Origin of the sequence: Acinetobacter sp. YH12045 (assembly GCF_013419925.1) — a bacterium.
In the GTDB taxonomy this organism is placed as follows: Bacteria; Pseudomonadota; Gammaproteobacteria; order Pseudomonadales; family Moraxellaceae; genus Acinetobacter; species Acinetobacter amyesii.
Map to the genome: position 1 here is coordinate 57672 of NZ_VOZE01000009.1, position 54063 is coordinate 111734.

Annotated in this window: 47 protein-coding genes, 1 rRNA gene and 1 pseudogene (1 of these 49 cut by a window edge); 23 read left to right on the top strand and 26 right to left on the bottom strand. The window is 40.6% G+C overall.

Annotation, left to right across the window (positions count from 1 at the left end):
* The 5 genes in view from FTU02_RS12165 to tviB are tightly spaced (at most 48 nt apart) and all read right to left on the bottom strand, a layout consistent with a single transcriptional unit that may run on beyond the window.
* On the bottom strand, window positions 1-722 hold the 5' portion of the coding sequence (locus FTU02_RS12165) for an O-antigen polymerase (RefSeq protein WP_180157313.1). It extends 634 nt beyond the left edge of the window; 722 of the gene's 1356 nt are visible here — the first part of the coding sequence; it begins with the start codon at window positions 720-722; its stop codon lies off the left edge, out of view.
* 48 nt (window positions 723-770) lie between these two features.
* Entirely contained in the window at window positions 771-1784 is a 1014-nt protein-coding gene (locus FTU02_RS12170) for a RimK family alpha-L-glutamate ligase (protein ID WP_180157315.1), read from the bottom strand.
* Window positions 1781-3052 (bottom strand): flippase, encoded by a 1272-nt coding sequence (locus FTU02_RS12175; RefSeq protein WP_257227113.1) that lies wholly within the window; start codon window positions 3050-3052, stop codon window positions 1781-1783. Before FTU02_RS12175 ends, FTU02_RS12170 begins: the two co-directional genes overlap by 4 nt.
* Window positions 3053-4075 carry an NAD-dependent epimerase/dehydratase family protein gene (locus FTU02_RS12180; protein WP_180157318.1) on the bottom strand — a complete coding sequence of 341 codons (1023 nt, stop codon included), beginning with the start codon at window positions 4073-4075 and terminating at the stop codon, window positions 3053-3055.
* 18 nt (window positions 4076-4093) lie between these two features.
* Window positions 4094-5371, bottom strand: coding sequence for a Vi polysaccharide biosynthesis UDP-N-acetylglucosamine C-6 dehydrogenase TviB (gene tviB, locus FTU02_RS12185; RefSeq protein ID WP_180157320.1), 1278 nt, complete (start codon window positions 5369-5371; stop codon window positions 4094-4096).
* 415 nt (window positions 5372-5786) lie between these two features.
* On the opposite strand from tviB, the gene FTU02_RS12190 reads away from it, so the two are divergent.
* The 12 genes from FTU02_RS12190 to FTU02_RS12245 all read left to right on the top strand — a co-directional run bounded on the left by FTU02_RS12190 (window position 5787) and on the right by FTU02_RS12245 (window position 16218).
* Window positions 5787-6842, top strand: coding sequence for a polysaccharide biosynthesis/export family protein (locus FTU02_RS12190; protein ID WP_180157354.1), 1056 nt, complete (start codon window positions 5787-5789; stop codon window positions 6840-6842).
* The gene (locus FTU02_RS12195; RefSeq protein WP_180107694.1) at window positions 6842-7270 is read left to right on the top strand and encodes a low molecular weight protein-tyrosine-phosphatase; all 429 of its coding nucleotides are present in this window, start codon (window positions 6842-6844) and stop codon (window positions 7268-7270) included. Before FTU02_RS12190 ends, FTU02_RS12195 begins: the two co-directional genes overlap by 1 nt.
* A gap of 16 nt (window positions 7271-7286) precedes the next feature.
* Window positions 7287-9473: a polysaccharide biosynthesis tyrosine autokinase gene (locus FTU02_RS12200; RefSeq protein WP_218954799.1), complete on the top strand. Its 2187-nt coding sequence runs from the start codon at window positions 7287-7289 to the stop codon at window positions 9471-9473.
* 246 nt (window positions 9474-9719) lie between these two features.
* Window positions 9720-10433 carry an FKBP-type peptidyl-prolyl cis-trans isomerase gene (locus tag FTU02_RS12205; RefSeq protein WP_078191625.1) on the top strand — a complete coding sequence of 238 codons (714 nt, stop codon included), beginning with the start codon at window positions 9720-9722 and terminating at the stop codon, window positions 10431-10433.
* Window positions 10434-10487: 54 nt separating this feature from the next.
* Window positions 10488-11180: an FKBP-type peptidyl-prolyl cis-trans isomerase gene (locus tag FTU02_RS12210; protein ID WP_180063337.1), complete on the top strand. Its 693-nt coding sequence runs from the start codon at window positions 10488-10490 to the stop codon at window positions 11178-11180.
* Between the two features lie 193 nt (window positions 11181-11373).
* Window positions 11374-12114: a dienelactone hydrolase family protein gene (locus tag FTU02_RS12215; RefSeq protein ID WP_180157322.1), complete on the top strand. Its 741-nt coding sequence runs from the start codon at window positions 11374-11376 to the stop codon at window positions 12112-12114.
* Between the two features lie 51 nt (window positions 12115-12165).
* Window positions 12166-12525 (top strand): HIT family protein, encoded by a 360-nt coding sequence (locus FTU02_RS12220; RefSeq protein WP_078191628.1) that lies wholly within the window; start codon window positions 12166-12168, stop codon window positions 12523-12525.
* Between the two features lie 153 nt (window positions 12526-12678).
* Complete coding sequence (mutY, locus tag FTU02_RS12225; RefSeq protein WP_180042050.1) at window positions 12679-13725, top strand: A/G-specific adenine glycosylase; 1047 nt, start codon at window positions 12679-12681, stop codon at window positions 13723-13725.
* A 67-nt stretch (window positions 13726-13792) separates the two neighbouring features.
* Complete coding sequence (locus FTU02_RS12230) at window positions 13793-14320, top strand: M23 family metallopeptidase (protein WP_218956188.1); 528 nt, start codon at window positions 13793-13795, stop codon at window positions 14318-14320.
* A gap of 15 nt (window positions 14321-14335) precedes the next feature.
* Complete coding sequence (locus FTU02_RS12235) at window positions 14336-14581, top strand: hypothetical protein (RefSeq protein WP_180003637.1); 246 nt, start codon at window positions 14336-14338, stop codon at window positions 14579-14581.
* 20 nt (window positions 14582-14601) lie between these two features.
* Window positions 14602-15171, top strand: a complete 570-nt coding sequence (locus FTU02_RS12240) for a DNA-3-methyladenine glycosylase I (RefSeq protein ID WP_180157326.1) — start codon at window positions 14602-14604, stop codon at window positions 15169-15171.
* Between the two features lie 24 nt (window positions 15172-15195).
* A complete protein-coding gene (locus FTU02_RS12245) occupies window positions 15196-16218 on the top strand; it encodes an NAD(P)-dependent alcohol dehydrogenase (RefSeq protein ID WP_180022938.1) in 1023 nt (340 codons plus the stop codon).
* A gap of 72 nt (window positions 16219-16290) precedes the next feature.
* On the opposite strand, the gene FTU02_RS12250 is transcribed toward FTU02_RS12245, so the two are convergent.
* Window positions 16291-17727 (bottom strand): PLP-dependent aminotransferase family protein, encoded by a 1437-nt coding sequence (locus tag FTU02_RS12250; RefSeq protein WP_180157328.1) that lies wholly within the window; start codon window positions 17725-17727, stop codon window positions 16291-16293.
* A 107-nt stretch (window positions 17728-17834) separates the two neighbouring features.
* On the opposite strand from FTU02_RS12250, the gene FTU02_RS12255 reads away from it, so the two are divergent.
* Window positions 17835-18251: a hypothetical protein gene (locus FTU02_RS12255; RefSeq protein WP_257225224.1), complete on the top strand. Its 417-nt coding sequence runs from the start codon at window positions 17835-17837 to the stop codon at window positions 18249-18251.
* 44 nt (window positions 18252-18295) lie between these two features.
* Here the strand turns inward: FTU02_RS12255 and FTU02_RS12260 are convergent, their stop codons facing one another.
* Together FTU02_RS12260 and dapB are read right to left on the bottom strand one after the other, a co-directional pair.
* Window positions 18296-18940, bottom strand: coding sequence for an START domain-containing protein (locus FTU02_RS12260; RefSeq protein ID WP_180157330.1), 645 nt, complete (start codon window positions 18938-18940; stop codon window positions 18296-18298).
* A gap of 58 nt (window positions 18941-18998) precedes the next feature.
* A complete protein-coding gene (gene dapB / locus FTU02_RS12265) occupies window positions 18999-19820 on the bottom strand; it encodes a 4-hydroxy-tetrahydrodipicolinate reductase (RefSeq protein ID WP_078194102.1) in 822 nt (273 codons plus the stop codon).
* 198 nt (window positions 19821-20018) lie between these two features.
* Here dapB and FTU02_RS12270 point away from each other — a divergent pair, with 198 nt between their 5' ends.
* A complete protein-coding gene (locus FTU02_RS12270) occupies window positions 20019-21662 on the top strand; it encodes a PglL family O-oligosaccharyltransferase (RefSeq protein WP_180049565.1) in 1644 nt (547 codons plus the stop codon).
* Window positions 21663-21746: 84 nt separating this feature from the next.
* Here FTU02_RS12270 and dnaJ read toward each other — a convergent pair whose 3' ends face one another.
* The 4 genes from dnaJ to FTU02_RS12290 form a co-directional block, all read right to left on the bottom strand.
* Window positions 21747-22865: a molecular chaperone DnaJ gene (gene dnaJ, locus FTU02_RS12275; RefSeq protein WP_111885156.1), complete on the bottom strand. Its 1119-nt coding sequence runs from the start codon at window positions 22863-22865 to the stop codon at window positions 21747-21749.
* Between the two features lie 106 nt (window positions 22866-22971).
* On the bottom strand, window positions 22972-23349 hold the full coding sequence (locus tag FTU02_RS12280) for a hypothetical protein (RefSeq protein WP_078194105.1): 378 nt from the start codon (window positions 23347-23349) through the stop codon (window positions 22972-22974).
* A gap of 133 nt (window positions 23350-23482) precedes the next feature.
* On the bottom strand, window positions 23483-26620 hold the full coding sequence (locus FTU02_RS12285) for an efflux RND transporter permease subunit (protein WP_180157332.1): 3138 nt from the start codon (window positions 26618-26620) through the stop codon (window positions 23483-23485).
* Entirely contained in the window at window positions 26620-27726 is a 1107-nt protein-coding gene (locus tag FTU02_RS12290; protein ID WP_180035052.1) for an efflux RND transporter periplasmic adaptor subunit, read from the bottom strand. Before FTU02_RS12290 ends, FTU02_RS12285 begins: the two co-directional genes overlap by 1 nt.
* A gap of 151 nt (window positions 27727-27877) precedes the next feature.
* Here FTU02_RS12290 and FTU02_RS12295 point away from each other — a divergent pair, with 151 nt between their 5' ends.
* From FTU02_RS12295 to FTU02_RS12310, 4 genes are all read left to right on the top strand, one after another.
* Entirely contained in the window at window positions 27878-28501 is a 624-nt protein-coding gene (locus FTU02_RS12295; protein ID WP_180157334.1) for a TetR/AcrR family transcriptional regulator, read from the top strand.
* A gap of 152 nt (window positions 28502-28653) precedes the next feature.
* Window positions 28654-31338 carry a phosphoenolpyruvate carboxylase gene (gene ppc / locus FTU02_RS12300; RefSeq protein WP_180157336.1) on the top strand — a complete coding sequence of 895 codons (2685 nt, stop codon included), beginning with the start codon at window positions 28654-28656 and terminating at the stop codon, window positions 31336-31338.
* Between the two features lie 297 nt (window positions 31339-31635).
* Window positions 31636-32940: a solute carrier family 23 protein gene (locus FTU02_RS12305; protein WP_180157339.1), complete on the top strand. Its 1305-nt coding sequence runs from the start codon at window positions 31636-31638 to the stop codon at window positions 32938-32940.
* Between the two features lie 115 nt (window positions 32941-33055).
* Window positions 33056-33958: a LysR family transcriptional regulator gene (locus FTU02_RS12310; protein WP_180157341.1), complete on the top strand. Its 903-nt coding sequence runs from the start codon at window positions 33056-33058 to the stop codon at window positions 33956-33958.
* Window positions 33959-33967: 9 nt separating this feature from the next.
* On the opposite strand, the gene FTU02_RS12315 is transcribed toward FTU02_RS12310, so the two are convergent.
* Both FTU02_RS12315 and FTU02_RS12320 read right to left on the bottom strand, forming a co-directional pair.
* A complete protein-coding gene (locus FTU02_RS12315; protein WP_180085965.1) occupies window positions 33968-34705 on the bottom strand; it encodes a sulfite exporter TauE/SafE family protein in 738 nt (245 codons plus the stop codon).
* 379 nt (window positions 34706-35084) lie between these two features.
* The gene (locus FTU02_RS12320) at window positions 35085-35996 is read right to left on the bottom strand and encodes a LysR family transcriptional regulator (RefSeq protein WP_078194112.1); all 912 of its coding nucleotides are present in this window, start codon (window positions 35994-35996) and stop codon (window positions 35085-35087) included.
* 98 nt (window positions 35997-36094) lie between these two features.
* Here FTU02_RS12320 and FTU02_RS12325 point away from each other — a divergent pair, with 98 nt between their 5' ends.
* The 3 genes from FTU02_RS12325 to nadS all read left to right on the top strand — a co-directional run bounded on the left by FTU02_RS12325 (window position 36095) and on the right by nadS (window position 37445).
* On the top strand, window positions 36095-36703 hold the full coding sequence (locus FTU02_RS12325; RefSeq protein WP_078194113.1) for an FMN-dependent NADH-azoreductase: 609 nt from the start codon (window positions 36095-36097) through the stop codon (window positions 36701-36703).
* 156 nt (window positions 36704-36859) lie between these two features.
* Entirely contained in the window at window positions 36860-37180 is a 321-nt protein-coding gene (locus FTU02_RS12330) for a type II toxin-antitoxin system RelE/ParE family toxin (protein WP_002126330.1), read from the top strand.
* Window positions 37173-37445, top strand: coding sequence for a NadS family protein (nadS, locus tag FTU02_RS12335; protein WP_180078947.1), 273 nt, complete (start codon window positions 37173-37175; stop codon window positions 37443-37445). Before FTU02_RS12330 ends, nadS begins: the two co-directional genes overlap by 8 nt.
* A gap of 69 nt (window positions 37446-37514) precedes the next feature.
* Here nadS and FTU02_RS12340 read toward each other — a convergent pair whose 3' ends face one another.
* The 6 genes and pseudogenes from FTU02_RS12340 to ilvD (FTU02_RS12360) form a co-directional block, all read right to left on the bottom strand.
* Complete coding sequence (locus FTU02_RS12340; RefSeq protein WP_257221580.1) at window positions 37515-38318, bottom strand: GIY-YIG nuclease family protein; 804 nt, start codon at window positions 38316-38318, stop codon at window positions 37515-37517.
* A gap of 27 nt (window positions 38319-38345) precedes the next feature.
* A pseudogene (locus FTU02_RS16475) lies at window positions 38346-38651 on the bottom strand (DUF6508 domain-containing protein); the annotation flags it as partial.
* Between the two features lie 175 nt (window positions 38652-38826).
* Window positions 38827-39114, bottom strand: a complete 288-nt coding sequence (locus FTU02_RS12345; protein ID WP_078191648.1) for a chorismate mutase — start codon at window positions 39112-39114, stop codon at window positions 38827-38829.
* Window positions 39095-40417 carry a hypothetical protein gene (locus FTU02_RS12350; protein WP_180005355.1) on the bottom strand — a complete coding sequence of 441 codons (1323 nt, stop codon included), beginning with the start codon at window positions 40415-40417 and terminating at the stop codon, window positions 39095-39097. The genes FTU02_RS12345 and FTU02_RS12350 overlap by 20 nt, the downstream gene beginning before the upstream one ends.
* 151 nt (window positions 40418-40568) lie before the next feature.
* The gene (gene ilvD, locus FTU02_RS12355) at window positions 40569-42254 is read right to left on the bottom strand and encodes a dihydroxy-acid dehydratase (protein WP_180009589.1); all 1686 of its coding nucleotides are present in this window, start codon (window positions 42252-42254) and stop codon (window positions 40569-40571) included.
* 686 nt (window positions 42255-42940) lie between these two features.
* Entirely contained in the window at window positions 42941-44770 is a 1830-nt protein-coding gene (ilvD, locus tag FTU02_RS12360) for a dihydroxy-acid dehydratase (protein WP_111885144.1), read from the bottom strand.
* Window positions 44771-45207: 437 nt separating this feature from the next.
* Here ilvD (FTU02_RS12360) and fmt point away from each other — a divergent pair, with 437 nt between their 5' ends.
* Window positions 45208-46167, top strand: a complete 960-nt coding sequence (gene fmt / locus FTU02_RS12365; RefSeq protein ID WP_111885186.1) for a methionyl-tRNA formyltransferase — start codon at window positions 45208-45210, stop codon at window positions 46165-46167.
* Window positions 46167-47474 (top strand): 16S rRNA (cytosine(967)-C(5))-methyltransferase RsmB, encoded by a 1308-nt coding sequence (rsmB, locus tag FTU02_RS12370; RefSeq protein WP_180157343.1) that lies wholly within the window; start codon window positions 46167-46169, stop codon window positions 47472-47474. Before fmt ends, rsmB begins: the two co-directional genes overlap by 1 nt.
* A gap of 74 nt (window positions 47475-47548) precedes the next feature.
* On the opposite strand, the gene FTU02_RS12375 is transcribed toward rsmB, so the two are convergent.
* The 6 genes from FTU02_RS12375 to rrf all read right to left on the bottom strand — a co-directional run.
* Window positions 47549-47656, bottom strand: a complete 108-nt coding sequence (locus tag FTU02_RS12375; RefSeq protein ID WP_078194501.1) for a methionine/alanine import family NSS transporter small subunit — start codon at window positions 47654-47656, stop codon at window positions 47549-47551.
* Between the two features lies 1 nt (window position 47657).
* On the bottom strand, window positions 47658-49142 hold the full coding sequence (locus tag FTU02_RS12380; RefSeq protein WP_111885142.1) for a sodium-dependent transporter: 1485 nt from the start codon (window positions 49140-49142) through the stop codon (window positions 47658-47660).
* A gap of 367 nt (window positions 49143-49509) precedes the next feature.
* Window positions 49510-50040 (bottom strand): DUF1287 domain-containing protein, encoded by a 531-nt coding sequence (locus FTU02_RS12385; RefSeq protein WP_373684254.1) that lies wholly within the window; start codon window positions 50038-50040, stop codon window positions 49510-49512.
* Window positions 50041-50156: 116 nt separating this feature from the next.
* The gene (locus tag FTU02_RS12390) at window positions 50157-51602 is read right to left on the bottom strand and encodes an aldehyde dehydrogenase family protein (RefSeq protein ID WP_180157348.1); all 1446 of its coding nucleotides are present in this window, start codon (window positions 51600-51602) and stop codon (window positions 50157-50159) included.
* A 359-nt stretch (window positions 51603-51961) separates the two neighbouring features.
* The gene (locus FTU02_RS12395) at window positions 51962-53335 is read right to left on the bottom strand and encodes an MFS transporter (RefSeq protein ID WP_078194503.1); all 1374 of its coding nucleotides are present in this window, start codon (window positions 53333-53335) and stop codon (window positions 51962-51964) included.
* A 627-nt stretch (window positions 53336-53962) separates the two neighbouring features.
* Window positions 53963-54063: ribosomal RNA gene (gene rrf, locus FTU02_RS12400) — 5S ribosomal RNA — on the bottom strand; the annotation flags it as partial.

Below are 54063 nucleotides of genomic sequence, written 5' to 3' on the forward strand. Positions count from 1 at the left end.
CTGAGCATTGCAAACATAACAGCCATATTTAGCAAAATACTAAAACGGCTAACACCCAATATAAATAAACCAGAAAAAATAATTAATATTCCATAAAGCCATTTTTTCAAATCATAACTTATTATTTTTGAATTAAAAATCTTACTAAAACAATAAAGCAACAATAAAACCTTAAAAAGATTGAATAATAAAATTCCGACAATATTGTAAGACAACTCCTCCCCTTCCGTTATATACTTATCAACAAAACTATCTAAATTCCATATAGCATTAACCTTAACCAATGCTCCACTTAAATAAATAAAAGAAAAAATTAACACCAATAAAATTGGAATAAAATATAAACCTTTAAAAAAATATGGTTTAAAATCTGATGTTGAATTAATATTTTTTTGAAAAGAAAAAAATAAAAAAATAAGATAAACAAAAAATAATTCAAAAATCATAATAAATATAGCTATATTTATTTTTTTAGATTGAATCCCTATAATATCGGGATCTACTAAAAATAGAACAGGTAAAATTAAGTATCTAACAACCCCTTGAGCTAAAAAAATCTTAAAAACAAAACTATCACTAAATTTTCTATTCAAATTTAAAAATATTAAATTCAAAAATAAAAAAGATATAGGCAGTAACTCTAAGTAATATTCAGAAGGATAAAATAGTGTAAATGATATTGATACTATACTTAGTACTAACAATATAACTGTCATTTTCATTAACTATTAAACCCCTAAAACATTAAATATAAAAAATGATAGAAAAACCTAAGATTTTTCTATCATTTGAGAAATAGTCCATGCTTGTGCATCAAACTTTTCATTATGCCAATTTAAATTATCATCCCAATAGCCTGGGCATTTATCATATGCTTCCATAGCATATCCATAACTTATTTCTACAACTAATGGTGAACCATCTTTGTCAATTACAAAATCAAAAGCTACAGAACTACATTGAAGTTTTTTATTAATGTGAAAAGCGAGCTCAACAATATTTACATCTATCTGTAAATGATCATATACTATATTACCACTCCCAGATGCTCTAAAATCATTATCTCTGACCATTCGTTTAATTGCAAAAGCTTTATCACCTACAACAATTACACGAATATCACTATTATTATTTGGAATAAATTCTTGAAAATAAATATAACCACGTTCTAGATATTGCTCATTTCCAAATTTAGTACCGATAAATAATCTAATTAAACCTTTAATAATCCCGAATAAGCCTTCTTGACCTGATTTAAATTTTCTAAACTTTTCTTTTAAATTTTCATATCGGTCAAATTGAGCAAAGCCTTTACCAAAAGCTTTATTAATTAGTCTTATAGCTTCATTTTTATTCTTAGCTAGTCTTACATTTGATGACCCAGCACCTCCTTTAAGTTTAAAAACTTTAGGATAATCTGTATTATTTGCCCATTCTAAAGCTTTTTCTTTATCATAAAATACATAGCTTGGTACTAAAGGGGCGTTAATTGCTTCTAATAAATACTTTTGCGCAACTTTATCATCGAAGTGCCATCCGGTTCTGAAGTCTGGAAAAACTTTAATTCCAGCATGTTCTAGAGCAAATAATATTCTTTTAGCCGTTAGCACATCTTTATATTGCGCATGATGATGATGCCACAAAAAAGCATCACAATCTGCAAGCTGCTCAATAATATTATTATCAAAAGCATTTACAAGTTTAAATTCTATAGCATTTTTTTCACAATAATTTATCCAACGTTCAGAAAAACTACCTGATCTATGATGTATGGCAATTTTCATTTACTTAAATCTCTCCGTTGAATACATTTAGCTTTATACATAATAGACAAACCTAAAATAGCTCTAGTTAATGTAATTGTAATAGCTGCACCTAAAAACCCATAGAAATAGATTAATGGAAAACAAGCTAGAAAACCGATAATCGAACTGCTTATAGTAATATTTCTTAATAGTCTTTCATAACCATGAATAATTAAATAATTAAGACCATATGTATTACTCAGAGTAAGAAATATTAAAGAGCAGGCCATAATTTGTAAAACCAATATTGATTCATAAAATTCTGGTGTAAAGAAAAACTTGATAATATATGGCGCTAATATAATTAAAAAAACAGTGCTAAAAACTGTCACTATAATATTTATTTTTTCATATACATGATGTTGATTTGATTTTCGAGATAATAGAGGAAAAAAAACACGAGAAATGATCCCAATGAATTGTTGGACAATTCCTGCAAACTTAGTTCCCGCATCTAACAATCCATTAGCTACACTTCCACCCCAAAAACCAAGTAATATGGAAGAAAAACTATTATAAAAATTTGGCACAATATTATTAATAAAAACATCTTTACTATTTTTAATAGTCTGAAACACTTTATTAAAATTAGGTTTTAAAACCTTAACTTTAAATTTAAAAACAATTAAATAGAAAGAAATAACACCAACTAAAATAGATCCTAAACTTAAAAATAGAGGCTGTAAAATAAAATCAGATTTTTCTTTAACAAAGATAAAAATACAAAATGTAAATACTAATTTAGAGATTAAATCAAAAATTGTAATAAACTTCATTCTTTCAATTGCTTGAAAGAACCAATCTGCAAATAAAATTTTTGCCGGTACGAGCATAAATGTTATAAATAATAATATTTGATTTTCTTTTAAATAAGGAATAAACTCAGTAAGAATAAAAAGTATAATAAAAGAAACTAATGCAAGTAAGCTTTTAGCCCATAATACATTAGAAAAAATTTCTGAAACTTTTTCTAAACTATCTCTATTACGAGCTACATCACGGGTCGCAGTATAACTAAATCCCCAATCAGTAATAGTCTGAAACCAGACTACTACTGCCGCTGCAAAAGCAATCTTCCCAAAGCCATCCACACCAATGACTTTTGCTAAATAAGGAATAGTAAGCAATGGAAAAATGTAACCTGTTATTTGCATTATCATTAGATAACCAAAGTTACGGGCTAAAGCTTTACTATCTTTATTGGCACTGAAACGATTTTTAAGTGCCTTAATTTTACCTAACATCATTTACTTACTAAAATTAATATACCAAGGCATTGCTTGGTCTATCCCTTGTGCAATGACAAATTTTGGCGCATAACCTAGTAAACTTTTGATTTTTTCTACACTTGCTTGTGAATGGCGTACATCACCCGCACGGAAATCACGATAAACTGGCTGCTTTTCATAAATCACACCATTTTCATTTAATGCAGCTTTAATGGCATTAAATAAATCATTTAAAGTGGTACGGTCACCTACTGCAACATTATAAACCTGATTTTTAGCTTCATCTTGTGCTGTTGCAGCTAAAATATTGGCTTGTACCGTATTTTCAATAAAACAGAAATCACGACTGGTTTCACCGTCTCCATTAATAAAGACATCATCACCCGCAATCATGGCTGCGGTCCATTTTGGAATGACTGCAGCATAGGCACCATTTGGGTCCTGACGCTTGCCGAAGACATTGAAGTAACGCAAACCAATGGTTTTAAAGCCATAAGTACGAGCAAAAACATCGGCATACAGCTCATTGACATATTTGGTCACAGCATATGGTGACAATGGATTGCCGATATTTTCTTCAATTTTAGGCAGTGCCGGATGGTCACCATAAGTTGAACTGCTGGCGGCATAGGTAAAGCTTGAAACTTTGGCATCACGCGCAGCGGTGAGCATATTCAAGAAACCGCTGATATTAGCTGCATTGGTGGTAATCGGGTCAGCAATGGAACGCGGTACAGAACCTAAAGCAGCTTGGTGCAATACATAATCCACACCTGCACATGCCATCTGGCAGTCTTCGAAGTTACGGATATCCCCTTCATGAAACTTGAAGTTTACCCATTGTTCAGGTGTCACCAAAGACTGAACTTCATCTAAATTATGCTGATGACCAGTAGCAAAGTTATCTAGCCCCACCACATTTTGATTAAGTTTTAATAGGGTTTCTAAAAGGTTAGAGCCAATAAAGCCTGCAACTCCTGTGACTAACCAAGTTTTAGGATTTTGCTTTAATTGCTCACATACAGTTTGATATTGGCTCATGCTTATAGTCCCTATAAATTACAGACGAATGTCAGATTCTGATTGGTCAAGTACGTATTTTAGGTCATAAAGTACATGTGCAGACTTACCAAGTGCGCGAATTGCATCTACCCCCATAACTTTAAACTGCTCATGTGCTACAGCTAAAATTACCGCATCATATTGGCCATTTTTTAGACGAGAAACAGGTGTAATGCCATATTCATGTTCAGCTTCTGCACTGTCCACCCAAGGGTCATAAACATCAGTTTGTATATGATATTCTTGCAACTCATGCACGATATCGATAATTTTGGTATTTCGAATATCAGGGCAATTTTCTTTAAAACTCAAGCCAAGCACCAAAACTTTAGCACCCTCTACCTGAATTTTTTTCTTGATCATACCTTTAACAAGCTGAGTGACAACATAAGCACCCATCGCATCATTTAAACGACGACCCGCTAAAATAATTTCAGGGTGATAACCAATTGCTTGAGCCTTATGTGTCAAATAGTACGGATCAACGCCAATACAATGACCACCTACTAAACCAGGACGGAAAGGTAAGAAGTTCCACTTTGTTCCAGCTGCCTGAAGTACAGCCTCAGTGTCAATTCCCATCTTATTAAAAATTACTGCCAACTCATTAATTAAAGCAATATTGACATCACGTTGGGTATTTTCAATGACTTTTGCAGCTTCAGCTACTTTAATACTGGTTGCTTTATGCGTACCTGCTTCAATAATCAAATTATATACTTCATCAACATAATCAGCGACTTCAGGTGTTGAACCAGAGGTGATTTTTAAAATATTGGTGACGCGGTGTAATTTATCGCCCGGGTTAATACGCTCAGGGCTATAGCCTGCAAAAAAATCTTGATTGAATGTTAAGCCTGAGTTTTTCTCTAAAACAGGAATACAGACTTCTTCAGTTGCACCTGGATATACCGTTGATTCGTACACCACGATATCGCCCTTTTGCAGCACTTTTGCAATGCTTTCTGAAGCTTTAACTAATGGAGTTAAATCCGGCTGCTTAAATTCATCAATTGGTGTTGGCACAGTAACAATAAAAAAGTTACAAGATTTAAGATCTTCTAAATTTGCGCTATATGTTAAATGTGTAGATTGTACTAATTCTTCTGGAGATACCTCGAGCGTATGGTCCTGCCCGGAACGCAGCTCATTAATTCGTTTTTGGTGAATATCAAAACCCACTACAGGTACTTTTTTACCAAATTCAACAGCTAGTGGTAAACCCACATAGCCCAACCCAATTACAGCAATTTTTAGTTCCGAGAGTTGCAACATTCCAGAGCCTTATAATTTATGATTTAATCATGTGAAAAACGCCTCATAATATAGCAGAAATCGCCCTTATATTTTTCGGGAATTATTATTTTTCGTAATCGAAAATTATAACTGCAAAATTAAACGTTTATTTTTTAACCAATATATTAATATTTGATTTTTAACACCAATTACTTAAATGAATTTATTATGTATTCATTAACATATATGTGTTTTATTTCACACAATAATCATTACACTGTAGCAACACATTTTGACAGCAAATCCTAGGATGTTGACTTTACATAGTATAAAATGCTGCGTTATATATTTTAAAAATCAGGCGATTGCCTTTTTTACAATTCAATTATTTTTATAAGTAGGATTTCGAGTGAGTTACTATCGTTATAGCTTCTTGTTAGCACTCAGTTTAGGTATGACGGGTTGTGCAATCACATCAGGTCTTCAAACATATGATTTACCAAAAGAAGGTATTTTCCAAACAGATCTAGGTTCAACTGTAAATGTCATCAAATTATCACAAGACAATTTAGCAGCCGTTCAACCCGCACAGATTAATCAACAAAATTTTGCTCACCTTTTCAATCAACAACAACAACAATATCGATTAAATTCTGGTGATATTTTATCTATTTATTTATGGGCGTACCCTGAAATTACACCACCCACAAATACAATAAGCAATGAGGAAGCGATTAAATCAAACGGTTACCAAATCGACCAAAATGGTTATATTCAATTCCCGATTATTGGCCGATATAAAGCTGCCGGAAAATCCCTAACAAAAGTCAATCAGGAGTTACGTAGCCAACTTGCCCGCTATTTAAAAACTCCAGATGTGATTGTTCGCGTTCTTTCCTACCAAGGCCAGCGTTATTCTGTCCAAGGTAATGTAATGAAGGGTGGTCAATTTAATCTCACCGACCAACCTACCAGCGTATATACTGCACTTGGTCTTGCTGGCGGTGTGAATACGCAATTTGGCGATAATACGTCTATTACCTTGGTACGCCAAGGACAAACTTACAACTTAAATAGCATTCAGTTAGAAAAGGCTGGCTATTCACTACATAATCTACTCATACAGCCTAACGATACAATTTATGTCAATTCACGCGAAAATCAGAAAATTTATGTAATGGGTGAATCTGGTAAAAATCAATCCCTACCAATGCGTGATCAAGGAATGAGTTTAAGTGACGTCTTGGGCGAAAGTCTTGGGGTAAACTCGCTTTCTGCAAGTCGAGGTAAAATCTACGTAGTACGTAGTGATATGAATAGTCCGATGACCGAAATTTATCATTTGGATTTAACCAGTATTGGTGACTTTGGACTCGCAAACCAGTTCAGAATGCGTAGCAATGATATTGTATATGTTGATGCATCTGGTTTAGCTCGTTGGCAGCGTGTGATCAATCAGGTGATTCCTTTCTCAAATATGATCTATAACATCGACAGAATGGGTCAATAATGTTATTTAAAAATATTCTGGTGGTGTGTGTAGGTAATATTTGCCGAAGTCCTATGGCAGAATATCTTCTGAAAAAGAATCATCCCGATCTGAATATTTATTCAGCGGGAATCTCAGGCATGGTTGGACATGCAGCAGATGAAAAAGCTCAATACTGTATGCAAAAAATTGGCATCGATATGAGTGGACATATTGCCCAAAAATTGAATGCTGAACTGATCAAGAAATCAGATTTAATTTTAGTCATGAGTTCAAATCAACAAAAGCATATTGAACAAACGTGGCCATTTGCAAAGGGCAAGACCTTTCGTTTAGGACATTGGCAAGGTAAAAATGTGCCTGACCCATACCAGCACGATCAAGCCTTTTTTGACCAGACCTCAGAACTGATCCAATCTTGCGTTGCAGATTGGACTAAACAAATTTAACTTTTGATGTACGATTATGAGCCAAAATACCAATACAGAAGATACAATTGATTTAAAAGAATTATTTTTCTCTCTGATTGCACAGTGGAAGTTAATTGCTCTATGTGTAATTTTAAGTCTTGTTTGCGCCTTACTTTATCTTAGAACCACCCCCGACACTTATGCAGTCAATGCTTTAGTACAGGTCGAAGAGAATAAAGGGGCTTCTGCTGCGTTGTTAGGTGATCTTTCTAATATGATTGATCAAAAACAACCCGCCCAAGCAGAAATTGAGATTCTTAAATCACGCTTAGTTCTAGGTACCGTGATTCAAAACTTACATCTCGATCTAAAAATTTCAGGTACTGAAAATTCTTTCACTGATCGCTTATTTTCACCGCATGAATATGCCACCGAATATAAAAATAAATCAGTCGTTTTCAAAGATAATGAAAAAAGTTTTGAAATCCGCCAATTTGATATCCCTGCGCAATATCGTGACAAAAACCTTAGTGTACAGTTTCAAGAAAATAAATTTTCTTTAATTGATCTTCAGACTGAGCAAACAATTTTAACAGCACCATTGAACCAAAAAAGCTCTTTGCGTACAGCAGAAGGCCTTTGGGAAATCTCAATTTATAGCAAAGATCAATTCAAAGATGACTATTTAATTCAAAAACAGTCTTTACCTGCCGCAGTTGACAGTATTTTGGCAAATTATTCTGTTGCTGAAAAAGGTAAAATGACGGGCGTGCTTGGCCTTAACTATCAAGGCCAAGATAAAGAACATATTACAAAAGTTTTAAATGCCATTTTAGCAGCCTACAGCCATCAAAATATTGAAAGACGTTCGGCTGAAAGTGCACAAACTTTAAAATTTTTGGATGAACAACTCCCTGAACTGAAACAACAACTTGATGTCGCAGAACGTGAATTTAACAAATTCCGTCAAGAGTTTAATACCGTCGATGTAACCAAAGAATCTGAACTATATTTAACTCAAAGCGTCACTCTTGAAACTCAAAAAGCTGAATTAGAGCAAAAAGTTGCTGAAGCTTCTGCGAAGTACACTAGTGAACATCCAGTGATGCAGCAAATGAATGCCCAATTAGGTGCAATCAATAGCAAAATTGGTGAACTGAATACTACCTTAAAAAAATTACCAGACTTACAGCGTCGTTATTTACAGCTCTATCGTGAAGTTGAAGTCAAGCAACAACTGTACACTGCTCTACTTAACTCTTATCAACAATTAAGTATTGCCAAAGCTGGTGAAATTGGCAATGTCCGTATTGTGGATACTGCTGTAGAGCCGATTAAACCGATTGCGCCGAAAAAACTACAAATCTTGATACTTTCAATTTTCCTCGGTGGTTTCCTCGGTACATTACTTGCACTACTACGTAACATGCTTCGCTCAGGAATTAAAGATTCTTCAGAAATTGAAAATAATCTGGATCTTCCTGTTTATGCCACTGTGCCACGTTCCCCTGTTCAAGAAAGTCGCATCAAGTTACTGAAGAAGAAAAAGACCATTCCTGTACTTGCGGTTAAAAATAGCGATGATATTGCAATTGAAAGCCTGCGCAGTATGCGTACTGCCATTCACTTTGCACTGACATCTGCAAAAAATAACCTGATTATGATTTCGGGGCCAGCACCAGAAGTTGGTAAATCGTTTATTTCAACCAATTTAGCTACGATTCTTGCGCAAAGCGATAAACGTGTTTTAATTATTGATGCCGATTTACGTCGTGGTTATTTGAACAAATACTTCAATCATGACAACCAACCAGGTCTTTCTGAGTATTTAAATGGCCAGCGTGATCTAGACAGCATCATTAAAACCACTGAAATTCCAAATTTGAGTGTGATTACTCGTGGTAAAAGCCCTTCTAATCCATCTGAGCTTTTAAGTTCTGGTAAATTCAAAGAATTCTTAGATTTGATTTCACCAATGTTTGATCATGTGATCATTGATACCCCTCCTGTACTTGCGGTGACAGACGGTATCATTATTTCGCAATATGCTGGTGTAAATTTGGTGATTGCTCGTTATGCGAAAACTCAGTTGAAAGAACTAGAGTTAACCGTGAACCGCTTTGAACAAGTGGGTGTGAAGGTCAATGGTATTATTCTAAACGACATTCAACGTAGCTCAGCTGGTTATGGTTATGGCTATAACTATTCTTATGGTTATAAAGCTTCAAAAGACCAAGACTAATTCAAGCCTATTCAAAAAAGCCACCGAATACGGTGGCTTTTTTTATGTGCGAAATTTATGTTGCATGCATCATTCTGTATAAAAAATGTTTTATATATTCATACCGTTATAGTATAAAAATAAGAACATGACTATGATGATCTTTCCTGCACCTTACCTGATCGTAGAGATAGGTAAGCGCTGAACAGGAAAAGTCTGCTAGAATTTCAGCAACTTTTTACATATAAAATAATTGTGGGAAAATATATGAGTAAGGCCCTACCTATCGCTGTCGCTGTATTACTCGGCGGTGCCGCACTTGTTCCTGTTTACTATGCAACTAAAACGCCTGCTACGCAATCAGCAACATCAACTCAACCAGCTGCAAATGCTTCTGCTGTCGCTAAAATCAGTTATGCACTTGGTTATGAAGTTGCCCATCAAACGCCTCCAGAATTAGATATTGATAGCTTTGTCACTGGCGTTCGTGCAGGCCATGCTCGTGCAAAACCTGCATATACTGAAGAAGAATTACAAAAAGCATATGCTGAGTTCCAGCAAGAAATGCAAAACAAACAACTTGAAAGCAATAAGCAAGCACAAAGTAGCAGCGATAATTTCTTAACAGAAAACAAAAGCAAAGCTGGGGTTAAAACTACAGCTTCTGGTTTACAGTACCTAACAACGAAAGAAGGTACAGGTAAACAACCGCAAGCCACATCAGTTGTTAAAGTTCACTACACAGGTAAGTTAGTGGATGGCACTGTATTTGATAGTTCAGTACAGCGCGGCGAGCCAATTGAATTCCCACTGAATCAAGTGATTCCGGGTTGGACTGAAGGTCTACAGTTAATGAAGGAAGGCGGCAAAGCCACTTTATATATTCCTTCAAACCTAGGTTATGGTGCTCAAGGTGTTCCAGGAACGATTCCACCGAACAGTACTTTAATTTTTGATGTAGAACTCATTGAAGTTAAATAATAAAACCGGTACAGGAGAGCTTTTCGCTCTCCTGCTTTATTTTGAGACTCGGTCATGAAATTACAGATCAGTATGTTATGTTTGGCACTCTGCTCAAGCACTGTATTTGCCAAAGATGTCAGTAATAAAAGTAGTGCTGCAGAACAAGTGGGTTATAGTTTTGGTTATTTAATGGGACGCAGTAATGCTGAATCCATTAAGGATTTGGATATTGATGCATTTGTTGCAGGTTTAAAGGCAGCTTCTAAAGGTCAAGCTTCGTCATTAACAGATGAAGAAATGACCCGTGCCTTAACCCAATATAAAAAGCAAACCGAAGCGAAACAACTGATTGAACTGAAGCAAAAAGCGGATGCGAATGCCACCATTGGTGCCGCTTTCCTTGCTGAAAATGCCAAAAAACCGGGCATTCAGGTCACGAAATCTGGCCTGCAGTATCAAGTCATTCAAGCTGGCAAAGGTAAGTCACCCAAAGCAAATTCAACAGTGAAAGTTCACTATGAAGGTCGCTTAATTGATGGTACTGTTTTTGATAGTTCAATTGCACGCAACCAACCTGCGATGTTCCAAGTGAGTCAAGTCATTCAGGGTTGGACAGAAGGTCTACAGTTGATGAAAGAAGGTGCAAAATATCGCTTCTTCATTCCTGCCAATTTGGGCTATGGTCAAATTGGTTCAGCAGACGTCATTGAGCCAAATAGCACGCTGATTTTTGATGTAGAGCTCATTGAAGTTCTCCCGAAATAACAATACTCTCTTTAGGAGCATCGACAAATCTCGGTGCTCCTCAATATTTCTTCTTTCCATTATTTTCTTTTACAATTTTTTTGATTGATTTGACTTAAAATTCACATTGATATCTTATATTTATTTCACAAAAACCAATTTCCCTTTATCTTAAGTCTTCATTAACTGCGTAGCCGCACATAAGGATTTGACCATGACCGTTAAAATTAAGACGCGCGAAATTCAATATACAGCAGCGGATGGAACTCAACTTTTTGGCTATTTTGCCGCACCAGAGTCAGACACTGCGATCGCAGGTGTATTAGTTGCCCCTGAATGGTGGGGACGCAATGAATATACCGAACAACGTGCGCGTGAATTGGCAGAACAAGGCTATGCTGCTTTCGCTTTGGATATGTATGGTGACAAAAAAGTCACCACAGATGCCAAGCAAGCTTATGAATGGATGATGCAGACTTTTGATCATGCCAACACCATTGTGACCCGCGCGTCTGCTGCATTAAACACTTTGGCACAGCAAAAAGAAGTAAATGCAGATAAACTCGCAGCTATAGGCTTTTGCTATGGCGGAAAAGTCGTGCTGGATTTAGCTCGTTCAGGTGCTGCATTAAAAGCTGTGGTGACCTTCCATGCAACACTTGCTACAGCGACTCCTGCACAAACAGGACAAGTCCAAGCAGAGATTTTAGTGCAACATGGTGAGCTCGACTCGATGGTGAGCTTAGATGATGTTGCGACCTTTAGAAATGAAATGGATGCTGCCCAAGTGCAGTATCAAATCAATATTTTTGAAGGCGCAAAACACGGCTTTAGCAACCCGATGGCGGATGAACGTGCCAAAGCCAACGGCGTAGATTTAGCTTATAACGCTGCTGCAGAACAACAAAGCTTAGCGGCCATGTATGCCTTGTTAGCACGCCAGCTTAGTTCTTAAAGCGCTAAGAACCAATACCAATATTTAATTTATAAAAATGAGGAGAGCACAATGACAGAACTCAATTGTCCATATTGCAATTTTGACGAATATGACGTTATTGCAAAAAATGATTTTGGTGTTGTACTTCCTGAACCACATACACTGTCTAAAGGGCATGCTGTCATTGTCCCGCTACGTCATGTTGGTTCATTTTTTGAAATTACTGATAAAGAACGTAAAAGTTTAATGTCCTTACTTGAACAAGCGCGTAATGAATTAAATTTACGCTATCAACCCACTGGCTTTCATATTGGGTTTAATGATGGACAAGTTTTTGGCGAAGCCACTGAACATGTGCATATTCACATTATTCCACGTTATGAAAACCAAACATTGGCGCTCGATACCCGCTGGGGCTTTAAAAGCTAAACTTTAAATTTACACTCACTAAGGAGCCTCGGCTCCTTTTTTGATGGCCACTATTTTTGCATTTCCCCTGATATACAGTTTTCGTTTTGAACAAAAAGAATGACTATTGAAAGATGTATACTAGGCAGGTTTTTTCAATTTTGACTGTATTGCATGTTTAACTTTTCTGATGCCCTTCTTGACTGGTTTGATGTCCATGGTCGTCATGACTTACCGTGGCAAGTGAAGGATGACCCTTACAAAGTATGGGTTTCAGAAATTATGCTACAACAGACTCAAGTCAAAACCGTCTTACAATATTTTGATCGATTTATTCAACGGTTTCCGACTGTTGAAGATTTAGGCCATGCCTCTTGGGATGATGTGGCGCCCTATTGGGCTGGCTTAGGCTACTATGCACGGGCTCGGAACTTACACAAAGCCGCGGGTATTGTTGCACGTCAGGGACATTTTCCAAGCAATCTTGAGCAGTGGATGGAACTACCGGGCATCGGCCCGTCTACCGCGGGTGCGCTGATGTCTTTAGGTTTAAGACAATATGGCGTGATTATGGACGGCAACGTCAAGCGTGTATTGTCTCGTTTCTTTGCTATTGAAGATGATTTATCGAAACCTGTACATGAACGGGCCATGTGGCAACTGGCGACAGAGCTCTGCCCCACTGAACGCAACCACGATTATACCCAAGCGATTATGGATCTGGGTGCAACCGTTTGCACGCCGAAAAAACCGCTCTGTTTATATTGTCCCATGCAACAGCACTGCAAAGCACATGCACAAGGTTTAGAGACTGAATTACCTTATAAAAAGCCTAAAAAGCCTGTTCCAGTGAGAGAGGCTCAAGTCATGCTGATTCAATCTGCAGGAGAATGGCTGTGGATACAACGTCCGAATAGCGGTCTATGGGGCGGTCTGTGGTGTTTACCTATTTTTGATCAACCCCATGAGTTTCAATCCCACACTCAGCAACTTGGACTGAAACCTACCACCACTCAAGTGCAGATATCACATAGCTTTACCCACTTCACTTGGCTTTTAGAAGCTACTGTATTTACCGTTGCTGCCGATCAAAAAGAACATTTGGCCATTGAATGCAACGCACAGTGGTTTACACCGATACAAGCCACTGCACTCGGTATTCCAACCGCCATGAAAAAACTCATTTCTACGCTAGAACTCGAAAGCCATTCTATGCCATAGTTTTGAACTGCTCATCAATTGAATAGGGACAAATGTGACTCAAGGATTTTTTCAGCTTCGCAAAGGGTTGTTCGGCAGTATTGGTTTTATTTTGCTTTTACTCAGCGCCTGTACGTCAACTCCACCCAAACCATCTGGTAGTACATTGCCTGCACATGAAGTGAAAAAATTACAAAACATGCGTTTATCCAATCAATTGCCTGTTCCTGTTCATCAAGTCAAACGAAGTGAGCTCAAGGACACTTGGGGCGCAGCGCGTAGCCAAGGACGAAGCCACGAAGGCATTGATATTATTGTTCCACGTGGAACAAAAGTCCTCAGTGCTACAGAAGGTTTAGTTGCTGACTTACGTAATAACAATTTGGGTGGTAAAGTGATATGGATTATGGGGCCCGCAGGTTCTTGGCATTATTATGCGCATCTTGATGGTCATAAACGTGGCTTAAACGTCGGCGACTATGTCAAAAAAGGTGATGTCATTGGCTATGTAGGTAATACTGGCAATGCTCGACATACTGCACCACATTTGCATTATGGCATTTACTTGGGTGGTAAAGGTCGCAATGCCGTTAACCCCTATCCGTATTTACGTTAATTTTAGGAAACATACATGTCAGAAGCGTTGATAAATCGTCTGGTGGAATTTGCAGAATCTGGTAATCAACAAAAAATCAGCCTCAATGGACAGTCTTATCAGGGCTGGATCATGGAGATCACTGAAGAAGCATTACTCATCAGCACCGGCTACGCAGACAAATCTGGTAAAGATGTATGGATTCAATTTGCCGATCTCGATCAAGCGGAACTGTTGTATTGGGACAATAAAAACGACCAATGGACAGCTTTTAAAATTTAAGTCAAAAAGGAGCATTCAACATGACGATACAACGCTGTGCTTGGTGCTCCGAAGATCCTTTGTATATTGCCTACCACGACACTGAGTGGGCTAAACCCAGTTTTGATGAGCAGCATCTCTTTGAAATGCTGTGTCTTGAAGGACAACAAGCGGGGCTGTCTTGGATTACTGTGCTGAAAAAACGGGCCTGTTATCAGCAGCATTTTTTTCAACATCCCATTGCCGAAATCGCAGCGTTGAGTGACCTACAATTACAAGAAAAATTACAAGATTCAGGTTTGATTCGCCATATCGGCAAACTCACTGCCATTCGTGATAATGCCAAAGCATGGCAACAGTTAAAAGCCCAAGGGATTCATCCTGTGGAATTTCTTTGGAATTTTGTCGAAGGACAAATTGCCAATAATGATGTAGTTGAATATCGTAGCGCCCCTGCACAAACCGCTCAAAGTCAGGCCATGTCCAAAGCATTAAAAAAGCATGGTTTTAAATTTGTAGGCCCAACGACTTGCTATGCTCTGATGCAAGCTATCGGCATGGTCAATGATCATGAAAATCACTGTGACTTTAAATACACGCACGAAGAATGACCTCAAAACATAAAGGATAGAATAATGAGTGACAATACAATCCACGCCTATGCAGCAATGAACAGTGGTGAAGCCCTTGTTCCCTATCAATTTGATGCAGGTGAATTACAAGCCCATCAGGTTGAAGTCAAAGTCGAGTATTGCGGTCTTTGTCACTCAGATATTTCTATTATCCAAAATGATTGGAAATCTTCGGTTTATCCTGTGGTCCCAGGGCATGAAGTAATTGGAACCATTACCCAACTCGGCAGCGAAGCCAAAGGACTGAAAATCGGACAGCGTGTAGGCATTGGCTGGACAGCAGAAAGTTGTCAACACTGTGACCCGTGTATCGATGGTCGCCAAGTGCAATGTACCGGAACCAAGACAGCGACGATCGTCGGTCATGCAGGTGGCTTTGCCGACAAAGTCCGTGCTGGCTGGCAATGGGTTATTCCGCTTCCAGATGATCTCGACCCAACCAGTGCTGGTCCTCTACTCTGCGGCGGGATTACGGTATTTGATCCCATTTTACAGCACCAAATTCAGGCCATTCACCATGTTGCCGTGATCGGCATTGGTGGATTAGGTCATATGGCGATTAAATTGCTGAAAGCTTGGGGCTGTGAAATTACTGCGTTCAGTTCAAACTTAGATAAAACCGATGAACTTAAAGCTATGGGGGCTGACCATGTGGTGAATAGTCGTGATCTTGCCGCGATTAAAGCACAACGTGGGAAGTTCAATTTGATTTTAAGCACGGTCAATGTGACGTTGGATTGGCAAGCCTATCTTTCGACTTTGGCACCGAATGGAAGCGTTCACATGCTCGGCCTAGCACTTGAGCCGATGCAAATTCCCGCAGGTATGCTGATCAGTGGTGCTAAATCGGTCACAGGCTCATCAACAGGTTCTCCTGCGGCACTGCGTGAATTACTTCGATTCGCCGCACGTCAAAATATTGCTCCACAAATTGAAATGTATCCAATGTCTCAAGTCAATGAAGCGATTGAACGTTTGCATTCAGGAAATGTGCGGTATCGAATTGTGCTGAAAGCTGATTTTTAATGGCAAAAATCTAAGCCAAGAAAGCCTGCTGCATGCAGGCTTTTTTTTTGTATGCTTTATGGACTCATTAATCTAGATGACATTTGTGTTTCTGCATTCCTTACGCACCCAATCTGCAAGCAATAAAATGGCCTGCTGAATATCTACAGACAACTCATGCCCGGCATTTAGACGAATACAGTTGTTATAACGATTGTCCTCACCAAAAATTAAACCTGGCACAATATTGATGCCATGTTTTTGCGCATGGTAATACAGCGCCAAACTGTCTATTTGTTCAGGCATCTGCAACCACAGTGCATAACTGCCTTGAGGCCGATTTAGACGGATATCAACCCCTTGAAAAGCATCGTAAATATACTGACGATACTGCTCGACTTGTACCATTAATTTAGGACGCAATTCAGCAAGATGTTGGCGATACGCACGACTAAAAATCAAATCGGCAAGTCCTAACTGCAAAGGCGTATTCACCGAATCATTTTGCAAAAGTAATTTGGGACGCAAATGTTGCAAATGTGGTGGAAGACAAAACCACCCCACCCGATAAGAAGGCGACAAAGATTTTGAAATCGACGCACAATAGATCACATAGCCCGCCCGATCCCAATATTTGATAGGCAATGGTCGCTTTGCATTGAAACTACACTCAGCATAAATATCATCTTCAATCACATAACATTTATATTTTTCAGCCAGTTGTGCAATTCGTTTCTTATCTTCATTACTTAAACAAAAACCCAAAGGATTTTGAAAATTTGCAGTCAATAAGCATACTTTCGCGCCTGAATCCCGCATCGCCTGTTCTAAACGATCTAAATCAAAACCTTCCGTATTGGCAGGAATTTCAACAATTTTCCGCTTCAATAAAGCCAATAATTGCAATTGCCCGTTATAGTTCGGCGTCGGGACAATGACACTCTCCCCTTCCGCACTCAGATTTTGTAACATCACTGACAAAGCCGGCATACAACCATTGCTGATGTAAATATCATCCTTAGGCATATAAAAACCATCTTCAGCCCAATGTGCCGACAAAGCTTCACGCAATTGTGGATGTCCTTGCCGATTGTTATATAAAAAATCTTCTGGTTTACAATGCTTTAATGCCCTTTGGATTGAACGTCTGATTGCTTCAACAGGAACAAAATTTGGGGACAACTGAATTGAACCCAAATGAATCAGGCGACTATTTGCAGATGCTTCATGGATCTGAATTTGCAATTCTAAATTCGAAATTTCACGAGGTCGGGAATCAAAATCAGGATGATTCGGCACGGCAATTTGCTGGGCTTTCTGTGAGGATTGCACAAAATAACCAGACTTTTCTTTGACATAAATCAGGCCTTTGGCTTCAAGTAATTCATAGCAGCGTTTCGCGGTATTTAAACTGATCTGATGCTGCTGTGAAAATTGACGTAGCGCATACAGACGCTGCCCTGCGGCCAATTCACCACTATAAATTTTCTGTGCCAACTGCTGCGCAAGCTGCTGATATTGAAAAGCCATCTGTACCCTTTTTTTAATCATTCTTGTATCTGTACCCATTAAGTTAACAGATTTAAGCTGAATGCATCAGGTTGATATCTCAAAAATAACGATAGGGGGACAATTAAATGAATGACTTCACGCAGTTTCGAGCGGGTTTAATCATCATCAGTACACTCACGCTTATGGCGTGCCAACCCGAGCAGCACACTCAAGCTCAAAGCCAACAAAATTTTATCTGTAAATCTTTAATTCAAGGTTTTTTGAGTGCCCAAAAACTGACGCAATATGAACTTGAGCAGATCCAACCGATCACTAGCGGCGGGTTACATCAGCAGCTATATATTTATAAAGCCAAATCTGAAAACGGCATGAATATCATGCCGCAGCAAGCCAAACTTCGCTTTGCCTGTGAACAATTGACTGCGCGGCAATTTCAAATCAAGTTACATCCGCATCAATTTCCAGAACAGACCTTACTCAGTATCGAACTTCCAGAAACACAACACATGCAGCAGTTGACTGCATTTCGCCTGCCTGAGTAGCGAAGTCATTGATCGTTCATATTGAACTAAATCATTGCTAAGGCTTATTTTAAAATTTCGGGAAAGGTCTCAACAGTTTTGCTTTTACCCAGCTGCACTTTCATTTTTTGTAGCATTTGATAAGGCTGTTGCTGCACGAACATATTCACGAAACTGAGCGGAATGGAACCTTCCGGATTGGCGTAGCCATAGGTCGAAACTTTGACCTTTTGATTGCCTAAACGCTGGAAGGTCCAATCGCCCTCATAATCAGTGAGGCGTACATAATTGGGATTAATCGGATAACCTTTTTTCACCGCTTTATTTTGGATGCTAATGATGCCTTGTGAATCTTTACGCATTTTGCCTTGTACCACCAAATCACGGTCTTTCAAGGGAAATGGAAAATCCAGCACCATATATAAACTGAATTCGCCTTTCTGGTCATCACGGGATAATACTTTGACACTGCCCATATAAGGGACCCAATTCACTGCATTTTCCACATCTAAAATCAGGGAAACCGCTTTTTCAATGGGCACATCAAAACTGGTTTCAGCTTTGTATTGAAAGACAGGATTTTGAGCATTTTGGTAGGTCCAAACTTTAATATTATTTTTATTAATCGTGAGTTTGGCATTATCCATAGTTTTCGCTTGTACTGCCGCAGTGAATGCGACAGCACAGGCCATAAAGATGACTTTTTTCATTCCATTGATCGTCTTATTTTAATTTTATGCTGTTGTTATAACGGATTTTAACGCGCTTTTATACGTCAATATCGTTAAAACCCAGTACATCTTTCATATCGTACTTACGTGCTTCACGACCGACTACCCATGCAGCGGCACGTACTGCACCAGAGGCAAAGTTCATACGGTTGGTCGCTTTATGTGTAATTTCAACTCGTTCGCCATCCGCAATAAACATCGCAGTATGTTCACCGACAATGTCACCACCACGAATCGTTTGGAAGCCAATGGTTTGACGTTCACGTGGACCCGTATGACCTTCACGGCAATACACAGCATCTTGTTTTAAGTCACGTCCTAAAGCACCGGCAATGGCTTCGCCCCACATTAGCGCTGTACCTGATGGTGCATCAACTTTATGACGATGATGGGCTTCAATCACTTCAATATCTACAGTATCGCCAAATACTTTTGATGCCAATTCAAGAAGTTTGATTGAAACGTTTACACCGACAGAATAGTTCGCTGCATAGACCACAGGGGTTTCTGTTGCTGTTTCATCGAGATAAGCTTTTTGCTCATCATTCATACCTGTGGTACCAATGACAATCGCAACGCCGGCTTCACGGCAAAGTTTAAGATGCTGTGCCGTTGCTGCAGGTGCAGTAAAGTCGATCACGACATCACAATCTTTTAAAACCTCAGCAAGGTTACCGACAACCTTTACGCCAACCGCGCCAATCCCTGCAAGTTCACCGGCATCTGCACCGACCAAGCTACTTTCAGGACGTTCTACCGCAGCAGCCAATTGATAACCAGCTTGCTGAACCGCCTGAATTAAGATGCGTCCCATACGACCGCCTGCGCCCAAGATACCAATACGTGGAGCTGCTGACATAACATTTTCCTAATGTTGATTCGAAATTGGTCTTACTATATCAAAACTCCATGCGCAGGCTAAGTTACAAACAAAAAAATCCTGCATTTTCCGAAGGACTTTTGCAAATCAAGCTCTTCGACAGACGCTGACTATTCCCTCACCAAGTTTAGGCATTTTCACGGTATGATAGGCGCGTTCTATTGATCTTGAATATTCATGAAAACCCTATTGTATCTTTGTGCGGCAGTCTGTATTGCACTGGCATGGCTGATTCCGATTCATTACCGACCTTGGGCCACGTATACCGGTGAGCTTTATACCTTTTTTGCCCTGTTTGCCTTAGCGGCAACGTTCTTTAAAGAAAAGCTCATGGTGGCAAAAATTTCCTTGCCCCTGTTGCTCTTAGCGTTGATTCCCTTTGTGCAACTGGCTTTTGGGCAGGTGTATTATTTTAGTATTGCCTTACTCTGTATGCTGTTTGTGTTCAGCTTCTGGCTGTGTATCAATCTTGGTTTTAGCCTCTCACAAGGTACGGAAAAACGCGAAAAAACCTTCCTATACCTGAGCTATACCTTTGTTGCATCTGGGGTCATGACAGGGCTCATCGCAATATGTCAGTGGTTAGATTTCGACTCGTTTCTTCCTTTTGTGATGAAAATTAGTGGAACTACGCGCCCATTTGCAAACTTTGCTCAGCCAAATAACATGGCCACGTTTCTGCTCATGTCCTTGTTAGCCTGCTTATATGTTTATGAACAGCAAAAAGTTAAAACCCGCTATTTGGTCACTTGTGCAATTCCTATTTTAATTGGGGTCGCGCTCAGCCAATCTCGCACCTCTTGGGTGGCAAGTATCTGTGTCCTAGTCTATTTGGCTTATGCACAGTACAAAGATTATATCCGTCTTCGCTGGTTTTACAGCTTGGCCTGGTTTATCGGCTTTGTGGCACTGATTGTATTGATGCCAAAATTAAGTCAAATCATGAGCCAAATATCCGACATGAATATTCAAGAAAGTCGTGACGTAGTCAAACGTGCTGGTGGAGATATGTCTCGTTTAGCCATTTGGCAACAAATGGCGCATGCCGTAGCTGCACAGCCTTGGTTTGGCTATGGTTGGCATCAGACTAGTAGCGCTTTTGTCTCGATCTCTGACACGGTGCAAGGGCCTGTATGGATTCGTAGCTCACACAATTTTATTTTGGATTTCTTATTGTGGAATGGCGCCATTATTGGTGTACCGTTCTTGACCTATTTCGCCTATTGGGGCATCCAATTACAAAAGTTAGCCAAGTCTGCATTATCTGTGATTGGCCTATTGATGGTCGGTGTCTTCATTATTCATGCCATGTTGGAGTTTCCGCAAAACTACGCATATTTCTTACTGCCTGCGGGTTTTATTATCGGGATTCTTCAAGCAGCGAAGCCACAGACGGCTACATTGAGTCTGTCACCATGGTTTATCCGCATTGTTTTCGTGATTGGTGCAGTGCTGATTACGGTGATTTATCGTGATTATGCTAATGCAGCGATTCAGCTGGGCCAGGCATCAAAATATGAAAAAACACCGGAGAAAATCACTAATCATGAGCCGATCTATTTGCTGACGGAATTTAGACATCGGGTGGCGATTATTCGTTTAAATCCGTACTCCATCGTTTCTGAACAAACCATTCAGGATACTGAAAAATTGGTTCGCAGCTATCCAGCGAAATACCACATCATTAAATATGCACGTTTATTGGCCTTTAATGGTCGTGAGGCTGAAGCACGTCATCAGCTACAGCGTCTTAAAAATATCTATAGGCTCGACATGAGCTATGAGAGTTTATTACTACCTATAGCACAGCCGAAACCTTAAAACGCTCATTAAAAAAGCCTGCAATTTTGCAGGCTTTTTTATAGCTAAGTTCAAATCACAGCGAACTCAAGCAAATCATATCAATTAATCAAATAAACGGTCGAAGAATGATTTTTTCTTCGGAGATGATTTATTGTCATCGCCATCCATCGTGTCTTGTAACTCTTTTAACAATTCACGTTGACGAGCCGTTAAATTCACTGGCGTTTCCACCACGATACGGCAGAGTAAGTCACCAGTCATGCTGGTACGTACAGGTTTCACACCTTTACCACGTAAGCGGAACAATTTGCCAGTTTGAGTTCCTTCAGGCACTTTCAAGCTCACACGGCCATCGAGAGTCGGAATTTGAATTTCTTTACCCAATGCAGCATCTGCAATGCTTACAGGCACATCCATATACAGGTCAGCGCCATCACGTTGGAAGATTTCGTGTTCACGTACCACCACTTCTACATATAAGTCGCCTGCTTGGCCATCACGGATCGCCTCGCCTTTGCCACTTAAACGTACGCGGTCGCCATTATCCACACCTGCAGGAATGGTCACTTCTAAAGTTTGCTGACGGTCAGAAACCCCTGAACCATGACATTTATTACATGGGTTCTTAATAATTTTACCTTGACCACGACAGGTGCTACAGGTTTGCTGCACAGAGAAGAAGCCCTGTTGCATACGCACTTGACCTGCACCATGACAAGTTTTACAGGTTTCAACGTCGTTTGGATTTTTAGATCCTTTACCATCACAGGCATCACATGGCGCTGGCGCAGTAAAGGTAATGGTTTTTTTCACGCCCTTCACAGCTTCCTCAAGGGTAAGCTCCATAACATAGCGTAAGTCTGAACCACGGCGTGCACGTTGCTGACCACCACGGCCACCACCGCCAAATGCGCCACCGAATATGTCACCAAACTGACTAAAGATATCTTCTGCGCTAAAACCGCCACCGAAGCCACCGCCGCCGCCCATGCCGCCTTCAAAAGCTTGATGTCCCATACGGTCATACATACTACGTTTTTCGCTGTCCGATAAAACTTCATATGCTTCTGCAGCTTCTTTGAATTTTTCTTCAGCTTCTGGGTTATCTGGATTACGGTCAGGGTGATACTTCATCGCCAACTTACGGTAGGCTTTTTTAATTTCATCATCACTTGCGGTTTTAGATACACCTAAAACCTCATAATAATCACGTTTAGCCATGTCTGGCGATGCTCCTCACGGAATTTAATTTAATACTTAACTGTGGTCTGAAATTGGGGAATCAAACCATTTTTTCAAGGGGTAGGCAGGAAAAAAATAAATCGACTTAGAAAACAGCCTTATTTTTAACGAATTTAGATAGACCTTGGATCCATGCATTTAATAAATACAAAAAGGCAATCGCAGCAAAGACCACACCAATTACTGTGCATGCAGTCACCCAAAGATAGGTGTCCCAATAATAGAAGAATAAAGGAATAAACCACAGTGCGGCAAAAATGGCCATCATGGAATAAATCACAACGGTGCGCATGACCCAAAGCGCTTGGGCTTGGAGCCAAACTTCTGCAGAATCGATTTGAGTCACTTTGCGTGCAAAGCCGTAGGCAAATACACCACTAATCAGGGTAAATAAAGCGAAAAACATGAAGACATAAGAAATCGCAACATAACGGCGATACTTAGCTAAACTCTCTGCTGTCATCTGTGATTCAACCCCGTACACCACAATATGCCGCGCTGCACTTGTGGTTGTTTTACTTTTTAAAAATGTCTTTGTAGATCAGGTGCTACTATAGAGAAAAATTCAATATTTCGCACCCAATATTATGACACTTTTAAGGATTCTGCTGAGTTTTTTTCACTTTAAACCACTGTGCATACAACGCAGGTAAAAAGAACAAGGTCAGCAGGGTCGCCACGATCAATCCGCCCATAATCGCCACGGCCATTGGACCGAAGAAAATACTGCGAGAAAGTGGAATCATCGCCAATACAGCGGCCAATGCAGTCAGCACAATTGGACGGCAACGACGTACAGTCGCATTGATAATCGCATCCCAAGCCGACTCCCCAGACTGAATATCTTGTTCAATCTGATCAATCAATATTAAGGAGTTGCGCATGATCATGCCTGACAGTGCAATCGTGCCGAGCATTGCCACAAAACCAAAGGGTTTATTGAACAATAACAGGAATAACACCACGCCAATAATGCCCAAAGGTGCAGTTAAAAATACGATCATCGCCCGTGACATGCTGCGTAGTTGAATCATCAACAAAGTCATGACAACTGCGAGAAATAATGGCATGCCCGCATTTACAGAAGTTTGACCTCGTGCTGACTCTTCCACAGTGCCGCCTACTTCGAGTAGATAACCATTCGGCATCTCTGCACGTAACTGATCAAATGAATCTTTTAACTCACCCACCACCGTTGCAGGTTGCAATTTACTGCGAATATCCGCGCGCACAGTAATGGTCGGTAAACGGTTACGATGCCAAATCAAACCTTCTTCAAAGCTATACTCAATTTTCGCAATCTGCGCCAATGGTACTGAACCACCATTGCTGGTCGGTACAGCCAAACTGCTGAGCGAACCGACATCCAATCGCTCCGCTTGATCACCACGCATCCGAATTTCAATCAGCTCTCGTTTCTCACGATACTGATTAATCACTGCACCACTGATTGAACTATTCAGGAAGTTCGACAGATCTAGACTGGAAACCCCCATTTGACGTGCGCGATCTTGGTCGATGTCCAGTTTAATGACTTTGCTTGGCTCACCCCAATCCAAATGCACATTGGTGGTGTTCGGATTTTCACTGACTTTTGCAGACACCCGTTGTGCCCACTCACGCACTAAGCTTAGATCTTCACCCGACACGCGGAACTGCAATGGATAACCCACAGGTGGCCCATTTTCTAAAAGTGAAACCCGAGTACGTACTTCAGGTAAGAGCTTACGAATTTCTTCTGCTAATGACTGGCGGATCTCATTGCGATCATCTAAAGATGAAGCCAATACCACAAACTGAGCAAAACTGGCTTGGGGTAACTGCTGATCTAGAGGTAAATAAAACCGCGGCGAACCTGTCCCCACATAAGCCACAAAATTATCAATGCCTTGTTTTTTCGACAAGAACGCTTCGACTTTTTTTACGGCCGCTTCTGTGGCCTTCAGTGAGGCGCCTTCCTCAAGCTTTAAATCCACTAAAATTTCAGCACGGTTTGACGGTGGGAAGAACTGCTGTGGTACGGTTTTAAACATTAAAATCGATAACACAAAAATGCCAACCGTCGCGGCAATCACCGTCTTGCGATAGGTCACACAAGTGTCGACCCAACCACGGAAACGTTGATAAAACGGAGACTGATAAGGATCATGATGTTCGCCGGCATGATGCACCATCGGCTGAGGTTCGGGCTGCTTACGTAAACGTGCCCACAGGCGCTGATACCACGGGGTTTTTTGTACTAAGTCTTTGTTGAAATCGGGTAGTAATTTATCCCCCAGATAGGGAACAAACAGTACTGCTGCAAACCATGACACCACCAATGCAATGGTGACCACTTGGAAAATCGAGCGGGTATATTCGCCTGTGCTCGATGCGGCTGTGGCAATCGGCAAAAAGCCAGCCGCAGTAATCAGTGTGCCTGTCAGCATTGGAAATGCAGTGGTCCGCCATGCATGTCCGGCGGCTTGTAACCGGCTATAGCCCTGCTCCATTTTGATCGCCATCATTTCGACGGCAATAATCGCATCATCCACCAATAAACCGAGTGCGAGAATCAATGCCCCCAAAGAAATCTTGTGCAACCCAACATCAAACATCTGCATGCCAGCAAAAGTCATGGCCAAGACCAATGGAATGGAAAATGCCACAACCAATCCCGTACGGAAACCCAAGGAGAAGAAGCTCACCAATAGGACGATAATCACCGCCTCAGCGAGGACTTTCATAAACTCATTGACGCTGCGCTTCACGGCTACAGGCTGATCAGAAACTTTTTTCAGTTCCATACCCAAGGGCAAAGTTTTTTGCAAGCGGGCAAATTCTGTTTCTAGGTTTTTACCCAAAGCCAGAATGTTGCCACCTTTACGCATCGACACGGCAATGCCTAAACCATTTTCGCCCATAAAACGCATACGCGGCTGTGGTGGATCACTAAAGCCACGATGTACATCAGCCACATCACCCAATTGAATCGTTCGACCATTCACCAATAAGGGCATCTGACGCAGTTCATCAATGTTTTGTAAATTGCCGCTGACACGCACTTGAATCCGGTCTGAATTGGTTTCAAAAAAGCCGGCACTGGCAACTGTGTTTTGCTGCTGCAAGGCTTGTTGAATCGCCGTCACGGGTATGCCCATTTGTGTGGCTTTGGTGTTGGAAATTTCAATCCAAACTTTTTGATCTTGTAGACCAATTAAATCCACTTTCGCAACGTCTTTGACCCGTTGTAACTGGAGCTGTAAACGGTCGGCATATTCCTTCATGATGGCATAGTCAAAGTCTTTGCCGGTCAGCACATAGATATTACCAAAGGTGTCACCAAACTCATCATTAAAGAAAGGACCTTGCACCCCAGATGGCAATTGATGGCGAATATCATTGACCTTTTTACGCACGGTGTACCAAACATCGGGGACTTGCTGCGAACGTAAACTGTCCTTGGCCACAAAGGTCACCATGGATTCACCCGGACGTGAATACGCCATGATGCGTTCATACTGCCCCGTGGTCATCAGTTCTTTTTCAATTCGATCGGTGACCTGCATTGATACTTCTTTGGCTGTTGCACCAGGCCAATAGGTTTGAATCACCATGACTTTAAAGGTAAATGGCGGGTCTTCACTCTGCGACAATTTGGAATAAGAAAATATCCCAACGATGCCCAGTAGAATCATAAAATAAAGGATTAAGCCTTTATTTTTTAGTGCCCACTCAGACAAGTTAAAATTCATTATTTAACTCCTGCCTGAATGTGTACCGCTCGATTTTCACGATCAACAGGTTGTATTTTTTGTTTTTCGCGGAGCAAATGCACGCCGCCAACCACCACAAAATCCCCTGCTTGCAGACCACTAAGTACGGGCACGCTGTCACGTCCGTATTCGCCTAAAGTTACTGGAACTTTACGTACCGTATTATCTGCATTGACCACCATCACATACGCCTGCTGACCACTCGCAGACACACTCGATAACGGCACATGCAAAACATTCTGCTGTGCTTTGGTTAAAAATACCCGTGCACTTTGCCCCAGTTGAATGGCACTATTGCCTTCACGTAATGCCACTTTGACACTATAAGTACGAGACTGATCGGCAGCAGGACTAATTTCACGTACATAGCCTGCAAATTTTTCCTGTGGTTTCGACCACAAGGTGACCCATGCATCCTGCCCCGTTTTAATTTCAGCAACCGCTTGTTCAGGCACACCAATGACCACTTCACGTTCACCTGCAATCGCCAATTGAAATGCCGGTTGTCCTGCTGCAATCACTTGACCAATCTCAATATTACGCTCAGTAATGACCCCATTTTTATTGGCAATTAATTGGTTATAACCGGTCTGATTACGACTCACATCATAATTTGATTGGGCTTGCTTTAAGTTCGACTGTGCCGCTTTATATTGGTTTTCCACCGCATCGTACTGCGAACGACTCACAGCATTGACTGGCAATAATTGCTTAAAGCGTTTTAGTTCATCTTCAGCAATCTGTGCAGCGGAACGCGCACTTTCAAGCTGTGCTTGTGCTGCATTCAGTTGCAACTGTGCATCTTTGATGTCTAATTTTGCCAAGACTTGCCCGACTCGGACTTGGTCTCCAACATCGACATAGCGCTCAGTGATTTGGCCGCCAACCCGAAAAGCTAAAGCTGTTTGCTGGCGTGCTTGTACATCGCCCGCATAACTTTTTTGTTCAAAATGTGTGGCGCCCGGCTGAGTCACCATCACAAATGGCACTTCCTGTTCCGTTTGGGCTTTATCCTTGCTGCATCCCCATAAGGTCACACTGCAAACGATAATCATGCTGACAACTGTGGTCTTAATCGTACTCATGAAGTTCGCTCTTAATAAAAAGTCTTTTTTAGGGCAGAATATTATTCAATTAATTTGGTTATTTTTTAATTAATAAACCATGCGGTACATTAATTAGATTAATTATCCTAAATCAATGACCTTTTCGCCTTTTTTGGAATTTTTTCAGCAAATGAATGTCGGCCGCCCGAAAGACTTAGAAAAACGACAACGGATTTTAGAGTCTGCAAAACAATTATTTTTAGAAATGGGCTATCACGGTTGCAGCATGAATCAGATTGCGCAACATGCAGGGGTCACCAAACTGACGGTCTATAACCATTTTCAGGACAAAGCCACTTTATTTACCAGTGCAATTGAAGATACCTGTGAATATATTTTGAACACCCGCCCGCGACATCTGCACAGCGAAAGTCATTTTATGCAGGCTTTCGTTGAAATTTGTGAGTTGGGACTGAACATCATGAATTTGCCAGAAGCCATTAAACTGGACTTATTACTTTTGGAGTTGGCTGCCGAACACAGTCCTTTGGTCGAACAGTTTTTCCGTGCCTCACATTTGAAAATGCGCCGAGTCTGGGAGAATTTCTTTCAAGACGCAGCGGCTTTAAATTTCATTCAGCAGGATAATCCTGCCAGACAAACTGAACTGATTGTGTCGCTACTGATGGGCCTACGCCATCAAGAAGTCTTATTGGGCATGCGCCCAGTACCTGAAGCAGCAGAGCGACAGGCCATTATTCACTCTGCCATCGACATCTTTATGTTGAAATATCAACTCGGCACGCAGAGCTAAGCATTTTCTGAAATATTTCAACGCTAAACTGAAACAAATGGCATAGCTATTGCTCATTTAGCTAGAAAAGTCATCCGACTTTTGTCTGTACCCCCTTTTGCCATGGCACTTTCGGGGTATAGTCGAGACAGGAATACGCGGAGAAATAACAAATGATTCAACAAATTGATGCTCCATTACGTGAAGACGTGCGCTTACTGGGCAATTTATTAGGTGAAACCCTAAAGCAGCATGCAGGACAAGATTTGTTTAATCAGGTAGAGCAAATTCGTGCTTTGTCTAAAGGCGCGCGAGATGGACAAGTTGAAGCTGAAAAACAGTTAGAACAATTATTTTTAAATTTAAAAGATGAAGAAATTTTGCCACTGACCCGTGCATTTACGCACTTTCTCAACTTTGCCAATATTGCCGAACAGTACAATGTGGTGCGCAGCCGTCGCCAAAGTGAGTTTGATGAGCAAGCACCTTCACCGAATCCACTCGATCATTTATTTGAAAAATTTAAAAGCAATAACATCAGTGCGGAACAACTGTTCCAACAAATTTGTGAATTAAAAATTGAATTGGTCCTGACTGCACATCCAACTGAAGTTAGCCGCCGTACCTTGATCCAAAAATATGATGGGATTAATGATTGCCTGTTTAAAATGGATCAACAAAAACTTACGCCACGTGAACGCAAAGCCGTACTGGATGATTTAAAACAACTGATTTGCTCGGCATGGCAAACGGATGAAATTCGTCAACATCGCCCGACGCCTGTCGACGAAGCTAAATGGGGCTTCACGACCATTGAACAGACCTTGTGGAATGCTGTACCCAAATTCATGCGTGAATTGGATGGCATGGTTCAAGATCATTGTGGCAAGACCTTGCCTTTAAATGTTGCCCCTGTGCGCTTTGCGTCATGGATGGGCGGTGACCGTGATGGTAACCCAAACGTCACCCATAATATTACTCAAGAGGTGCTGTGGCTTTCACGTTGGAAAGCTGCCGACCTGTATTTACGCGATATCGAAGACCTGCGTTGGGAACTTTCGATTCAGGAGTGCAGTAAAGAACTCAGTGATGCTTTGGGGCATTTTCACCCTGAGCCGTATCGCGAATATCTCCGTGATGCGCGGGAACGCCTCAAAGCCACTCGTCACTGGTTGGCACTAAAACTCCGTGGTGAAGATGCTGACGATAGCCAAGTCATTAAAAGCCGCCATGAGCTGCTCGATCCACTATTGGTTTGCTACCGTTCACTGATTGACAGCGGTTTACCTGAAATTGCCAATGGTCAGTTACTCGACTTTATTCATCGGGTGAATTGTTTCGGTATCGAATTACTCAAACTCGATATTCGTCAGGAGTCGACTCGTCATCGCCAAGCCATTTCTGCCATTACGGAATATTTAGGTTTAGGCAATTTTGAAACATGGACGGAGCAAGCCCGTCAAAACTTCTTGATTCAGGAACTACAAAGCAAACGTCCACTGCTACCGAAGTTTTTAAATGAACCGAAACAAAGCCTGATTGAACATCCGGATGTACAAGAAGTCTTTGCGACCATGCGCACTTTGGCAGAACAGCCACCTGAAAGTTTAGGGGCTTATATTATTTCCATGGCAGAACATCCGAGTGATGTCTTGGCCGTATTGTTACTGCAAAAAGAAGCCGGCATCAAACAAGCGCTACGTGTCGTGCCACTGTTTGAAACCTTAAAAGATTTGGATGGTGCAGCCCGTACCATGAATACCCTATTTAATATGCATTGGTATAAGCAGCATATTCAGGGTAAACACGAGGTGATGATTGGCTATTCAGACTCAGCCAAAGATGCGGGCTTTATGTCGGCAAACTGGGCGCAGTATCGTGCACAGGAAGAATTAACCGCAGTTGCGAAAAAACATGATGTACAACTGACATTATTCCATGGCCGTGGCGGTTCAATCAGCCGTGGTGGTGCGCCGACACAGCAAGCGCTGTTTTCACAGCCACCGGGTTCGATTTCAGGAGCGATCCGTGTCACAGAACAAGGGGAAATGATTCGCTTCAAGTTTGGATTAGAAGGCATTGCCTTACAAAACTTAGAAATTTACACCGCAGCGACCTTAGAAGCGACCTTATTACCACCGCCTGAACCGAAACAGGAATGGCGTCAGCTCATGCACAGCATGACGGATCTGTCGGTACAGGTGTATCGTCAAACCGTGCGTGAAAATCCGCATTTTGTAAAATATCTACGGACTGTGACACCAGAACTTGAACTGCAAATGTTACCGCTTGGCTCACGCCCAGCCAAACGTAAAGTTAGCGGTGGAATTGAGTCATTACGTGCGATTCCTTGGGTGTTCGCATGGACGCAAATCCGTTTGATGTTACCTGCTTGGCTCGGTACAGGTGCTGCGATTAATCAAGTGATTGATCAGGGTCAAAAAGCAACCTTAGAAGAAATGCTACAACAGTGGCCTTATTTCCAAACGTTAATTGATATGTTGGAAATGGTCTTGTCCAAAGCCGATGGTCATGTGGCGCTGTATTATGAGTCTCATCTGACTGATGACTCAGACCTCAAACAATTGGGCGAAGAGTTGCGTCAGCGCTTACGTGATGCGGTACAAACGCTATTAGCACTCAAAGGTGAATCAAAATTACTCAGCAGTAACGATGTGCTAGACCAATCCATGAAGGTGCGTAAACCTTATTTATTGCCACTACATTTACTGCAAGCCGAGCTAATGAAACGCCGCCGCGCTTACCTTGCCGAGCGTCAGGCTGAAAATACCCCAGTCGACCATGCGTTGATGGTCAGCATCGCGGGTATTGCGGCAGGGTTGCGTAACACTGGCTAAATCTTCCAAGTTTTCAAAAAGCACACAGAACTGTGTGCTTTTTTTTTGACCATTCATATTGGTTTTAATTTATTTTGGAATATATAAAATAAGAAAAATTTATGAAGTATTGACTCTTATCCTATTGGATTAATTGCATGATTTAATGCCTTTTTTACACCTTTAAAACTTTTACCATTTGGTAAATTTACATGTAAAGTCATGTAATTAGTTTGAACAAAATATTTTTAAAAGAGATTAAATCTTCTAAAAAACAAGAGTATGATGTGCACAATTTATCTATTGAGTGCTCATTTTATGTCCAATTGGTTTCCCAAATGGCGCCCGTACGAAGGCAATATTGATGCACGTCCTGTAGGTACAAATGAGTACCTACCTCCTGTGCAAAGTGTTGTATTGGGGATACAACATGCCTTTGCAATGTTTGGTGCAACGGTCCTTGCGCCATTTTTGATGGGCTTTGATGCCAACCTTGCGATTTTAATGTCGGGGATCTGTACCATCCTGTTCTTCTTTATGACAGGTGGTCGTGTACCAAGTTATTTAGGTTCTAGCTTTGCCTTTATTGGTGTGGTCATTGCCGCAACAGGTTATGCTGCATCAGGAACTGGCGCGCCCAATGCCAATATTGCATTGGCTGCGGGTGGGATTATGGCCTGCGGTATTTTATATGCCATTTTTGGTTTTATCGTGATGGCAACGGGTACCCGTTGGATTGAAAAACTCATGCCACCTGTCGTTACAGGTGCAGTGGTGATGATCATTGGTCTCAACCTTGCCCCAGTGACCATTAAAGGGGTTGCCGGTAATAACTTTAATATGTGGATGGCATTAGTCACTGTACTATGTATGGGCTCGATTGCGGTGTTCACGAAGGGCTTATTACAACGCTTATTGCTATTGGTCGGTCTATTACTGGCATATTTGGTGTATTACATCATTTCCAATGTCATGGGTCATGGCACGCCAATCAATTTCGTTCCCGTACAAGAAGCCGCTTGGTTTGGTGTTCCTCAATTCCATTCGCCTGTTTTTGATTTCAATGCCATGCTGATCATTGCACCGATTGCGTTGATTTTGGTTGCAGAAAACCTTGGGCACATCAAAGCTGTGGGCGCGATGACAGGTGAAAACCTCGATCCGCACATTGGTAAAGCCTTCGTTGCAGATGGTGTTGCAACCACACTTTCAGGCGGTGTCGGCGGTCCGGGTATGACCACTTATGGCGAAAATATTGGTGTGATGGCAGTAACGCGTGTTTACTCGACCATCGTGTTTGTATTTGCAGGTGTATTCGCCATCTTCCTTGGTCTTTCTCCAAAGTTTGGTGCGATTATTCATACCATTCCGCAAGCCATTTTGACAGGTGCATCGATTGTTGTATTTGGTCTAATTACCATTGCAGGTGCGAAAATTTGGATTGAAAACAAAGTCGATTTCTCAAAAAATAAAAACCTGATGGTGGCAGCAGTCACGATTATTTTAGGTACAGGTGACTTTGCACTTCAATTCGGTAACTTCAACTTAGGTGGTATTGGTACTGCTACATTTGCAGCGCTAATTTTGAATTGGTTCTTTAGCTTGGGCGATAAATCAGAATAAGCCTCCAAAGCATTTAAAAAAGAATACAACATTCATTTGAAAAGCGGCCGAAAGGTCGCTTTTTTTTATAGCTGCTCTTTCGGTAAGATAAGGCATTAGCCAAGGAATACACCCTATGCGACTGGATTTGTTCGACCTTCAATTGGTGCTGCACATTGTAGACAGCGGCAGTCTGACCAAAGGCGCTGCTCGTTCTGCCATCTCGCTACAAGCAGCCAGTGAACGGATTAAAAAACTCGAACAGCATTACCGCACAGCCCTGTTCACTCGCCAAGCCAAAGGGGTCAAACTGACCCTTGCCGGTCAAACCTTGGTTGAACATGCGCAGCGCATCTTAGGTGAGGGGCAACAATTAGAACACGCGATGCTGCCCTTTGCCCATGGGCTAAGTTCCAATATGACCTTATGGTGTAATTCATCTGCACAAAGTGAATATTTACCGGTCTTGTTACCACGTTATTTACTGGAAAATCCCAACACACAAATTGAGCTGCATGAAGCCGAGTCTAAAGACATCATTGCAGCGATAGAGCAAGGTAATGCACAACTAGGCTTAATTTCAGGTTTCTTTAAATCCGAACAACTACAGACACTTGAGTTTGCCGATGATCCTTTGGTACTGATTTGTCCTATAACCCATGAATTGGCCACCACACCTAGCGTCAAACCCGCAGAGATTTTGCATTATCCTTTTGTCGGTTTGATGCAATATCATTCCTTGCAACAATCGATCGAGGCTCAAGCCAAATTATTCGGCTGTGAAATTCATTATCGGCTGCGGTTGCCGAACTTTGCCGCGATCGCGCAAGTGGTGGCGAATGGTGTGGGCATTGCCATCATGCCAAAACGTGCGGCCCAACGATTACTCAATTTGTATGCCTTTGCACAAGTTGAGCTCAGCGGTGAATGGGCCAATCGAAAACTGCTCCTCACCGCACGTAATTTTGATGATTTACCCTTAAATTATCAGCATTTCAGTCAGTTTCTACTGTCACAAAAATCTGCTTTGGATAGCTAAGTCTAGTCTTTAAATTACGCCAAACTGGTGCAGCATCATATAGCTACCAAGGGCAATCAATCCGATAAAAAACACCTTACGGAATTTTTGTTCTGGAATGCGGTAACGTATTTTTTTCCCTGCCCACATACCAATGAGCGCAGGAACCAGTGCCATAGCTGACATGGCATAATCAATCGGGAGATCTTCCACAGGATTTTGCTGTAAGAACACTGCCAAACAAATGGTTGACGTGGTAAAGGCCAAACCGAGTGACTGTACAAGATCATCGCGTTTGAGCTGTAAACCTTGCAAATATGGCACCACAGGAATCACCACTACACCTGTGGCTACAGTCAGTGCTCCACCGAGATAACCGATCATTGGAGATAGCCATTTTTCATGTGGTGCAAAGTTCGGCAAGCTTTTCGCACAAAGCCCATACAGTCCGTATAGTGCCAACATGCCCCCCAGTAAAGCTTCACTTTTAAATTCACCATGTCCTAAAGTTGGAAAAATACTCCAAATTGAACCGACGATAATCCCAAGTAACAAGGGCCAAAAGCGTTGAATGAGGCGCAGCACCTGCCCTTCGGCAAATAGTTGCCAAAAGTTGGTGACCATAGATGGAATGATCAATAACGTGGCTGCCTGAAATGGACTGATCACCATGGTGAGTAAGCCCATCGATACCGCAGGCAGGCCTAACCCAATCGTGCCTTTAATTAGACCTGCGATTGCAAAAACTGTGATGACGAACCAAATCATGGCGAAACTCGCTGAAAAATTGGCTCTATGCTATGCAATTCAGGCACTTTGAAAAATCAGTGTTTTTGGAATAGAGCCTCAATGAAAAATTGAGGCTAGGTTATAGCATCTAAAACAGATAGCGTAGATGGGCTAAACAAACTCTTCTGATTTTGAATAAGTTATAAGCGTATTGGTGGAATAGTGATATAAAAACCGTTCCAATATGCTGTTTACTGGAACGATTTTCAATAAAATATTGATACTTATAGGAAAATTTCAAGAATTTCGTATAAGGTGTATTATGTTAATTTTAGGAAAGCTTAATAAATCCGTGTTTAAAAATTAAACTAGAAAGATTTTGTATTACTATCAATTTAGAATTCCTCTCTTATAAATCTTATTTAATGACGCTATCTTTTTGTATTGATGAAGCTATTTTATCAATGGTAGTACGAACACGTATTGGTAAGAAATTTGATCTTTTCCATACAATTTGAATAGGATAGTTAGTACTTGAATAGTTAGTAAGTAGGTGTATTAATTGACCACTTTGTATATATTCTTGAATCAACCAGGAAGGTAACCAACCAATTCCTCCATGCATTAGTACATAATCTAATATGCTTTTTATGTCATCCATTTGAACTTTATTTTTTGGCAAATATTTCATAGTTTTATGATGAGAACTTTGAAATATCCACTTTTCAAGCTGCCCATTTTTCAAATATCCAATAGTCTGATGGTTATCTAAATCTTTGATGCTCTCAGGAACCTGGTATCTTTTTAAATATTCAGGTGTGGCACAGAGCCACATTGCATGCTCAGAAATCTTTTTAACCATTAATTGACTATTATCTTCTAAATTACCAATTCTTATCACTAGGTCATAATTATCTTCAATTAAATCAATATAACGATCATTAAAAGAAAGAACCATATTCAAATTTTGATGTTCATCTGCTAAGTCTCTTAATATCGGAACTATGAACTTTTGTCCAAATAATACAGGCATAGAGATACGTATCATTCCCTGAATATTTTGATTATTACTTTCAAATAATGTCTCAGCTATTAATAATTCTTGTACAGCCCGCTGGCTATGTTCATAGAAAATACTACCTTCTTCTGTGAGAGCTAAATGACGTGTATCTCTGTTAAAAAGTACTACTCCGAGCTGTACCTCAAGCTTTGAAATCATCTTACTGACAGCGGAACGAGTCAGATGTAATTTTTCTGATGCTTTAGTAAAACTTCCTTGTTCAACAACACTAATAAATGCCATCAAACTTTTCAGATCATTAACACGCATATTAGTTCCAATTGGGAATCAATGAGTTGATTTATTATCACTTTTGTATCCAATTTATCAATGATAATCTAATTAAAATTCATATTAGGAACCTTACTATGAACAGAATTTTAGTTATAAAATCTAGTTTTATGCAGGAAAAATCTCTAAGTAATCAGCTCATTAATAAATATTTATATAGACGTAAGCAAAGTGGTTATGTTGACCAAATAATTGAACATGATCTAGGAGCTATGAACTTACCAGTATTAAACTTAGAGATATTTAATGCCTTACGTGGAGAGGCGAATGAAAAACCTGAGGTAAAAGCAGCAGTAGCTCTCTCTGATCAATTTATTCAAGAGCTGAAAGATTGTGATCTATTATTGATTGCAGCACCAATGTATAACTTAAATGTACCAACCCAATTAAAAAACTGGTTCGACTTAATTGCACGAGCACGAGTAACTTTTCAATATACAGAAACCGCACCCGTAGGATTAATTAAAGGTGTTAAATCAATTATCTTTAGTTCACGTGGTGGTTTTCATCAAGATCTTCCAACAGATGCTGTTACAGCATATTTAATAGCAGTATTAGGATTAATTGGTATTGATAAGGTAGATTTTATATATGCTGAAGGCACTGATATTAAACCATTAGGGAAATCTAAAGCACTTGAATTAGCTTCACAGCAAATTGCTTTACAAACGAACGTAGGATTGTAAGTATATTCTTCCTTATGGCAATGAAATTATAATTTTCTATTGTTCTAAGGTTCCTATTTAACATAATGGCGGTTATACGAAACGAGAGCAGCAGCTCTCGTTTTTTGATGTGGAAACTGCTAGAATACTTGTACGCCATTGACGTACACAGAATCTATGTTATTCATTGAAACCAGTATCTTTACCAAGCAAATCAAAGACCTTGTATCTGATGAGGAATATCGTCAACTTCAACAAGATCTATTGGTTCAGCCAGATAAAGGTGACTTAATCAAGAATGGCGGTGGCATTCGAAAAGTACGTTGTGCTCAAGGTAATAAAGGCAAAAGTGGCGGTATCAGAGTAATTTACTATTGGGTAAATGAGGATGATCAAATCTTTTTCTTGGTGGCTTATCCAAAATCTGTAAAAGATAATCTAACGGATAAAGAAACCGCCATTCTGCGCCAACTCGTGAAGGAGCAATTTCATGGATAACAACTTATTTGATGACTTAGTTGCTTCGATTAAAGAAGCAGGAGCAATCAAGCGCAAAGAGATCCAAGCTAGTCGAACGACCGAACTTGAATTACCAGATATTAAGGAAGTGCGAGAAAAAACTGGTTTAAGTCAAAGCGAATTTGCAGCACGTCTCCACATTAGCCATCGTACTCTGCAAAACTGGGAACAAGGCCGACGCTATCCAACAGGACCAGCTGCAACATTGATTCGAATTTTAGATACACATCCTAATCTTATTTAAAAAATTCATTAAAAATGGGAGCTTAGCTCCCATTTTTTGACTTCGTATAACGTGTATTATTTTAATTTTCTAATTAGAATTGTAACCAAATTTCCTTGTTAATAACGTATCTTTCCACCAATTCTCTCTACCTAATATAACTTTATCATCTGTTGTCGATTTAAAAATATCTAATATCGAATATCTAAAGTTACTTTCAATGTGTTCCTTCGAAAGCTGCTTTAGTTGAACATTCCCACCATGTCTACTTTTAACATAATTTTGCCATCTATTAAGCAACATATTCTCAGCATATGCCGAACCAACATACTTTTTCCCATTCAAAATATCAGTGATTAAATACACTGCTTTTTGATTTTGTAGTGCAGTCTTCCACGACTCTTTATCAATTACTCGTGTTAATTCTTGCCATGAGACATTCACACTTTCATATCCAGAGAAAAGATCATTATCAAAAACATCAGGCAATATTTGATGAATTTCACAATCATTAATGATCGTTAGAGCATTCCGTATTAGTGTCTGTGATGAATTTTTATACTTAACAATAATTCGTCCAAAATACTTACGATATTGTTCTAAAACCTCAAACTCATAGCCTACATCATTGAACTTATTCAGATCCTTTGTAATTTTCCCAACATGAATCAATAACCATAAATCTTCATTTGGTTTGATTCGGATAAGCCCTATAGTTGTTTGACCATCTTTATATGATTTTTTGGAACTATAGTTCCAATAATGCCCCTTCAGAATCTCATCCATATTCCCATCTTTAAATACTTCTATTGGATTCCAATTTCCACCAAACATAACATTCAGTCTAATTTTTACATTATCTAAGTTTTTGATTTGTAAAATATCATTTAACATGACTTTATGCTTTGTATTCACTAATACAGCTAATTTTTCTAATGCCACTAAAACTAATCCTGAACGTAAACTATGAGAGAGAGTACCCTCTATAAAACGTTCATTACGAATAACCGAAGTTAAAAAAGCTAGGATTTTATTTTGATCAAAAGTAGCGATTATATCTTCACTTATCTTTACGTATTTTGATAAAACTTCTTGATAATTGAAAACCATCTTATCTTTCATTGCTTCAATGAAACGACTTTCAATTTTTTCTATAGGTAAGCTCTGATCTAATTTTAACTCTTCTAAATCACTTATTAATTGCAATAAAGATGTATATGTAGTCATAATCGTTTTTTCAATGTAACTAATTTTTAATAATTTATAATAAAAACAACAATATATAAGTTCAATTAATAGCCAAAACTTACATATACGTCAGAATATGTCGTTATTCATAAGATGGATTACACTTCCCCCATTTAACATAATAGAGCTTATACGAAATTCAAATCGGTCCCAACTATGGTCGAATCTCTTTCAACTCACGTTGAATAAAATGCTGAATCATATCGCGGTATAAACGTTCCACAATATCTGCATTTACACCGTGCTCTGTGGCTTGTAGACGAATTTTACTAATCACCGCTTCGACACGTTCTGGTGATTGAACATCCTGTACTGAACGCTTAAAACGCACCGCTTGATCGACATAAAACTGACGTGCAGCAATGAGCTCAATAATTCCCTGATCAATCACATCAATCTGTGCGCGGGCTTGCTCTAATGACTCAACTTTTTCTTTCTTCATCTTCTCTGGCTTCACTTTCAGCGGTGTTTTCACTTTTATACTTCTCTTCTAACACATTACTGAAAATACTTTCAATCATCCAAACGCGATATAAACTATTAAATACATAGCTTTGACCTGCAATACGTAATTCTAAAACAGGAAAATCGGGCTGTGACTTCATCTCACAGTGCATATCATTTTCTTTTAATTTTTCAGCAATATCCTCAGTGATCAGTTCAGAAATCTCTAACTCATACTGTAAAGCCTGAAAATGTGCTTTGAAGGATAAATCACGCCCTTTGGTCCATACAGCCTCCAAAATGCGATACATCGCATCAATACGCTGCTCTTCGGGCGCACTGTAGTAAAGCTGTGACATAGCTAATGTCGCAGCTTCTGTAGGCCGGCAAAATGGCGTGAACTTAACTTCGGTCCGTTTAGACAGACGTGTTGCCAAACTCCAGTCAAACAGATCACGACCGTGATACGACAATGGATACACATTCAACTGAATATTATAATAGTCCGCCAATTCCTCACGAATATAAGCCAACAGTAACCATGAAATCGGATCTTCCATCGCGATGTAGAGATCAAGCTCAGGATCGAGTCCCTGAATTTCATTCAACTCTTCTGCATCACTGATCAGGTGCTCACGCCATTCAATATGATTGATCATAAAGATCGGGTTATCTGTCAGGAGTTTTTGTTGTTTTAAACGGCGCGTTAAACGCAGTAAATCATCTACAGCATGGTACTTACGTTCACCAAACTCAAAATAGCCCGATAAAATCGGGGTATCGGTAAAGATACGTTCAGGAAAATCTTGAGCTTTATGATGACGGCTGGCCATCGCATACAGTGTTCTCAGCTTGCCATACTGCTTTTGCCACAGCATGTGGAACACATCTTCAAGTAAATAAAGAAAATCTTGGCCGCGTAATGGCGTATTTTTTAGAATAATTTCGGCTTGTTCTAAAGCTTCGGCGGTCGGTTGTTCAGGTGTTTCATGAAAACTAAAACGATGCTGCCGCGCTAAAATTTGGGCATCATTCAGACAATATTGTTGCCATTCTATCGATGACATTTGATTAGGAGGTTCAGCACTCTGACGACAAATAATCACTTTCAGTGGTTTAATTTCATCACTGAGAATTTCTTCTAATTGAGGCAGTTGCTGCGCAGCCAAATAGCTATAAACATCATCCAGTCGAAGATAAACACTCAGACCTTGTTCCGTGGGTAACACCGCTTGTCGGGTCGGTTTCTGATAAAACCAACTCGATCGGATTGGATCGAACCAACGGCGTAACAGTGACATGCGTTTTTTGCCTCAAAATGATGAATTGTACCGAACCTGCCAGCACATGCTTAAAATTCAACTTCTATTATGAAGCTGTTTTAAATGAGATATAAGCCTTGTGCAAAACTTATATCAAGTCAGGGCTGAATGTTCAATGTTTAACAATGGATTAGACGTCTAGATTTAGGTCAGTCACCGCACCTTTTTCCGCACCAGAGGTCAACTTGGCAAATTTAGCCAAAGCGCCGTGGGTATAGTTTGGTTTCGGTTTGACCCAGGCCGCGCGACGTGCAGCAATTTCATCCTCAGCCACATGCCAAGTCATTTCACGGGTTTCAGCGTTAATTGAAATTTTATCGCCGTTTTTAACCAAGCCAATTGGGCCTCCTTCATAGGCTTCTGGTGTCACATGCCCAATCACAAAACCATGACTGCCGCCCGAGAAACGCCCATCAGTCAACAGTGCAACAGATTGGCCTAGACCTTTACCAATAATCGCTGAAGTCGGTTTTAACATTTCCGGCATACCCGGCCCGCCTTTTGGCCCAACACCGCGGATCACCACCACTTCACCTTCTTGTACTTCGCCATCTAAAATACCGCGCATGGCACCCTGCTCACCCTCAAATACCCGCGCAGGCCCCTCAAAATACAGCCCTTCTTTACCGGTAATTTTAGCCACTGCACCCGTCGGCGACAAATTTCCTTTGAGTACCACCAAATGTGAATCCTTTTTAATTGGCGCATCAAACGGCAAAATAATTTGCTGTCCTTCAGGATAATCCTCTACATCGGCTAAGTTTTCCGCCAAAGTTTTGCCCGTAACGGTGAGGCAAGAACCGTCGAGCATGCCGGCATCCAGCATGCGCTTCATCAGCGGTTGAATACCGCCAATGGCAATCAGTTCCGACATTAAATATTTACCCGATGGGCGCACATCGGCCACCACAGGAATATCTTTGCCAATACGCACAAAATCATCCAAAGACAGTTCCACGCCTGCGGTATGCGCCATGGCAATCAAATGCAGTACGCCATTGGTTGAACCGCCTAAAGCAATCAGCACTTTAATCGAGTTTTCAAAAGCGGCTTTGGTCATAATGTCGCGCGGCTTAATATCGAGACGCAGCAGGTTCATCACGGCTTCACCTGCGCGTTGGCAATCTTCAATTTTATCTGCTGAAACTGCTTCCTGCGCCGATGAACCTGGCAAGCTCATGCCTAAGGCTTCAATCGCTGAAGCCATCGAATTGGCCGTATACATACCGCCGCACGAACCCGGCCCCGGCAGCGCGACTTCTTCAATCTGCTTCACTTGAATTTCATTGATTTCGCCTTTGGCGTGCTGACCGACTGCTTCAAATACCGAAATCATATCGGTATGCCCTGCTCCGGGTTTGATGGTGCCACCATAAATAAACAGGCTCGGACGGTTTAATCGCGCCAAACCCATGATACAGCCTGGCATATTCTTGTCGCAGCCGCCTATGGCAATTACGCCATCATAGGCCTGACAGCCCAACACAGCTTCAATGGAATCGGCAATGATTTCCCGCGATAGCAATGAATACTTCATGCCTTCTGTACCGTTGGAAATGCCGTCAGAAATGGTGATGGTATTGAAAATAATGCCTTTCCCGCCTGCAGCATTCACCCCACTTTCAGCTTCACGCGCCAAGCCATCAATATGCATATTACACGGCGTGACATTGGCCCAAGTCGAAGCAATACCAATAAATGGGCGTTTAAAGTCTGCATCTTGGAAGCCCGTGGCACGCATCATGGAACGTGCAGGCGCATTCTCTATGCCTTCATAAACAGGAGCAGAATGTTCGCGGATATTATTTTTACTCATTGTTGTTCCTTGGCGATGGCTGATTTTGGCTTCAGCTTTGGTGGGTTCTTTTAAATTTATTGTATAGAAAGCGCTCGGCATGTAAAAGAAATTACATCTCAACAAAAAAGATTTTTAGCGCATGCAATACCATTCAATCACATGACAAAACGACATGGATGTCGCTGTTTTCCTGTATGGCAGGGATGCCATATCAGGAGAACAAAAGATTTTTGTTACTTTTGATCTTTCAAAAGTAAGGGATTGCCTACACAAAGCCATATAAATTATAGCTACTATTCGAGGCTGTCTTTTTAGAATTTTAATGACATCCACTAATTATTAAATTTTATTTATTTGCTTCAAGAAACATTATTTTTAATCAGATTAAGAAATCTATAACTTAGAATTATTGTCCCATTATTTCATTTAAAAGCTGATTACAGCGGAGTCTTACCTCTATAAAAGCTAATTTTCGGAGCTCGTATGTTACTTTTGTTTCGGCAAAAGTAACCAAAACCATTTGTCATCCGCAAAACTCGGCAACTGTTTGCAACTAAAAAAATGATCGCAGAAACATTCACTTTTAAATTACCGTTTGCCTCAGACAGTTGCGGATGACATTTCCTCGTATCCAATGCAAGTTATGTAGATGTAAATTAAAAAAGCACCCCATGTGGAGTGCTTTTTAATTAAACATCTAAAGTTTAGATTTCACGTACTGCGCCTTTCGCCGCACTCGTGGTATGCATTGCATACGCTTTCAATGCTTTCGAAATTTTGCGTGGACGCTCTTCAACTGGATGCCAACCTTTGGCTTCTTGCGCTGCACGGCGAGCGGCCATGGTTGCTTCATCAACAGCAAGGTTGATGGTACGGTTTGGAATATCAATTTCGATTAAATCGCCATCTTCCACCAAACCAATTGCACCACCTTCTGCTGCTTCAGGTGAAACGTGACCAATAGACAGGCCTGACGAACCGCCCGAGAAACGACCGTCAGTCAATAATGCACATTCTTTGCCTAGACCTTTCGATTTTAAGTAGCTGGTTGGGTACAACATTTCTTGCATACCCGGACCACCACGTGGGCCTTCATAGCGAATCACAACCACATCACCGGCTTTGATTTCATTGCCCAAGATCGCCTCTACTGCTGAATCTTGGCTTTCAAACACACGTGCAGTACCGTTGAATTTCAAGATTGAATCATCTACACCCGCAGTTTTTACGATACAACCATCGAGCGCAATGTTGCCGTAAAGCACAGCTAAGCCACCGTCTTTCGAGAACGCATGTTCAGCATTACGGATCACGCCATTTTCACGGTCACCATCTAGTCGTTGGTAATATCGATCTTGTGAGAATGCAGTTTGCGTTGGTACACCGCCCGGCGCTGAACGGAAGAATTGGTAAACGTCTTCATTTTCAGTACGGATGATGTCCCATTTATCTAAAGCATCTTTTAGTGAAGCTTCATGAACGGTACCAACCGAAGTATCGAGCAAGCCTGCACGGTCTAATTCACCCAGAATCGACATGATGCCGCCCGCACGGTGTACATCTTCCATGTGCACGTCGTTTTTCGCAGGTGCAACTTTACAGAGTACAGGCACTTTACGAGACAAACGGTCAATGTCGTCCATCGTGAAATCAACGCCAGCTTCATTGGCTGCAGCCAACAAGTGTAGAACGGTATTGGTTGAACCACCCATCGCGATGTCTAAAGTCATTGCATTTTCATACGAGGCTTTGGTCACCATTTCACGTGGCAATACGCTGTAATCATCTTGTTCATAATGACGTTTAGCCAATTCAACAATTAAAGAGCCTGCGCGTTCGAATAATTTTTTACGGTTTGCATGTGTTGCCAGTGTAGAACCGTTACCCGGTAAAGACAGACCCAATGCTTCTGTTAAACAGTTCATTGAGTTTGCGGTGAACATACCTGAACATGAGCCGCAAGTTGGGCATGCAGAACGTTCGTATTCAGCCACTTCTTCATCTGTATAGTTGTCATCTGCAGCCACAATCATGGCATCAATTAAGTCGATGGCTTTGTCGTTACCACGGATTTTAACTTTACCCGCTTCCATTGGACCACCAGAGACAAATACCACTGGAATGTTCAAACGCATTGCCGCCATCAACATCCCTGGAGTAATTTTGTCACAGTTAGAAATACACACCATCGCATCGGCACAGTGCGCGCTTACCATGTATTCCACAGAGTCTGCAATTAAGTCTCGTGAAGGTAATGAATACAGCATCCCGTCATGACCCATCGCAATACCGTCATCGACAGCAATGGTATTGAACTCTTTGGCTACACCGCCTGCTTGCTCAATTTGACGCGCCACGAGTTGACCAAGGTCTTTAAGATGAACGTGACCCGGTACAAATTGAGTAAATGAGTTCACGACGGCAATAATTGGTTTACCGAAGTCTTCATCTTTCATACCAGTTGCGCGCCATAAGCCGCGCGCACCCGCCATATTTCTTCCATGTGTCGATGTTTTTGAACGATAGTCAGGCATTTTATATTTCCAACAAAGTTTGAGCTTGAAATGAATCCTACAGATTCACTCTGGCTAAATCATACTGACAATGATGTAAAATCAGTCGAATTTTAAACCTATCATACACCAAGCCATTGTTTTTAAAGATGGCTTTTTAAGCTGAGATTTGGGCAGATGGGTCTATCAATAAAAACGAGTGATTTGACGACAAAAATCTTTTAACTGAAATCTACTATACCGCCATCAATGGCTGCACAATACAAAACTTTCATGAATAATTTTTAAATTTTATATAAATATAATTTATTTAAAAATTGCAAATTTGCGATTTTGGGTTATGAAATCATTGAGCTTGGACAGCTTCAAAGTTGCAAAAATCAATTTCTAATGTTCTAAATTACGCATTAATCATTTGCTATAATCCACATATTCAACACAGATTCGGTTCATTCATTTTGAAAATCATCTTTGCCGGTACGCCAGAATTTGCCGCAACAGCACTAGCTGCTTTGCTCAACACACAACATGAAATTGTTGCGGTATACACTCAACCTGACCGCAAAGCTGGACGTGGACAAAAACTCACAGCTTCTGCCGTAAAGCAATTGGCTTTAGAGCACCATATTCCTGTTTACCAACCGCTTCATTTCAAATCATCGACTGAAGAAGGTTTAGCCGCACAAGCGGAATTAAAGGCCTTAAATGCCGATGTTATGGTGGTTGCAGCCTATGGTTTGATCTTGCCGCAAGTGGTGCTAGATACCCCGAAATATGGCTGCCTGAATATTCATGGTTCATTGCTGCCACGTTGGCGTGGTGCAGCACCGATTCAACGTGCCATCGCAACAGGTGATATTGAAACAGGTGTCACCATTATGAAAATGGCAGCCGGACTAGATACTGGCGACATGATGTATAAAACCATCTGCCCGATTGAAGCAACGGATACCTCTGCAACTTTGCATGACAAACTTGCAGAGCAAGGTGCAACTGCAATTGCTGCCGTTTTAGACACTGAACAAACATTGCAGCAATATTTAGACAGCCGTGAAGTCCAAGACGAAGCATTAACAGTTTATGCACATAAGCTTTCAAAAGCCGAAGCAAAAATTGATTGGTCCATCGATGCCGTACAAATCGATCGTAATATTCGCGCCTTTAATCCGTGGCCGGTAGCATTTATTCAGTTAGATGAACAAAACAACTTACGTGTTTGGCATTCTGAACTTTCTGCTGTGTCTGCACCGAACGCACAAGCAGGTGAAATCATTGCCATCGACAAAAAAGGCATACACGTTGCCTGTGCCAATGGCAGCGTGATTATTTTGACCTCTTTACAATGGCCAGGTGCTAAACCACTCAACCCTGTACAAATTTTACAAACCCAAAAATTGACTATTGGACAAATTTTATAATGAAGCAATCTCCCAACGCCTCGACCCGAGACCTTAATTTACGTGCTCAGGTAGTGAAGACGTTATTGGCTGTCCAAAATGGTCAATCGCTGCAATCGGTACTCGCGCAGCAAATGAATATCGTGTCAGATAAAGACCGTGCGTTATTCCACGAATTGGTGCTCGGTTGTTTACGTCAATGGTACGCATTGAAACAACTGACTTTACCATTACTGTCTAAACCAGTAGATAACCAAGTGGTTGAAACCTGTTTATACCTTGGTTTGTACCAATTATTATGTACCCGTGTCGCGGCTCACGCTGCAATTTCTGAAACGGTGGAAGCTGCAAAACAATTGGGTATGGGAAGTCTAAGTGGCTTAATCAACGCAATTTTGCGCCGTGCAACACGTGAAACAGAACAGTTCTACGACGTACTTGAACAAGCAACCAATTTACCAAGTTGGTTATCTAAACGTTTGAAAAAAGACTGGGGTGAACAATTTGACGAGCTCAGCTATGAGCTTAAACAAATTGCGCCACTGACGTTACGTGTTAATACACGTCAAGTGAGCCGTGACGAATACCTCGATATTTTGGAAGATGAAGGCATCGATGCACATCGCTGTGAACTGTCTGATGTCGGTATTGTGATGGACGAAAGTCTACATATTCCAAGTTTGCCGGGCTTTGAAGCAGGTGGTTTTTCGGTACAAGATGAACATGCTCAACTGTGTGCAACACTATTACCAAATCTCGATGGTAAATTTGTGATTGATGCTTGTGCTGCGCCGGGTGGTAAAACCGCACATATTTTAGAGACTTTCCAACCGAAGAAACTCATTGCACTGGATCAAGATGAAAAGCGTCTAAAACGTGTGGTTGAAAACCTTGATCGTTTGGATCTCGATGGTAAACATGTTGAAATTCAGACTGCCGATGCCATCACCTATACTGCTCCTGAACTTGCTGATTGTATCGTGCTCGATGCACCATGTACTGCTGTCGGTGTAATGCGTCGTCATCCTGATATACGTTTACTACGTCAATCGGGCGACATTGCAAAAACTGTAGTGTTACAAAAACAAATTTTGGAAAACATGTGGAAGCAGCTTAAAGTCGGCGGCACGCTGCTTTATATCACCTGCTCGATTTTAAAAGCTGAAAATGAACAGCAAATGGTTGAGTTCTTTGCCAATCATGCCGATGCCCAAGAAATTAAAATTGAAGCGGATTGGGGTGTTGAACAAATTCATGGTCGTCAATTGTTCCCGAAAGTGGGTTATGGCGATGGCTTCTTCTACTGCCTCATTCAAAAAACAGCTTAATCTACAATAGAATTTGCTTTTTAGTACCACATAAAAAAGGAACCCTCGGGTTCCTTTTTTATCAACGATGAAGCTTAATCTTCTTCATCTGGATGTTTTGCTAAATGGATCGACGCTAAGATCAAACCGCCCCAAAGCAAAACCATTGAAATGATCATCATGATTAATGCAGATGTATTCATGTTATTTCTCCTCAGGGTTTTTGTCTTTCATGCAACTAAATACAATCGCACCAAGCACAAAGATCGCAATGACTAAACCGGCTACAGGCAATAACACGTCAACTGGATAACCACCATAGCCTTTAGATGCAACGTCTTTAATGGTTAAGCCTAAAGCTACTAATAATGAAAGCGGAGTAACAACCGTTAATAAGAAGTTCCAACCAAAGCCCAATTTGATACTTGAATATTGATTCACATGATCACGTAATTGCGCAAGCAATGGACGACGGAACCAAGACACCAAGATAATCGAGAACAAACCACCCGCTACGATACCAATGTTATTGGCGAAGTAATCAATGATGTCAACGAAAGTAATCGCACTATGTGTTGAGAAAATTAAGGTTGATACAATGGCAGAACCACCTGCCACAATCGTTACGGCTTTTTTACGTGACCAGCCGAATTTATCTTGGAACGACGCAATTGGCACTTCCAAAATACTCACCATTGACGTTATACCCGCAACTGCAAGTGATGAGAAGAACAAGAAACCAAATAAATCCCCCCCCGCACCCAAGCTCGAAATGATTTTCGGGAAAGCAATAAACGCAAGACCAATACCGCCTGAAACCACTTCATTTACAGGTACGCCCGCACTATGCGCCATAAAGCCCAATGCCGCAAAAATACCAATACCCGCTAAGATTTCAAATGATGAGTTGGCTAATGCAACGACTACACCTGAACCGGTCAAGTTGGTTTTTGCTTTTAAGTAAGACGCATAGGTCAACATAATCCCGAAACCAATCGATAACGAGAAGAAGATATGACCAAAGGCTGCTAACCATACTTTATAGTCAGTCATCGCATCCCAGTTTGGCGTAAAGAATGCATTTAAACCTTCTGTAGCACCCGGTAAACGCACTGCTTGAATCACCAAAATCGAGAACAAAATCACCAACAATGGAATAAAGATTTTATTCGAAAGCTCTACACCCTTCTTCACACCACCATATAAAATGAACATGGTAATCGCCCAAACAATCACCAATCCAAAAAATAAGGTCGGTACAAAACCAAAGGCAATTCCATCGGCATTTTGCAAGTAGGTATTAAAGAAGAAGCCTTGCGTATCTTCACCCCATTTTTGACCGATTGAGTAGAAAATATAACTGCCGGCCCATGACAATACGCTGGCATAGTAGATCCCGATGATGAGTGTCACCATCACTTGCCACCAACCTAATGCCTCACTGTTCATAAGTTTTTTATATGCAGTTGGCGGAGCTTTTCGGAATTTATGTCCCACTGCATAATCTAAGAATAATAAAGGCAAACCCGCTGCAAAAATTGCAATTAAATAGGGAATTAAAAATGCACCGCCACCATTTTCATACGCCACGTAAGGGAAACGCCAAATGTTTCCCAAACCTACAGCGGAACCAATAGCGGCAATGATAAATCCTGATCGTGCCGACCAGTTTTCACGATTATCTGACATAGAACACCTAAACCTCAGGCATCTTTAACTGCTGCTTGTTATGGTTATATCGCGAGCAAAAAAAGAACCATAAAAATAAAATTCTGGGTGTTTGATCTGGTGAGATACCTTGTGAGCGTCTATACCAAATTGCAAACAGAAAAATCACATGCGCATTTTGGTTAAAAACACCACAAATAACTTTCCCTTTGTATGAATTAACAATACTCACTTTTTTTAAGTTTTTCTGTAATTTCTACGGCAAATATTCCATTTTTATAATGTGTTTAGGCTTAAATGTTCATTTAATCAGCTTATTTTTCATACAATTTAAGTTATCAATAATATAACTTTTAGGAATATTTTATTTCCAATTAAATTTTTAAAGTTATTTCACTCGATAATGTCCGGTAATTTGATAGGCATGCAAAATATCTTCTTCCTGTGTGCCCTCTCCAATATTATGGATGATGAGCGGAACATCGCTAGCTTTCACTTTACGATCTGAAACCACGCCGATATGCACTAAACCACGTCCTAAGTCCCAAGTGACAATATCTCCTGCCAAATACTGCTTATCCTTGACAACATAGCCCTGACGTTGCATCCAGGTTTGAATATTGGGAACACGCCGATGATCAATATTTTTATCTGTTCCTTTTAAGCCCCATTTTTGTGGATACTGCTTAAAATTGGCTTTCATATCTTCATGAATGGCTTTTTGTAAATCAATCCCTTGCTGTCGTAATGCACGAATTATCACATCGGTACAAACACCCTTGATTAAGGGAACATCTCCCATCGGATAACGCAGTGCAGTATATGCAGGATCATAATATAAGGTTTTCCCAATTTGACTGCGTGCATCGGTCACCATTTGAGTGGCGTTAAAGGCAAAGACAGCCATATTCACGGTCATCAAACTGACCAATAATAAAATTCGTTTCATTTTTTCTTATGCACTTTAGTTTTTGAAATGATTAAAAAAATGGGCTTCGAACAGATCCATACTGAACCAAGCCCATATTTAAACGGCTACAGTTTTATCGCCAATACGCGTTCTTCTTGCATATCTCGAATGGCAGACTGAATTCCTTCACGGCCTAAGCCAGAATCTTTTACGCCACCATATGGCATGTTATCAACACGGAAAGATGGAATGTCATTAATAATCACTCCACCGACCTCTAAGTGATTCCACGCATACAACATTTTATTCAAATTTTGCGTATAGATGCCCGCCTGTAAACCAAAACGGCTGCTATTAATTTTGGCGATACCTTTTTCAAAGTTTTTGTATTTCTCTAAAATCGCTACAGGGCCAAAGATTTCATCTTTATACACTTCTAGCGCTTCATCGACATTTTCTAATAAAATTGGATCGAGCAAAGCCCCCTGATGTTCACCACGAACCAATGCTTTGGCACCTTTTTTTACTGCTTTATCGACCCATTTATGCACGCGTGTTGCTTCTGCTTCCTTAATCATTGGACCGACCATGGTGCTTTCCAACTGTGGATCAGCCGCTTTAAGCTGCTTCATTCTCGCCACGAGTTTTTTCTTCACATCGGCATAGATATCGGCATGCACCAAGATGCGTTGTACGCTGATACACACCTGCCCTGCATGGTTATACGCCCCACCGACTAAGCGTTCAATAAATGCCGCTGAAATGTCAGTATCAGGCTCAACCAATACCGCAGCGTTGCCACCGAGTTCCAAAGTCACTTTTTTACGTCCCGCACGCGCTTTCATATCCCAACCCACAACATCAGAACCGGTAAAGCTGAGCAGTTTAAATCGGTCGTCTGTGACCAAGACATCTGCATGTTCCCGTGGACAAGGTAAAACTGAAAAAGCACCTTTAGGTAAATCTGTTTCTGCTAAAACTTCCGCAATTTTTAAAGCTGAAATAGGCGTCAAACTTGCAGGCTTCAACACAAATGGACAGCCTGCAGCAATGGCAGGTGCAATTTTATGCGCAGTCAGATTGATCGGAAAATTAAACGGGCTGATCAACGATACAGGACCAATTGGCACATGTTTGACCATACCTTGATATCCAGATGCCGCTGCAGTAACCGCCAATGGGATCATGCGACCATCATCCATCTGTGTAACAGCATCGGCAGCAATTTGAAAGGTATTGATTAAACGTTCAACTTCAGCAGCTGCGGCTTTGCGCGGTTTTCCACCTTCCGCAATTAAAATTTCAGTCAATTCTGCACGCATTTCGTTAAAACGTTTTACGCAGTGCAGTAAGATTTTTTGTTTTTGAAAAGGTTCCAATGCCGCCATTGCAGCGCTAGATTTAACCGCTGAATCAATGGCTTTTTCAATGATTGCAGCATCTGCGAGTGCAACGCGTGCATATACGTCTTGAGTATATTTATGATTCACTTCTAACCACTGCGCTGTGGTCGCTGCTTTACCAGCAACATAGAGCGGATAATCTTTTATATCTTGTACGGCTTTGGACATGACGATATTTCCATGATCTTGAGACATTATTGATAAATGTGAATAAATCTATGCCCTCTATCATGCGCTGACTGAGCACAGAGTTCACTATATTTAAGTAACAAAATTAACCTCAAGCCTCAAACTTGATTACTTATACGCCCTGAACTTCATCCCCTATTTTCAGACCTCGGCTTGTACTGAAAAACGTATGATCGAGTCTCTATATAACAATGACATTAAATTAGAAAGCTGTATAAAATATTAAATCTCATTATTTATCAATTTTTTAATCAATCATTTAACCTAAATTCAATGATAAAATTATAAGTACAACATAAAAAAGCCCATCAAATGACGGGCTTTTTTAAATCTATGATTTAGCTATACGAACGCTGTGTTTTCACTGAAGCCTTATTCACATTTTCTAAAGCGGCAACCTCTTCATCCGTTTGCGCTTTGCGAATAAAGAACACTGCAATTGCTGCGATGACTACTGGAATTCCTACGGCCATAAAGTTAATTTGATGTGGCAATTCTTGTGATAATAAATAGCCGATCAGAATAGGGCCAACAATCGCACCTGTACGACCGACTGCAGATGCCCATCCAATACCTGTCGAACGTACAGACAACGGATAGTACTGTGCAACATAGCTATACAGCAAGATTTGCGAACCAATTGCCGATGCACCTGCGACAGCAACCAAAAGATAGATCACAGGCTGTGGTGAATTAAAGCCGAGTAACGATAGTGCCACAGCACCTGCAAGACATAATGTAATGATCACCGGTTTTAAATGGAACTTATCCGCTAAAATACCGCCGCCAATCGTACCAATCACCGCACCAATATTCATCGCCAATAGGAACGTCAAACTGCTACCTAACGAATAACCTGCGGCCATCATTAGTTTTGGTAACCAACTACCTAATGCATACAGGGTTAATAGACACATAAAGAAGCATAGCCAAAACAACATCGTACTTATGCCACGACCTTGCTTATACAACGCTCTAACAGACGCTCCACCCGGAACCGCAACTTCAGTCAGTTCAAGTTGAGTATTTGCAGTCACCGTTTGCTCTGGTGCAATGGTTTGAATCATCCTACGAGCTTCATCGTGACGATTCACCTTCACCAAAAATGTGAGCGATTCAGGTAAAAACTTCCAAGCAAACGGCAACAGTAACAGTGGGATACCCGCAATGAAGAACATGATTTGCCAGCCATAATCCGCAGTAAACCATGAACCAAATAGAGCGGCCATGATGCCACCCATTGCATAACCACTGAACATAGTGGTCACTAAAGTACTGCGTAGATGCTTAGGTGCATATTCAGACGTCAATGCCACAAGGTTCGGTAATACTCCACCAATGCCAAGTCCAGCAATAAAACGTAAAGCACCAAATTCAGTAGGATTTGATGCAAAACCGCCTAGAAATGTGAATGTACTGAATAAAAATACACAGATCATGATGACTTTCTTACGGCCAATCTTATCAGCCAAAGTACCAAACATCATGGCACCAAACATCATCCCTGCAAGTGCTGTACTCGCAAGCATGCCTGCCTGAACCGCTGTTAATCCCCAATCTTTCATCAATAAAGGCAGCGCAACACCATTGATCGCTAAGTCATAACCATCAAATAAAATAAGAATTAGACACCACATCATGATGCTGAAATGCGATTTTGTGAACTTAGCGTTATCGACAACGCTATTCACATTCATTGTGCTTGTAGACATTGAACCTCACCTCCAATTGTGAGTTTTATTTTTCGCTACAATGCCGTTTTTGAATGTAAATTGTCCAAAATTACAAAGGTATAGCCCCATACCTTTCAGATATATCCATGTCGTTTGGGAATAAAATGTCATAAAAACTTCGATATTTTTGAAATATTTATACATAAAAAAATCGATGGACTGTAGGTCTAGTTTTTATAATGATTAATTATCAATGTGTTACTAGAAGCTAAATCACAATTAGACGATAGATTATTTGATATGAAAATTGTCAGAATAAACCTCAAATTTTAGAGAAAAAAATCGCAGCTCTACGATCTAAGTCGTAGATTTCTAAATCATAAGTCATCAGACATCACTTAAGTCGATAATTAGGCATTTAAACTGTTGTTTTAGCTGACTTACATTCAGATTTTCCAGCATTTTAAGCTGAGAATTCCCTCAATTGATGATTTTTGAATGCGTTTATTGTCTAAGAATCATCCATTTTTAAATAATTCAAGTCTCAATTTATCAATAATTTTCTCATTTTCCTATTCTATTCTTCTGCTTTTCTTCTTATTTTTCGCTTTTCTTCCGACATAAAAAAACACCCCCTGACATATCAGGGGGTGTTTTCGAATAATGAGCTGGCGATGACTTACTCTCACATGGGTAACCCCACACTACCATCAGCGCTAAGAGGTTTCACTTCTGAGTTCGGGAAGGGATCAGGTGGTTCACTCTTG

Coding starts and splice junctions, on each gene's coding strand:
- FTU02_RS12170 (WP_180157315.1), bottom strand. CDS start 1,784: ATGAAAATTGCCATACATCATAGATCAGGTAGTTTTTCTGAACGTTGG.
- FTU02_RS12175 (WP_257227113.1), bottom strand. CDS start 3,052: ATGATGTTAGGTAAAATTAAGGCACTTAAAAATCGTTTCAGTGCCAAT.
- FTU02_RS12180 (WP_180157318.1), bottom strand. CDS start 4,075: ATGAGCCAATATCAAACTGTATGTGAGCAATTAAAGCAAAATCCTAAA.
- tviB (WP_180157320.1), bottom strand. CDS start 5,371: ATGTTGCAACTCTCGGAACTAAAAATTGCTGTAATTGGGTTGGGCTAT.
- FTU02_RS12190 (WP_180157354.1), top strand. CDS start 5,787: ATGACGGGTTGTGCAATCACATCAGGTCTTCAAACATATGATTTACCA.
- FTU02_RS12195 (WP_180107694.1), top strand. CDS start 6,842: ATGTTATTTAAAAATATTCTGGTGGTGTGTGTAGGTAATATTTGCCGA.
- FTU02_RS12200 (WP_218954799.1), top strand. CDS start 7,287: ATGAGCCAAAATACCAATACAGAAGATACAATTGATTTAAAAGAATTA.
- FTU02_RS12205 (WP_078191625.1), top strand. CDS start 9,720: ATGAGTAAGGCCCTACCTATCGCTGTCGCTGTATTACTCGGCGGTGCC.
- FTU02_RS12210 (WP_180063337.1), top strand. CDS start 10,488: ATGAAATTACAGATCAGTATGTTATGTTTGGCACTCTGCTCAAGCACT.
- FTU02_RS12215 (WP_180157322.1), top strand. CDS start 11,374: ATGACCGTTAAAATTAAGACGCGCGAAATTCAATATACAGCAGCGGAT.
- FTU02_RS12220 (WP_078191628.1), top strand. CDS start 12,166: ATGACAGAACTCAATTGTCCATATTGCAATTTTGACGAATATGACGTT.
- mutY (WP_180042050.1), top strand. CDS start 12,679: ATGTTTAACTTTTCTGATGCCCTTCTTGACTGGTTTGATGTCCATGGT.
- FTU02_RS12235 (WP_180003637.1), top strand. CDS start 14,336: ATGTCAGAAGCGTTGATAAATCGTCTGGTGGAATTTGCAGAATCTGGT.
- FTU02_RS12240 (WP_180157326.1), top strand. CDS start 14,602: ATGACGATACAACGCTGTGCTTGGTGCTCCGAAGATCCTTTGTATATT.
- FTU02_RS12245 (WP_180022938.1), top strand. CDS start 15,196: ATGAGTGACAATACAATCCACGCCTATGCAGCAATGAACAGTGGTGAA.
- FTU02_RS12250 (WP_180157328.1), bottom strand. CDS start 17,727: ATGGCTTTTCAATATCAGCAGCTTGCGCAGCAGTTGGCACAGAAAATT.
- FTU02_RS12255 (WP_257225224.1), top strand. CDS start 17,835: ATGAATGACTTCACGCAGTTTCGAGCGGGTTTAATCATCATCAGTACA.
- FTU02_RS12260 (WP_180157330.1), bottom strand. CDS start 18,940: ATGAAAAAAGTCATCTTTATGGCCTGTGCTGTCGCATTCACTGCGGCA.
- dapB (WP_078194102.1), bottom strand. CDS start 19,820: ATGTCAGCAGCTCCACGTATTGGTATCTTGGGCGCAGGCGGTCGTATG.
- FTU02_RS12270 (WP_180049565.1), top strand. CDS start 20,019: ATGAAAACCCTATTGTATCTTTGTGCGGCAGTCTGTATTGCACTGGCA.
- dnaJ (WP_111885156.1), bottom strand. CDS start 22,865: ATGGCTAAACGTGATTATTATGAGGTTTTAGGTGTATCTAAAACCGCA.
- FTU02_RS12280 (WP_078194105.1), bottom strand. CDS start 23,349: ATGACAGCAGAGAGTTTAGCTAAGTATCGCCGTTATGTTGCGATTTCT.
- FTU02_RS12285 (WP_180157332.1), bottom strand. CDS start 26,620: ATGAATTTTAACTTGTCTGAGTGGGCACTAAAAAATAAAGGCTTAATC.
- FTU02_RS12290 (WP_180035052.1), bottom strand. CDS start 27,726: ATGAGTACGATTAAGACCACAGTTGTCAGCATGATTATCGTTTGCAGT.
- FTU02_RS12295 (WP_180157334.1), top strand. CDS start 27,878: ATGAATGTCGGCCGCCCGAAAGACTTAGAAAAACGACAACGGATTTTA.
- ppc (WP_180157336.1), top strand. CDS start 28,654: ATGATTCAACAAATTGATGCTCCATTACGTGAAGACGTGCGCTTACTG.
- FTU02_RS12305 (WP_180157339.1), top strand. CDS start 31,636: ATGTCCAATTGGTTTCCCAAATGGCGCCCGTACGAAGGCAATATTGAT.
- FTU02_RS12310 (WP_180157341.1), top strand. CDS start 33,056: ATGCGACTGGATTTGTTCGACCTTCAATTGGTGCTGCACATTGTAGAC.
- FTU02_RS12315 (WP_180085965.1), bottom strand. CDS start 34,705: ATGATTTGGTTCGTCATCACAGTTTTTGCAATCGCAGGTCTAATTAAA.
- FTU02_RS12320 (WP_078194112.1), bottom strand. CDS start 35,996: ATGCGTGTTAATGATCTGAAAAGTTTGATGGCATTTATTAGTGTTGTT.
- FTU02_RS12325 (WP_078194113.1), top strand. CDS start 36,095: ATGAACAGAATTTTAGTTATAAAATCTAGTTTTATGCAGGAAAAATCT.
- FTU02_RS12330 (WP_002126330.1), top strand. CDS start 36,860: ATGTTATTCATTGAAACCAGTATCTTTACCAAGCAAATCAAAGACCTT.
- nadS (WP_180078947.1), top strand. CDS start 37,173: ATGGATAACAACTTATTTGATGACTTAGTTGCTTCGATTAAAGAAGCA.
- FTU02_RS12340 (WP_257221580.1), bottom strand. CDS start 38,318: ATGTTAAATGATATTTTACAAATCAAAAACTTAGATAATGTAAAAATT.
- FTU02_RS12345 (WP_078191648.1), bottom strand. CDS start 39,114: ATGAAGAAAGAAAAAGTTGAGTCATTAGAGCAAGCCCGCGCACAGATT.
- FTU02_RS12350 (WP_180005355.1), bottom strand. CDS start 40,417: ATGTCACTGTTACGCCGTTGGTTCGATCCAATCCGATCGAGTTGGTTT.
- ilvD (WP_180009589.1), bottom strand. CDS start 42,254: ATGAGTAAAAATAATATCCGCGAACATTCTGCTCCTGTTTATGAAGGC.
- ilvD (WP_111885144.1), bottom strand. CDS start 44,770: ATGCCTGACTATCGTTCAAAAACATCGACACATGGAAGAAATATGGCG.
- rsmB (WP_180157343.1), top strand. CDS start 46,167: ATGAAGCAATCTCCCAACGCCTCGACCCGAGACCTTAATTTACGTGCT.
- FTU02_RS12375 (WP_078194501.1), bottom strand. CDS start 47,656: ATGAATACATCTGCATTAATCATGATGATCATTTCAATGGTTTTGCTT.
- FTU02_RS12380 (WP_111885142.1), bottom strand. CDS start 49,142: ATGTCAGATAATCGTGAAAACTGGTCGGCACGATCAGGATTTATCATT.
- FTU02_RS12385 (WP_373684254.1), bottom strand. CDS start 50,040: ATGACCGTGAATATGGCTGTCTTTGCCTTTAACGCCACTCAAATGGTG.
- FTU02_RS12390 (WP_180157348.1), bottom strand. CDS start 51,602: ATGTCCAAAGCCGTACAAGATATAAAAGATTATCCGCTCTATGTTGCT.
- FTU02_RS12395 (WP_078194503.1), bottom strand. CDS start 53,335: ATGTCTACAAGCACAATGAATGTGAATAGCGTTGTCGATAACGCTAAG.